This is a genomic window from Hwanghaeella sp. 1Z406, assembly GCF_048892425.1.
In the GTDB taxonomy this organism is placed as follows: Bacteria; Pseudomonadota; Alphaproteobacteria; order UBA8366; family Aestuariispiraceae; genus Pacificispira.
Map to the genome: position 1 here is coordinate 1 of NZ_JBLZHU010000014.1, position 54,447 is coordinate 54,447.

The 54,447-nt window shown below is 56.5% G+C and carries 63 protein-coding genes and 6 pseudogenes; 34 read left to right on the plus strand and 35 right to left on the minus strand.

Annotation, left to right across the window (positions count from 1 at the left end):
• Positions 1-519: 519 nt before the first annotated feature.
• The 8 genes from ACOSDR_RS19460 to ACOSDR_RS19495 all read right to left on the minus strand — a co-directional run bounded on the left by ACOSDR_RS19460 (position 520) and on the right by ACOSDR_RS19495 (position 5,114).
• Entirely contained in the window at positions 520-1,014 is a 495-nt protein-coding gene (locus ACOSDR_RS19460; RefSeq protein WP_420726106.1) for a DedA family protein, read from the minus strand.
• A 73-nt stretch (positions 1,015-1,087) separates the two neighbouring features.
• Positions 1,088-1,705: an SCO family protein gene (locus tag ACOSDR_RS19465; RefSeq protein ID WP_420726105.1), complete on the minus strand. Its 618-nt coding sequence runs from the start codon at positions 1,703-1,705 to the stop codon at positions 1,088-1,090.
• Positions 1,702-2,250 (minus strand): signal peptidase II, encoded by a 549-nt coding sequence (lspA, locus tag ACOSDR_RS19470; protein ID WP_420726104.1) that lies wholly within the window; start codon positions 2,248-2,250, stop codon positions 1,702-1,704. Before lspA ends, ACOSDR_RS19465 begins: the two co-directional genes overlap by 4 nt.
• Positions 2,251-2,313: 63 nt before the next feature.
• Positions 2,314-2,787 carry a copper chaperone PCu(A)C gene (locus tag ACOSDR_RS19475; protein ID WP_420726103.1) on the minus strand — a complete coding sequence of 158 codons (474 nt, stop codon included), beginning with the start codon at positions 2,785-2,787 and terminating at the stop codon, positions 2,314-2,316.
• 12 nt (positions 2,788-2,799) lie between these two features.
• Positions 2,800-3,363 carry an SCO family protein gene (locus tag ACOSDR_RS19480; RefSeq protein WP_420732309.1) on the minus strand — a complete coding sequence of 188 codons (564 nt, stop codon included), beginning with the start codon at positions 3,361-3,363 and terminating at the stop codon, positions 2,800-2,802.
• Between the two features lie 38 nt (positions 3,364-3,401).
• On the minus strand, positions 3,402-4,043 hold the full coding sequence (locus ACOSDR_RS19485) for a DsbA family protein (protein ID WP_420732310.1): 642 nt from the start codon (positions 4,041-4,043) through the stop codon (positions 3,402-3,404).
• Positions 4,040-4,507 carry a disulfide bond formation protein B gene (locus ACOSDR_RS19490; protein WP_420726100.1) on the minus strand — a complete coding sequence of 156 codons (468 nt, stop codon included), beginning with the start codon at positions 4,505-4,507 and terminating at the stop codon, positions 4,040-4,042. Before ACOSDR_RS19490 ends, ACOSDR_RS19485 begins: the two co-directional genes overlap by 4 nt.
• On the minus strand, positions 4,482-5,114 hold the full coding sequence (locus ACOSDR_RS19495) for a cation transporter (protein ID WP_420726099.1): 633 nt from the start codon (positions 5,112-5,114) through the stop codon (positions 4,482-4,484). Before ACOSDR_RS19495 ends, ACOSDR_RS19490 begins: the two co-directional genes overlap by 26 nt.
• A gap of 83 nt (positions 5,115-5,197) precedes the next feature.
• Here ACOSDR_RS19495 and ACOSDR_RS19500 point away from each other — a divergent pair, with 83 nt between their 5' ends.
• The 13 genes and pseudogenes from ACOSDR_RS19500 to ACOSDR_RS19560 all read left to right on the plus strand — a co-directional run.
• The gene (locus ACOSDR_RS19500) at positions 5,198-5,635 is read left to right on the plus strand and encodes a MerR family transcriptional regulator (protein WP_420726098.1); all 438 of its coding nucleotides are present in this window, start codon (positions 5,198-5,200) and stop codon (positions 5,633-5,635) included.
• Positions 5,636-6,091: 456 nt separating this feature from the next.
• Positions 6,092-7,285, plus strand: a complete 1,194-nt coding sequence (locus tag ACOSDR_RS19505; protein WP_420726097.1) for a tyrosine-type recombinase/integrase — start codon at positions 6,092-6,094, stop codon at positions 7,283-7,285.
• Between the two features lie 176 nt (positions 7,286-7,461).
• Positions 7,462-7,656 carry a hypothetical protein gene (locus ACOSDR_RS19510; RefSeq protein ID WP_420726096.1) on the plus strand — a complete coding sequence of 65 codons (195 nt, stop codon included), beginning with the start codon at positions 7,462-7,464 and terminating at the stop codon, positions 7,654-7,656.
• 321 nt (positions 7,657-7,977) lie between these two features.
• Positions 7,978-8,970, plus strand: a complete 993-nt coding sequence (locus ACOSDR_RS19515) for a hypothetical protein (protein ID WP_420726095.1) — start codon at positions 7,978-7,980, stop codon at positions 8,968-8,970.
• A 397-nt stretch (positions 8,971-9,367) separates the two neighbouring features.
• Positions 9,368-9,503, plus strand: a pseudogene (locus ACOSDR_RS19520) (IS5/IS1182 family transposase); the annotation flags it as partial.
• Positions 9,504-9,817: 314 nt separating this feature from the next.
• Complete coding sequence (locus tag ACOSDR_RS19525; RefSeq protein ID WP_420732312.1) at positions 9,818-10,009, plus strand: helix-turn-helix transcriptional regulator; 192 nt, start codon at positions 9,818-9,820, stop codon at positions 10,007-10,009.
• A 434-nt stretch (positions 10,010-10,443) separates the two neighbouring features.
• A complete protein-coding gene (locus ACOSDR_RS19530; RefSeq protein WP_420726093.1) occupies positions 10,444-11,085 on the plus strand; it encodes a hypothetical protein in 642 nt (213 codons plus the stop codon).
• A 94-nt stretch (positions 11,086-11,179) separates the two neighbouring features.
• Positions 11,180-11,659 (plus strand): hypothetical protein, encoded by a 480-nt coding sequence (locus ACOSDR_RS19535; protein ID WP_420726092.1) that lies wholly within the window; start codon positions 11,180-11,182, stop codon positions 11,657-11,659.
• Between the two features lie 18 nt (positions 11,660-11,677).
• Entirely contained in the window at positions 11,678-12,574 is an 897-nt protein-coding gene (locus ACOSDR_RS19540; RefSeq protein WP_420726091.1) for a hypothetical protein, read from the plus strand.
• A gap of 187 nt (positions 12,575-12,761) precedes the next feature.
• Positions 12,762-13,439: a hypothetical protein gene (locus tag ACOSDR_RS19545; RefSeq protein WP_420726090.1), complete on the plus strand. Its 678-nt coding sequence runs from the start codon at positions 12,762-12,764 to the stop codon at positions 13,437-13,439.
• 160 nt (positions 13,440-13,599) lie between these two features.
• Positions 13,600-14,214 carry a type IV toxin-antitoxin system AbiEi family antitoxin domain-containing protein gene (locus ACOSDR_RS19550; protein WP_420726089.1) on the plus strand — a complete coding sequence of 205 codons (615 nt, stop codon included), beginning with the start codon at positions 13,600-13,602 and terminating at the stop codon, positions 14,212-14,214.
• Entirely contained in the window at positions 14,211-15,131 is a 921-nt protein-coding gene (locus ACOSDR_RS19555; protein WP_420726088.1) for a nucleotidyl transferase AbiEii/AbiGii toxin family protein, read from the plus strand. The genes ACOSDR_RS19550 and ACOSDR_RS19555 overlap by 4 nt, the downstream gene beginning before the upstream one ends.
• A 31-nt stretch (positions 15,132-15,162) precedes the next feature.
• Positions 15,163-15,330 (plus strand): annotated as a pseudogene (locus ACOSDR_RS19560) (IS3 family transposase); the annotation flags it as partial.
• On the opposite strand, the gene ACOSDR_RS19565 reads toward ACOSDR_RS19560, so the two are convergent.
• Both ACOSDR_RS19565 and ACOSDR_RS19570 read right to left on the minus strand, forming a co-directional pair.
• The gene (locus ACOSDR_RS19565; protein ID WP_420726087.1) at positions 15,277-15,765 is read right to left on the minus strand and encodes a DUF302 domain-containing protein; all 489 of its coding nucleotides are present in this window, start codon (positions 15,763-15,765) and stop codon (positions 15,277-15,279) included. The pseudogene ACOSDR_RS19560 and the gene ACOSDR_RS19565 overlap by 54 nt on opposite strands.
• A 29-nt stretch (positions 15,766-15,794) precedes the next feature.
• Positions 15,795-16,763, minus strand: a complete 969-nt coding sequence (locus ACOSDR_RS19570) for a DUF3179 domain-containing protein (RefSeq protein WP_420726086.1) — start codon at positions 16,761-16,763, stop codon at positions 15,795-15,797.
• Between the two features lie 337 nt (positions 16,764-17,100).
• On the opposite strand from ACOSDR_RS19570, the gene ACOSDR_RS19575 reads away from it, so the two are divergent.
• The 5 genes and pseudogenes from ACOSDR_RS19575 to ACOSDR_RS19595 all read left to right on the plus strand — a co-directional run.
• Positions 17,101-18,018 (plus strand): cytochrome P460 family protein, encoded by a 918-nt coding sequence (locus ACOSDR_RS19575; protein WP_420726085.1) that lies wholly within the window; start codon positions 17,101-17,103, stop codon positions 18,016-18,018.
• Positions 18,019-18,201: 183 nt separating this feature from the next.
• Positions 18,202-19,812: a sensor histidine kinase gene (locus ACOSDR_RS19580; RefSeq protein ID WP_420726084.1), complete on the plus strand. Its 1,611-nt coding sequence runs from the start codon at positions 18,202-18,204 to the stop codon at positions 19,810-19,812.
• A gap of 63 nt (positions 19,813-19,875) precedes the next feature.
• Positions 19,876-20,280, plus strand: a complete 405-nt coding sequence (locus ACOSDR_RS19585) for a helix-turn-helix domain-containing protein (RefSeq protein ID WP_420726083.1) — start codon at positions 19,876-19,878, stop codon at positions 20,278-20,280.
• A gap of 88 nt (positions 20,281-20,368) precedes the next feature.
• Positions 20,369-21,226 carry an IS6 family transposase gene (locus ACOSDR_RS19590; RefSeq protein WP_290482125.1) on the plus strand — a complete coding sequence of 286 codons (858 nt, stop codon included), beginning with the start codon at positions 20,369-20,371 and terminating at the stop codon, positions 21,224-21,226.
• Positions 21,201-21,503, plus strand: a pseudogene (locus tag ACOSDR_RS19595) (IS110 family transposase); the annotation flags it as partial. The gene ACOSDR_RS19590 and the pseudogene ACOSDR_RS19595, both read left to right, overlap by 26 nt.
• A gap of 69 nt (positions 21,504-21,572) precedes the next feature.
• Here ACOSDR_RS19595 and ACOSDR_RS19600 read toward each other — a convergent pair.
• Positions 21,573-22,658 (minus strand): annotated as a pseudogene (locus tag ACOSDR_RS19600) (heavy metal translocating P-type ATPase); the annotation flags it as partial.
• Between ACOSDR_RS19600 and ACOSDR_RS19605 the strand changes: the two are divergent.
• Positions 22,552-22,905 carry a hypothetical protein gene (locus ACOSDR_RS19605; RefSeq protein WP_290482124.1) on the plus strand — a complete coding sequence of 118 codons (354 nt, stop codon included), beginning with the start codon at positions 22,552-22,554 and terminating at the stop codon, positions 22,903-22,905. The pseudogene ACOSDR_RS19600 and the gene ACOSDR_RS19605 sit on opposite strands and share 107 nt — an antisense overlap.
• Here the strand turns inward: ACOSDR_RS19605 and ACOSDR_RS19610 are convergent.
• The 9 genes and pseudogenes from ACOSDR_RS19610 to ACOSDR_RS19650 all read right to left on the minus strand — a co-directional run.
• Positions 22,876-23,043 (minus strand): annotated as a pseudogene (locus ACOSDR_RS19610) (heavy-metal-associated domain-containing protein); the annotation flags it as partial. The gene ACOSDR_RS19605 and the pseudogene ACOSDR_RS19610 sit on opposite strands and share 30 nt — an antisense overlap.
• A 4-nt stretch (positions 23,044-23,047) precedes the next feature.
• Positions 23,048-23,566 (minus strand): hypothetical protein, encoded by a 519-nt coding sequence (locus tag ACOSDR_RS19615; RefSeq protein ID WP_290482123.1) that lies wholly within the window; start codon positions 23,564-23,566, stop codon positions 23,048-23,050.
• Between the two features lie 233 nt (positions 23,567-23,799).
• A complete protein-coding gene (locus tag ACOSDR_RS19620) occupies positions 23,800-24,531 on the minus strand; it encodes a hypothetical protein (protein ID WP_290482121.1) in 732 nt (243 codons plus the stop codon).
• A gap of 105 nt (positions 24,532-24,636) precedes the next feature.
• Entirely contained in the window at positions 24,637-25,314 is a 678-nt protein-coding gene (locus ACOSDR_RS19625) for a cytochrome c biogenesis protein CcdA (protein WP_420726082.1), read from the minus strand.
• Positions 25,314-25,988 carry a MerR family transcriptional regulator gene (locus ACOSDR_RS19630; RefSeq protein WP_290482119.1) on the minus strand — a complete coding sequence of 225 codons (675 nt, stop codon included), beginning with the start codon at positions 25,986-25,988 and terminating at the stop codon, positions 25,314-25,316. Before ACOSDR_RS19630 ends, ACOSDR_RS19625 begins: the two co-directional genes overlap by 1 nt.
• A 98-nt stretch (positions 25,989-26,086) precedes the next feature.
• Complete coding sequence (gene merA, locus ACOSDR_RS19635) at positions 26,087-27,511, minus strand: mercury(II) reductase (RefSeq protein WP_290482118.1); 1,425 nt, start codon at positions 27,509-27,511, stop codon at positions 26,087-26,089.
• Positions 27,511-27,741 carry a hypothetical protein gene (locus ACOSDR_RS19640; RefSeq protein WP_290482117.1) on the minus strand — a complete coding sequence of 77 codons (231 nt, stop codon included), beginning with the start codon at positions 27,739-27,741 and terminating at the stop codon, positions 27,511-27,513. The genes merA and ACOSDR_RS19640 overlap by 1 nt, the downstream gene beginning before the upstream one ends.
• Positions 27,742-27,745: 4 nt before the next feature.
• Positions 27,746-28,081 carry a heavy-metal-associated domain-containing protein gene (locus ACOSDR_RS19645; protein ID WP_290482116.1) on the minus strand — a complete coding sequence of 112 codons (336 nt, stop codon included), beginning with the start codon at positions 28,079-28,081 and terminating at the stop codon, positions 27,746-27,748.
• A 13-nt stretch (positions 28,082-28,094) separates the two neighbouring features.
• Positions 28,095-28,484: a mercuric transporter MerT family protein gene (locus tag ACOSDR_RS19650; RefSeq protein WP_349678527.1), complete on the minus strand. Its 390-nt coding sequence runs from the start codon at positions 28,482-28,484 to the stop codon at positions 28,095-28,097.
• Positions 28,485-28,567: 83 nt separating this feature from the next.
• On the opposite strand from ACOSDR_RS19650, the gene ACOSDR_RS19655 reads away from it, so the two are divergent.
• The 5 genes from ACOSDR_RS19655 (at position 28,568) to ACOSDR_RS19675 (ending at position 31,808) form a co-directional block, all read left to right on the plus strand.
• Complete coding sequence (locus tag ACOSDR_RS19655; RefSeq protein WP_290482115.1) at positions 28,568-28,981, plus strand: MerR family transcriptional regulator; 414 nt, start codon at positions 28,568-28,570, stop codon at positions 28,979-28,981.
• The gene (locus ACOSDR_RS19660; protein ID WP_349678526.1) at positions 28,981-29,307 is read left to right on the plus strand and encodes a YnfA family protein; all 327 of its coding nucleotides are present in this window, start codon (positions 28,981-28,983) and stop codon (positions 29,305-29,307) included. The genes ACOSDR_RS19655 and ACOSDR_RS19660 overlap by 1 nt, the downstream gene beginning before the upstream one ends.
• A gap of 183 nt (positions 29,308-29,490) precedes the next feature.
• Positions 29,491-29,613 (plus strand): hypothetical protein, encoded by a 123-nt coding sequence (locus tag ACOSDR_RS19665; protein ID WP_420726081.1) that lies wholly within the window; start codon positions 29,491-29,493, stop codon positions 29,611-29,613.
• Between the two features lie 33 nt (positions 29,614-29,646).
• On the plus strand, positions 29,647-30,633 hold the full coding sequence (locus tag ACOSDR_RS19670; RefSeq protein ID WP_349678525.1) for a multicopper oxidase domain-containing protein: 987 nt from the start codon (positions 29,647-29,649) through the stop codon (positions 30,631-30,633).
• Positions 30,630-31,808 (plus strand): hypothetical protein, encoded by a 1,179-nt coding sequence (locus ACOSDR_RS19675; protein ID WP_290482112.1) that lies wholly within the window; start codon positions 30,630-30,632, stop codon positions 31,806-31,808. Before ACOSDR_RS19670 ends, ACOSDR_RS19675 begins: the two co-directional genes overlap by 4 nt.
• A 46-nt stretch (positions 31,809-31,854) precedes the next feature.
• Here ACOSDR_RS19675 and ACOSDR_RS19680 read toward each other — a convergent pair whose 3' ends face one another.
• A complete protein-coding gene (locus ACOSDR_RS19680; RefSeq protein ID WP_290482111.1) occupies positions 31,855-34,041 on the minus strand; it encodes a heavy metal translocating P-type ATPase in 2,187 nt (728 codons plus the stop codon).
• A 69-nt stretch (positions 34,042-34,110) separates the two neighbouring features.
• On the opposite strand from ACOSDR_RS19680, the gene ACOSDR_RS19685 reads away from it, so the two are divergent.
• Together ACOSDR_RS19685 and ACOSDR_RS19690 are read left to right on the plus strand one after the other, a co-directional pair.
• A complete protein-coding gene (locus tag ACOSDR_RS19685) occupies positions 34,111-34,569 on the plus strand; it encodes a MerR family transcriptional regulator (RefSeq protein WP_290482110.1) in 459 nt (152 codons plus the stop codon).
• Positions 34,566-35,624, plus strand: a complete 1,059-nt coding sequence (locus ACOSDR_RS19690; protein ID WP_290482109.1) for a DMT family transporter — start codon at positions 34,566-34,568, stop codon at positions 35,622-35,624. Before ACOSDR_RS19685 ends, ACOSDR_RS19690 begins: the two co-directional genes overlap by 4 nt.
• 139 nt (positions 35,625-35,763) lie before the next feature.
• On the opposite strand, the gene ACOSDR_RS19695 is transcribed toward ACOSDR_RS19690, so the two are convergent.
• From ACOSDR_RS19695 to ACOSDR_RS19760, 14 genes are all read right to left on the minus strand, one after another.
• Positions 35,764-35,967, minus strand: a complete 204-nt coding sequence (locus ACOSDR_RS19695; protein WP_290482108.1) for a hypothetical protein — start codon at positions 35,965-35,967, stop codon at positions 35,764-35,766.
• Positions 35,968-36,057: 90 nt separating this feature from the next.
• Positions 36,058-36,798: a cytochrome c biogenesis CcdA family protein gene (locus ACOSDR_RS19700; protein WP_290482107.1), complete on the minus strand. Its 741-nt coding sequence runs from the start codon at positions 36,796-36,798 to the stop codon at positions 36,058-36,060.
• A gap of 30 nt (positions 36,799-36,828) precedes the next feature.
• On the minus strand, positions 36,829-37,629 hold the full coding sequence (locus ACOSDR_RS19705; RefSeq protein ID WP_290482106.1) for a DsbA family protein: 801 nt from the start codon (positions 37,627-37,629) through the stop codon (positions 36,829-36,831).
• Between the two features lie 19 nt (positions 37,630-37,648).
• On the minus strand, positions 37,649-37,972 hold the full coding sequence (locus tag ACOSDR_RS19710; protein ID WP_290482105.1) for a hypothetical protein: 324 nt from the start codon (positions 37,970-37,972) through the stop codon (positions 37,649-37,651).
• 130 nt (positions 37,973-38,102) lie between these two features.
• Positions 38,103-38,240: a hypothetical protein gene (locus ACOSDR_RS19715; protein WP_420726079.1), complete on the minus strand. Its 138-nt coding sequence runs from the start codon at positions 38,238-38,240 to the stop codon at positions 38,103-38,105.
• The gene (locus ACOSDR_RS19720) at positions 38,233-38,721 is read right to left on the minus strand and encodes a DUF411 domain-containing protein (RefSeq protein ID WP_290482103.1); all 489 of its coding nucleotides are present in this window, start codon (positions 38,719-38,721) and stop codon (positions 38,233-38,235) included. The genes ACOSDR_RS19715 and ACOSDR_RS19720 overlap by 8 nt, the downstream gene beginning before the upstream one ends.
• 11 nt (positions 38,722-38,732) lie before the next feature.
• The gene (locus ACOSDR_RS19725; RefSeq protein ID WP_290482102.1) at positions 38,733-38,990 is read right to left on the minus strand and encodes a WD40/YVTN/BNR-like repeat-containing protein; all 258 of its coding nucleotides are present in this window, start codon (positions 38,988-38,990) and stop codon (positions 38,733-38,735) included.
• Positions 38,991-39,280: 290 nt separating this feature from the next.
• Positions 39,281-39,895 (minus strand): TetR family transcriptional regulator, encoded by a 615-nt coding sequence (locus tag ACOSDR_RS19730; RefSeq protein WP_420726078.1) that lies wholly within the window; start codon positions 39,893-39,895, stop codon positions 39,281-39,283.
• Between the two features lie 89 nt (positions 39,896-39,984).
• Positions 39,985-40,695, minus strand: coding sequence for an ABC transporter ATP-binding protein (locus ACOSDR_RS19735; protein ID WP_290482100.1), 711 nt, complete (start codon positions 40,693-40,695; stop codon positions 39,985-39,987).
• Between the two features lie 3 nt (positions 40,696-40,698).
• A complete protein-coding gene (locus tag ACOSDR_RS19740) occupies positions 40,699-41,439 on the minus strand; it encodes an ABC transporter ATP-binding protein (protein WP_420726077.1) in 741 nt (246 codons plus the stop codon).
• Positions 41,436-42,404, minus strand: a complete 969-nt coding sequence (locus ACOSDR_RS19745) for a branched-chain amino acid ABC transporter permease (protein ID WP_420726076.1) — start codon at positions 42,402-42,404, stop codon at positions 41,436-41,438. Before ACOSDR_RS19745 ends, ACOSDR_RS19740 begins: the two co-directional genes overlap by 4 nt.
• Positions 42,401-43,282, minus strand: a complete 882-nt coding sequence (locus ACOSDR_RS19750) for a branched-chain amino acid ABC transporter permease (RefSeq protein ID WP_290482097.1) — start codon at positions 43,280-43,282, stop codon at positions 42,401-42,403. The genes ACOSDR_RS19745 and ACOSDR_RS19750 overlap by 4 nt, the downstream gene beginning before the upstream one ends.
• An 85-nt stretch (positions 43,283-43,367) precedes the next feature.
• Positions 43,368-44,552 (minus strand): ABC transporter substrate-binding protein, encoded by a 1,185-nt coding sequence (locus ACOSDR_RS19755; RefSeq protein ID WP_290482096.1) that lies wholly within the window; start codon positions 44,550-44,552, stop codon positions 43,368-43,370.
• 115 nt (positions 44,553-44,667) lie between these two features.
• Positions 44,668-46,251 carry a benzoate-CoA ligase family protein gene (locus tag ACOSDR_RS19760; protein ID WP_420726075.1) on the minus strand — a complete coding sequence of 528 codons (1,584 nt, stop codon included), beginning with the start codon at positions 46,249-46,251 and terminating at the stop codon, positions 44,668-44,670.
• Between the two features lie 319 nt (positions 46,252-46,570).
• On the opposite strand from ACOSDR_RS19760, the gene ACOSDR_RS19765 reads away from it, so the two are divergent.
• The 8 genes and pseudogenes from ACOSDR_RS19765 (at position 46,571) to ACOSDR_RS19800 (ending at position 54,178) form a co-directional block, all read left to right on the plus strand.
• Positions 46,571-46,969 carry an FAS1-like dehydratase domain-containing protein gene (locus ACOSDR_RS19765; protein ID WP_290482093.1) on the plus strand — a complete coding sequence of 133 codons (399 nt, stop codon included), beginning with the start codon at positions 46,571-46,573 and terminating at the stop codon, positions 46,967-46,969.
• Between the two features lies 1 nt (position 46,970).
• Positions 46,971-47,354, plus strand: a complete 384-nt coding sequence (locus ACOSDR_RS19770; protein WP_290482092.1) for a MaoC family dehydratase — start codon at positions 46,971-46,973, stop codon at positions 47,352-47,354.
• A gap of 62 nt (positions 47,355-47,416) precedes the next feature.
• The gene (locus tag ACOSDR_RS19775; protein ID WP_420732313.1) at positions 47,417-48,565 is read left to right on the plus strand and encodes a thiolase family protein; all 1,149 of its coding nucleotides are present in this window, start codon (positions 47,417-47,419) and stop codon (positions 48,563-48,565) included.
• A 14-nt stretch (positions 48,566-48,579) separates the two neighbouring features.
• Positions 48,580-50,052, plus strand: coding sequence for an aldehyde dehydrogenase family protein (locus tag ACOSDR_RS19780; protein WP_420732311.1), 1,473 nt, complete (start codon positions 48,580-48,582; stop codon positions 50,050-50,052).
• Between the two features lie 30 nt (positions 50,053-50,082).
• The gene (locus ACOSDR_RS19785) at positions 50,083-50,844 is read left to right on the plus strand and encodes a Phenylacetic acid catabolic protein (RefSeq protein ID WP_290482087.1); all 762 of its coding nucleotides are present in this window, start codon (positions 50,083-50,085) and stop codon (positions 50,842-50,844) included.
• A 17-nt stretch (positions 50,845-50,861) separates the two neighbouring features.
• The gene (locus ACOSDR_RS19790) at positions 50,862-51,878 is read left to right on the plus strand and encodes a 2Fe-2S iron-sulfur cluster binding domain-containing protein (RefSeq protein WP_290482086.1); all 1,017 of its coding nucleotides are present in this window, start codon (positions 50,862-50,864) and stop codon (positions 51,876-51,878) included.
• Between the two features lie 124 nt (positions 51,879-52,002).
• A complete protein-coding gene (locus tag ACOSDR_RS19795) occupies positions 52,003-52,821 on the plus strand; it encodes an alpha/beta fold hydrolase (RefSeq protein ID WP_290482085.1) in 819 nt (272 codons plus the stop codon).
• 399 nt (positions 52,822-53,220) lie between these two features.
• A pseudogene (locus tag ACOSDR_RS19800) lies at positions 53,221-54,178 on the plus strand (IS630 family transposase).
• Positions 54,179-54,447 lie beyond the last annotated feature (269 nt).

The following is a 54,447-nucleotide window of genomic DNA, read 5'->3' on the forward strand; positions in this document are numbered from 1 at the left end:
TTTCTGTCTACCCGTCCCTAAAACCCAAAGCGGCCCCGGCGCGCAGCGTCGGAACAAGCACGCGCTAGCGTGCGCTCTTTCTTTTCTGGTTTTGAACATTCGGAAACCCAAGAGGGGGGTCCTTGTAACACCCCCTTCTTCAATGACATGGCGCAATCAGGAGTAGTAATATGTAAGGCGTGGGGTGTCTACTGAATGTGATTGCGTTGAATGTTGATAACCTCGACCATATTGATGTACAGTTTCCTTGGAAGGCCTACCGTCTTGCCAGGAGATACCGAGAAGAACTCGGGTTTAAAGAACTTAGGGACAAAGCCACTGAAACTCGAACGCGACTAGAACCCTTAATCGGACTCGACTTCGCGACCTCATAAAGGAATGACCGGGGATGGTCCACTAACGTCTCGGAATCAGCCATAACCAAGGGGAGTTCGTGACGGTCTCAACGGCACTGACGCGGTCATCTTAACTGTGACACGTCATCCAACGACCGGCAAACCTGACGCCACGCCACGTAAGTTAACACAAAAAAACAAACAAAAGGGCGACACTAACGACCCCCCAATTTCTGTCAGCGGCGGAAGCAACAATGTTTCCGAAGAAGTAGCCAGTTCCAACCAGTATGCCAGCCCAAAGAGCTGCGGACGCTGCGTTTAATATAGTAAAGGTTCGCCACGGAATTTCTCCCAAACCAACAGGTATTGCACCTATCGTGCGCATTCCCTTAGGGTAGCGATATATAAACAAGTACAAGATGCCGTATCGGGCCATAAGGATACGCGCTCTTTTTATGGCTTCCTGGGTCCAGGTCCATCTTGCGAAAATGTGCTCACCATAGCGCCGCGCCAATGCAAACCGCAGCTCATCGCCCAGATACCCACCCGCAAAGCTCAAGATCAGAACGATACTTGGGTCCAATGCGCCCTTGTAGGCCGCGAAACCCGCGAATAGGGGGAGTGCTCCACTCTTCAAACTGCAGTAAGCGGATAGGCAAGGCGTAAACCAGCAAGCCATACTCTTCCAACAAGGCGAGAAATGTTTCCATTGCACCTTATTTCTTCACAGGTAACGCTGTGGCGGCTTGAAGCTACAACACCCGGCGTATCTTTTGGACGGCCACTCCTGGAGGTTCATGCTGATCGATTGTGGTAACGAACTCTCCATTAGCATTGTATACGAACACGCTGGCGGAATGGTTCATTGTGTAGCTTTCATCCACCGTTACGCGCTCATACGTGACTCTGAATGATTCGGCGGCTTTGAGCGTTTGACCAGCCGAGCCCGAATAACCGGTGATCGCTGTATGGAAATTGCTGACATAATCCGCCATCACCTGAACAGTATCCCGTTCAGGGTCAACCGTAATGAAAACTGCCTGGATGGGAGACGTTTTATCGCCAAGTTCTTCCAGCCATCCCGATATGTTGGATAGGGTTGTTGGGCAGACATCAGGACAATATGTGAACCCAAAGAATACAAGAGTGGGGCGTCCGATCCAGTCCTTCGGGTGTGTCCGACCTGAATGATCCGTTAGTTGGAAGTTCATTTCATAAAATGGAAGTGGGAGAGATTGTGATGCAACTGAATAGGGGTCGATAGCTCGCCCTGGACCATCGACCTGCCACCAACCAATGAACAGTGTTATCGCGACTAAGCCGAGGCCGCCTGCAATATACACAATCAATTGACGAACTGCGCCGTTCATTGACCAGTATCCAGCTGACTTCCGCGCGGCTTTGATTTCGGTGATTGATCTTCTTCCTGGTTAGATTTACTGGATTGCGTTTTCATGGTGAACGCAAGTAAGCACACTACACCTACCGTGATGAAAATATCCGCGACGTTAAAAACCGGCCAATGATACGAACCAACATATAGAGCGATAAAATCCGTGACCGCTCCGTCATGCATTCGATCAACAACGTTACCCAGCGTGCCTCCGATAACTGCGGCGAATATGTACATCTTGCCCCGATGTCGCGTACGCCAAAACCAAAACCCAAAAACCCCAATGATCACAATAGCAAGCCCTGACAGTATCAATGGCCCCCATACCCCGAGACCGCCAAGCAACCCAAAACTAACGCCGCGATTATAGACAAGCACAAAGTCGAAGAATGGGAGGATGGGAATACGTTTAGGAGGGTCCATGATGACTGTTAGCACGTACCACTTCGTGCCGATATCAACGCCAGTCAAAAGGACGGCGAATAGAAAGGCCGCCATGGCGTTTCGTACATGATGTCGCATTATCAATCTCTATCCATTTGAAAAACCAACGTCGGGTGGCGGATTGGGTAAGTCTGAGTTTTGTCAATCTGAAAACTTTGGGCCTGAGGCGGCTATCCCATAGACGGGAACCGCAACATCAACTGGCCCTGCATTCTCAAAGTGCAGGGTCATTGATATGGTTTCCCCCTTTTTCAACGGATTTTTCAATTCCATGAGCATGATGTGCAATCCCCCTGGCTCCAGGATGGCCGTTGTTCCAGCAGAAACTTCGACATTACCCGCAGGACTCATTCTCGCAAGACCGTCTTTAACCTCTGATTTATGGACCTCAGCCATACCAGCGGCAGGTGTAGTGACCATTGTAAGAACGTCGGTAACGGCTCCACCGTTTCGAATTGTGAGATAAACAGCAGTTGGTCTTGATACGCCAATTGACGCGCGAGCCCATGGTTTCTCTACAACAAGATCGGACGCATAAACGTCGGCTGCAGACGTCAATAGAACCGCGATAACTGCTATAAACACGAAAAGAGCGGTCTGTTTTATTCTGAACATCAGCAATAATCCTTACAATCTTTTATTTAGTTCCGTGACAAAAACCTCCGTCGCGGTGCCGTACCCGAAGGTTCGTACGAAGGTACCGTCGGGTGAGATGAGATAGACCGCAGACGTGTGAGCTACGGCATAGTTGCTTTGATCTCTATCCGGCTGTTGCTTTTCATAATAGGCCTTAAAGGTTTCGACGGCGCTGGCAATCTGTTTCTCGGCGCCGGTCAGCCCAACGATAGTAGGATGGAATGCCGACACGTACTCCGCCATACTTTCAACGCGGTCACGCTCAGGATCAACTGAGATAAAAAGTGGTGTCACGCTAGCTGCCTTCCCACCAATCTGATCTATGACCACCGCAAGGTCCGAAAGCGTCGTCGGGCAGATATCAGGGCAGTTCGTAAATCCGAAGAAGACTAAGAGCCACTGCCCCCTGTAGGTCTTCTCGGTGACTGTATTCCCTTGGTGATCAACAAGCATAAAACTTGGCGAGAAGGCATTCGATTCGGATTGTGACGATGCCTCAAAAACTGGGTTTCCTGTGCCGCGCCAAACAAAGAGGCCGATATACACGGCCAACATGATCGCAACGGTCCCCCAGAGAATGTATCGGATTTTCTTCAATTGTCTTCAACCTCAGACCGCACGAGTTCATAGAGTTGCTGGGGACCAAATTCTTGCAGCGACTTTCCGTTCACAAAGAAGGTAGGCGTACCTTTTACGCCAGCTGCTTTCACATCCGAAGCATCTTGATCAAGCACCCTTGTAACTTCTGGTAACAAGGCATCTTTCTTGGCGCGGGTTATATCCAACCCTGTACCGGCAATGACGGACCAAACGCTATCTGCTGCGCGTCCGTGCGGGGCCCAAAGGGGTTGAGTCTCGAGTAACCGTTCTAGCACCACTTCAAACTTTCCTTGCATGCGTGCAGCTTCCAGAATCCGAATAGCGCCTTCAGATTGCGGATGAAAATTGGCGTATCGCAGGACAACTCGGACCTTGCCTTCGAAATTTGACATGATGTCTTTAACGTAGGGATGAAAGGCACGGCACGCCTCGCATGCTGGATCGAAGAACTCTACAATCGTTACCGGAGCGTCCACTGGCCCAAGGACGGGTGCATGCGAACGCACAAGGAAAGTCTCATCCGCTGCATTTCTAACAGCGTTTTTGTCCACCGTTGGAACGTACATATACGCTCCAAGGCCAAAAATACCGACAGCCGCGATACCGGTTGAAACGAGAATAGTCCGACGATTCATGACAACCTCTTCAGATAAGGGTGCAGAAGGAGAAAAGTGATAGCGACGAACGCCGCAAAGGACAAAAACGGCAACGGCACAATGCCGAAAACCGTCTGTTTTGCACCGGCGCATGACGGCCCACTTAGCTCACAAGGTTGAATTATTTCCGGGACAATCCCGATAAAGAGCAAGCTGTGCCAAAAAGCGATCAGTCCGCCCACGATTGAAATCGGCAACACGTAACGGTAAATGGTTGTATCCTCCAAATAAGCGGCGATACCCAGGATCAGGGCCAGAGGAAACATGGCGATACGCTGATACCAACAGAGAACACAAGGCGTCTGCCCCATAACTTCACCGATAAAAAGCGCCCCCAAAGTCGATACGAGAGCAATGATCCAGGCCAACGAGAGCGCGGAGTTCTGTAAGGATCTGCTGGTCACCTGCTCGTGCCCTTCACTCTGCTGGAGCGGTCGCAGCATGATGCCGCCGCTCCCTCAGTGCCTGTAAGACGATTTGAAATGCAGACCATAGGAATAGCCCCGCCATCAGGGCTGCCACGATCAAATCCGGCCACGCGGACTGGGTGAGGAATACGGTACCGGCCGCTCCAATAACTGCGACATTGCCGATTGCGTCGTTTCGACTGCATAGCCAAACCGAGCGAACATTCGCATCCCCGTCCTTGAACCGAAGCAAGATAAGAACACTGACCACATTTGCAGTGAGCGCCAGAATTCCAATCGTTCCCATAATCGGGGCACTTGGCACACCAAGGATCAAAACTTGATACGCGGTCGATCCAAATACCCATACGCCCATAGCAGCAAGGCTGATCCCTTTGATAAGAGCAGCGGTAGCGCGTACCCGGAGTGACATGCCGATCACAAAGAGAGACATCCCGTAGGTCAGAGTATCTCCCAGAAAATCTAACGCATCGGCTTGTAACGCTTGTGACCCGGCAAAGGCTCCGGCTGCCATCTCGATGAAGAACATCGTGGCGTTGATGGCAATCACCCACCACAAAGCCTGTCGGAAATCCTTAGACGCCCCATCGAACTTCGCCTCTGTTCCACAACACCCACTCATATTGGTCTCAATCCTCTTGTAGTAACCTGATCGAACCCTCATTCTAATTGCTATAGTTATTGTAGGTTCAAGAGGAAAATTACATGGCCGTTTTATTGACGATCGGACGGGTAGCGAAAGCCACCGGCTGCACGGTGCAGACAATTAGGTATTACGAGCAGATTGACCTGATTCCAGCCCCAGACCGATCAGTGGGCAATCAGCGCATTTATGAACCATGTCATGTCGACCGACTATATTTTGTGAAGCATGCCCGCGAACTGGGGTTCTCACTCGCCGCTATACGCGAGTTGCTCAGCTTGTCCGATGATCCAAACCAGTCGTGTGCAGCCGCTGACATTATCGCCCGGGACCAACTGGCACAGGTCGAGCGAAGAATTACGCAACTGGAATCCTTGAAAACAGAGCTTGAACGCATGATCAAACAGTGCAGCGGTGGCCGCATTGAAGACTGCAGAGTGATCGAGGTGCTGGGAGATCACCACCAATGCCTTACTAACCATAAGAACGCTGTTGGATGACCTCTGGGAAGAGTTTAGCAAAATAGGCAGCCCCAAAGTTCTTTGGAGCAATCCGTTAGCAATGAACAGAAAGTTAAGAAACTTCGGCTTTTGGCTAGCAACAAATCTTCCCGATTGCCACGGAATACGTCCAATATGGTAGCAAACGCAGAACTTGTGCTCCCTAATGCGCCTCCACCCCTGCTTCCTATATGCTTCCTAAAGCAGAAGCCCCGCTGGTGAGAGCGGGGCTAAAGTATTGATTTATTTGGTTGCGGGGGTAGGATTTGAACCTACGACCTTCAGGTTATGAGTTTGAAGTCCGCTTGTTCTCTCAGGATGCAGGGAGATGGATAGAGATACTTTCTTATTGATATCATTATCTTTTTTATTGACTCGATGATTGACCATGTCACACCATGATGGCTCAAGATACAGATATCTTGCTTACCTATTGCTTACCCAATGGAGGGAGTAATGTCAAAGCTCGCCAAGGCCACGATCGATAAGACACGTGAAGCGGCCCGCATACAAGGTCAGGAGATCGTTGCATGGGACACCACGATGCCAGGCTTTGGCATTCGGGTTAAACCGTCGGGCACGGTGAGTTTCATGATCCAGTACCGCAATGAATACAACAAATCACGCCGCCATACGATTGGCCGCTTTGGCATAATGACACTGGAGGAAGCCAGGACCGAAGCCCGAACCCTTCTCAGCGCATCGAGCCGGGGTAGAGACCCTCGAGCAGATCGCCTGCGCAAGCGAAACGAGAACTCAGTCGCAGATCTGGCAGCCCGGTACATGCAAGAGCACTGTGAGGGACGCTGCAAGCCGTCAACCATCGAAGCGCACAACTGGCTGCTGAATAAGTTCATATTGCCAAAAATGGGACGGTTTCTACTTTCCGAACTGACCAGTGCTGATATTGGTCATCTACACCAATCCTTAATAGGTACGCCCTACAACGCAAACCGGGTCCTTGGACTTCTAAAGGCCATGCTGGGACATGCCGAGTTGTGGGGCTTGTTGGAAAAGGGTGGCAATCCAGCAGTATCCATCCGCCCATTCAGAGAAAAGAAGCGCCAGCGGTTCCTCTCCCGGGAAGAGCTTGCCAGGCTGGCGAAAGCAATTGATGACAGCGAGAATGAACGTCTTATCTCACCGCATGTTGCAGGGGCGATCCGCCTGTTAATCGTAACCGGCGCACGATCCGGTGAAATCATAAACATGTGCTGGAGTGATATCGATTGGGATCGACGTTTGCTTATCCTGCGCGAACACAAAACAGATGTTAGCGGCATAAAGGCACTTCCTCTCAATGCGATTGCGCTCGATATTCTAAAGGAGATACCCCGTGACCCAGAAAACCCCTATGTGATCACAGGGCTCAGAAAAAATGCACCCCTGGTCAATTTGCAAAAGCCATGGCGCAGGATTCGGAAAAGAGCTGGCTTGGACGATGTTCGTATACATGACCTGCGCCATTCTTTTGCAAGCTTCGGCGTAACAACTGGAGCATCGCTTCCTGTTATTGGCGGATTGCTGGGCCATCGGTCCATGTCGGCCACGTCTACATATGCCCATCTATCTCAAGATCCGCTTCGGGATGCATCTGACAAGGTGGGGGTATTGGTCGGAGACATTATGCGTCCCAAAGCGGTGCTTTGATGATCAAGCTGTTGGAGGCAATTATATAGCGATGACACGGTAAAATCCTGTAATCTGTGGTAGTTTACAGGTTGGCTGAAGGCAGGATTGCATGTCGAAGTGCCAAAGGCAGCTTCAACTCTCAGACAGCCACCAGTTTTTCGGATCAACCCTTAGCCAAAAACAGGAGATGTTCCATGGACGGTGATGATGATCAGACTAAGGACGACAAGCCAGAAGAAACTAACCCTCACAAAAACATCGTGGCTTTAGGGCATTACCGCAGTGCCAGCGGCCAATTTACCGGTGGCTTCATGCTAACCAAGAAAGACGGCGAAACAGAAATGGTTACAACAGAGTCCTTTGTGAGCAAGAAGCCACCCGCCGATTGAATCTCAAAATTAGGTAAGCAAGGGTAAGCACTCGAGGTCATGCGCAGTGCAACTCAATGTAACACAACCAATCAACCGGGTGCAGGGCGTTGCCATCTCAAAGTATCTCTATCCATCTCCCTGCATCCTGAGAGAACAAGCGGACTTCAAACTCATCCTTGAGGACCATGTGTGCCAAACCAAAAAATTCAAACATCCATAGACGTCGACACAATCCACATTCAATCAGGATTTGCATATTTTATGCTCTTCACATTTTGAAAGAATCATTTCTACGATTTTTTATTATCAGATTGGAACCTGATCATTAGGAGGATTTCGATGTTTCGCGTCCCACAAAATTTTGAGTTCTACTTTCCAAATACGTTCGAGAAGACACCACTTCTTAACTCGGCTATTGTCCTGGCCGCAACACCGATAGTATTCGCAATATACTCAAGTAATTTCCTTGCTCCGCACAATGCAATGGTAGCTTTAGCATTTTTTCCACTTTTGTTTGCAATAGGATCTCTTTCTTCTGTGTATTTTATGAGCAGGCACTTTCTCTTCCAGTGGAGCATTCGTAAATCTGGTATTTCTAGAGAAAAATGGACCGTTGATCAAAATGGCAATGGTATTGCCTTGGAGAGTTTATCAAAAAATAAACAGATTGTTTACCTAATAGTAAATGGTTGGTTACATAAGCATGAACGAAATAAAATTAGGATACTAAAAACTAAGAAGAATTTTGGTATTCCCACGATGGTAATATTAACGGACAAATCCGCGACTTCATTACGAACAATTGAAATAAGATGTGATGATCTCGCCTTAGAAACTGCGCTATATTCTTGGATTTGTATTTACAAGCGTACTGGTGAACGCCATTCCGAATCTACAGTAAATGCCCGTAATGCAGAGGCGGTCAATCAAATCGAAAACTCTGATAGGGTCGATACAAAACACGATACCATTGCATCCCAAAACAAAGAGCAAGAGACGGAGAATACGAGTAAATTAGATTATCCATTCTCAGGTGTAAATTTAACCACAGAAGAGCGTAGAATTCTAGACATGCTCTCACAGAACGGCGCAATACGTGTAAATAAAGGCGAAAAGAACAATGCTGTTGACCATATTAGAAATAAAACAGCATTAATGAAAGTAATGGAAAAATTAAAAGAAAATGGTGAGATTGAGAAGTGCATAAATCACTATACTATAATTCTTTTTAACACATACTATAAAGGATTTAGTTCTTCTGCCATCCGATCGCATGTTGAAACGGCAAAAAAAATGCTCGAAGAAAAAGCTTTACCTAAAGATGGAAAATGAGGGTTTATGTATGAAAAGCTGTAATTCAAATTACTCCTACTGCTCCAAGCTGGACATCCGCATTAACCCAACAATTTTGCTAAATGGATCATGCGATCTTCAGCCTGACGGCTTGAAGTATCAGTTTTTGAGTTCCAACGCTTAGGTTTTGGTGTCGGTCGGGTTAGGATCTGCGATCAGGGGCAGACTGATCCTGCAATTCGTCGGCATTCATGGAAGATCAGTCGATCCATATTGTAGGTGAGATTTGCCGAGGTCAGTATCACGTCGGCCCGCTTGATCTTGATGGTTCGAATGAACAAGCTATAGCGGTTCTTCTGGTGTGCAAAAACATGGTCGATGCTGGCGCGGATCGAGGGCTTTTGGCGTTCGCACGAGCGGTGGCTTCAGCATCGGATTGCCCGCAGGTTATGACGGCGATATCCAGATGACCGACAGCACCTCAGTGCGCATCCATCAACATGCCGCCAACTCAAAAAAGTAACCTGGATCGCTGTATCGGCCACTCGCGTGGCGGCCTAACGACCAAAGTTTCACAAAGCAGTTCGAAATCGGTAGTCCACTCTCACCCATCAAGTAAAGTACTATTCGCCTCCATTCCCTGACTTAGGTATGGCCTAGGTTAACTGTCAGTATATATTGTTGTATTCACACCTTTACCAAAGAAAAATTTTTAATTTCATATCAATAAAATTCAATTTTGTCGTATAATTCTAATTTTATATTTGATATTTTGCGAATAATTCTAATTTTATATTGAATTATTCGGTAGTTTTGATTGTTAGCATTTGATATTGCGTAAAGTCTCTCAACAGAAGGGACTTCCGCTATGAATGAGAATGTTCAAATGGGTGTTTTATATACGCCTTCTGAAGTGTCCAAGATAATTGGAATATCAAAATCAACTCTCGCCAATTGGCGCGTTACCAGAAGTGATGGCCCTCCTTTTATTCGAGTAGGTGGCCGAGCCATTCGCTACTCCGCCAACGACTTGCTTGAATGGCTCGAAAAGCAAAGACGTACATCCACGGCGGGCTAGCGGCATGGCCCGCAATCCAACAAGTTTTCGGCTGTCCTCGGACGCACTAGCTGCGCTGGAATTGCTTTGTATTGAGCAAGGCTGCTCCCGCACAGAAGTTATAGAATGGATGCTTTTGGGCCAAAGCAGCTCAAAGCAACGCCGCTCATCTGGGAAATTGCAGTCACGGCAGAATGCCAGGCACCATTCAATGGCCGATACTATTGTCCTTACTCGGGCGGCTCACTCTCTTGTCGTATCTGGCAAAGCCGACGAAGAGAACAGCGAGCTTGCCCGAACGCTACTGATCCACGCGGCCACACTCATCAAACGTCATAACCGTGCACGAACGGGCGGTGGGTCAATCGCTTCCGTGCTGGATCCCCATGTGCTGCCACCACCGAACACCCCACACCCGCGCCTTGTCGCGACCATCATAGAAAGGATCAACAATCATGATCACCCGTGAAACACGCGGGCGGACCGCCGCCAATGTATTGCGCTATGTGCTCCGTACAGGAGCCCATGACGATCAGGACGATACCAAAGTCACGGACATCTATCTGCTGAACAGTGGATTATCGGTACTGGGGCCCATGAAAGCCTCTGAGGCCATGCAGATCGTATCGGAAATATCGAAGACTCGCGACGACCTGAAGCACACGGTCCTGCACCTCACCTTCTCTCCCTCCCGAGCGGAGGAAGGCCGGTATCTGGAAGATACAAAGGATACCCTGATTCAGTCGTTCTTCGCTGCGACGGATGCGCTTGGCGTAACGGATAGAGTGACCCTTCTGGCCTTCCATCAACCAAACATTCCGGCTGCAGCAAGTACCCCATCGGTCCATCTCCATGCCGTTATCGCCCTTCCCTCTCCTGAAACAGGGCGAAGCGTTTCCATGCACCGCATTCGGGAGCGGCTTAACGAAGCCTGTCCGTTCGAGATGGAGATTGAAGTCGCCTCGGACAATGAGGTCAAAAAGGAAGAGGTCAAGAGTGAGGCGCCTCCGCCGCCCGTTGTCCCCTTCGAACCCCCTCGCCCAGTAACACCACCCCGCAAAAAGCGTCGGCGCGTGCGCGATGATTTCGAGATGTGAGGTGAATGATGCCCCGGGCCAAAAATGTAGTGCGATACGGTGTAAGTCCCTCTCACAAATCAGGGGACCTTATCGCAGCGGCAACCGCATCATTATGTACAGCGCGAGCCACAGCGAAAACCGCAGCAACTGGCACATCGATCTGCGCAGCGAATTCCGGGGCGCTGCCATGAAAGAGCCCTTCGAAATCCGATTGAAGCGAGCAGCGGAAGAGCTTGCCAACCAAAAGCGGGAACAAAGTCTGCGTCAGGGTGTGGGGCCGTTCGTGCGGTTGAACCGCGATCTGCTCCTGACACTCCATGCGGAACTGGGCACCTGGTCGAATGTCGCGGAACTGCTTTCGGGCGAAGGCCTGCGATGGAAAACCGGTAGACCAGTGACGGGCAGCCAGTTGCGATCGCTCCTGTCACGGACCCGAACGCGACTAAACAAAGTAGCTAGCCAACCTAGCGCAGATAACCTTGTTACCGGACCGTTACCGTCGAAACCCTTGATCCAGAACATGCGGCCAAGGAGCCGGGATAGTCCGCAACAAAAACCGATACGCGGCCTCTCCGATCTCCTCGATACCTGATATATAAAGGAACCCCCCATGAATACGCACGACACATCCTCATCGAAAAGACTGTACCGGACCCTTACCTCACCACAATGGGGTGAGAAGATTGATCCTAAATCCTGTTCTGTGATTGTCTGCAACAGGACCGGGGGTCAGGGGAAGACCCTTATCACTCAGTTGATTGCTCTCGCCTTCGAAGAGGTGGGAATTTCCAAATTTCTTGCCTCCGCAGATTCGTCGACCGCCGACGCGGTATCAAAACTTGGCAAGATCCACCGCGGTTCTGTCCTGGAACTCGGCATCGGCGCTGAATTCGATGCGGTACGGTCGGATTCGTCGAAAGTTGTTTCCCACTGGGACCAACTCGGCAGCATTCTGGCCTCGGGCAATGCACTCGTCGATATCGGTGCGAACCTGGTGGATACAGTCTGGAACTGGGCCCATGCCCGCAATGCCGGGGAAGTGCTGCGCAGTGCAAAGGCGCCACAGATTGTCCTGGTCGTCCCGGTGCGTGCACAGGCACAGGCTATCGAGGATGCGCTTGCCGTCCTGGAGCGTTCCATCCGCGAGGATGCCTTCCTTCCGATTGCAGCCCGTATTCTTGTCCTGAACGAAGCCAGCGGCGGTTTCGAGCGATATGGCAGCAGTGGTGATTTCGAGCGACTGAGCGCAATGAAGCACAATGCAGGTCTGAAGATCGTCCGCCTGCCACAGTGCCGCAGCGAGATATGGCCCTCTCTGGAACGCAATTACACACCCCTGCGCTCCATCATCCCAATGACCACTCAGGATGTGGCGCAGGAGTTTCATCTCGACATGTTCGCGGCCAGCGGGGCGCGGGCGGATCTGCTGCAATGGATCTCGCACGCCATCGAAAGCTTCCGTGTTGCCGGATTGATCCCCCTTGAGCAGGGAGGCGGTGATGAATAGTCAAATGCCCGTTCCGCTGCGGATGGCAGCGTCAGAAGCCCAGCAGGAGTTCGTCACGCGTGTCCGGACAAAATCACGACGGCTGTTGGGTCTCCTTGTCGGGAGCTTTGTACTGGGCGCCTGCTCGCTCGGCGCGGTCATATGGAGTTTACATCCTCCTTCCGATCATCTGGACAATCTCCGTGCGATGAGCGGAAGCGAACGACAGATTCTCAAACGATTGCAGGCCATTGGGTTGGATCGCTTCGATCTGTCAGAACCGGAACTGGAGGCCCGGCTGGGTCTCTCCAACGAGGCCATGGCATTGACGATGAATCTGGATCGACCGGTCGAGGGCACGCAATGGCGCCACTATCTGCCGGAATGGACAGGCCTCAAGGACGAGGCTCTGATCGGCAAGGATGGTGCCATCCAGATATTTGTTCGTCATATCGCCAACCTACCTGAATCCAAGATCGGTCCGGTTCTTGTCCTGATCAACGACGCCGTCACGGCAGTTGGGAACGCACCAACACTGTTACGCTGGCTGCTTTCACTGACACCGGAACAGCGCGCCGACCTGGACAAGACGACAATCGAGTATTTGGGCACCCGGGAAGGCCGCGATCTGCTGCAAACGGTGGCGGCGCTACAGCGGCCGGGGCTCGACCTTGTGCGTGCCGCGACCAGCGCCAATGCCCGAATCCTGACGAACCTTCTGGCGGTCGCTCCAGAGCGTCTGGATAGTCTTTATCGGATAGAACTGGCCTACAGGGGCAAATACGCCAATCATGGCCCTACCCCGTTCCCCTGCCTCAGTATCGTGCGAACGATCCAGGCAACGAATGGTAAAAGTCTGTCGATTTGCCAGGTTGTTCTGTATTGAGGATGGACGTGTCCTTTCCCAATGGCTGCCGACCAGACGTTGGAAAGTATCACATATGACCACCATACTTGTCATTGTGGTGCCCGGCTCCTGTTGCGGAGGATCGCAGATGATGATACTAAAGCTTGGCACTTACATTCTATTGCCGAGTTTAAGGAACATGACTGAACCGACCCAAGGAACGCTGAAGGATCGCGCGCTGACAATCGCCAGGGAACGCGGCATCGCGCGCGCCCGCGATTTCGATGCAGGGGGCGTTCCCCGTGCCTATCTGCGGCGACTGCAGGATCAGGGGCTTCTGGTGCGCATGGGGCGCGGTCTCTATCAGCTTGCCGATGCGGAATGGTCCGAGTCTCATAGCCTTGCGGAAGCCAGCCGAACAGTGCCCCATGGCACCATCTGCCTGCTCTCCGCGCTCAGATTCCACGAACTCACGACCCAACTGCCGCATCAGGTCTGGATGCTGATCGGTCACAAGAAATGGGCACCGAAGAACCCGCCTGTATCCCTCCGTATTATGCGCGCCACCGGCGAAGCCCTGACGGCCGGTGTGACGTTTCATACAATCGAGCAGGTAGACGTCCCCATCACCAATCCGGCCAAGACGGTTGCAGACTGCTTCAAATACCGCAACCAGATCGGTCTCGATGTCGCTATCGAAGCGCTGAGAGACTGTATCCGAAACCGCCGCGCCACAATTGACGACCTCTGGCATTTCGCTGCCATCGACCGCGTGCAGAATGTCATACGGCCCTATATCGAGGCGACCCTGTGACCCCGAAGCCACCCCTCAAGAATGTCGGCGCCTCGGTCCGTGCACGACTCACTCACGCTGCCCGTGAGCGCAAGGAAAACGTTCAGCTTGCGCTGACCCGTTTCGCCATCGAACGACTTCTCTACCGGCTGAGTCTGTCGCCCCACAAAGATCAATTCGTCCTCAAGGGTGCCATGCTGTTCAGTCTCTGGACACCCACGCCGTATCGAGCGACCGGCGATCTCGATCTTCTGGGATATGGCGATGCGTCGCCGGAGCGGATTGCTGCTAACTTCCGCGCGGTCTGCGGGATCGACGTCGAGGACGACGGCGTGGTCTTCAAGCCGGAAACCCTGCAGGCCGAGCCGGCCCGGGCTGAAGACGAGTATAGCGGCGTCCGGATCACCATGACCGCCGAGATCGCCGGTGCGCGCCTGCCTATCCAGATCGACATCGGATTTGGCGATGCCGTGACCCCGGCAGTGCTGGAAATCAACTATCCCTCGCTACTCGACATGCCAGCGCCGCGATTACGCGCCTATCCGCCAGAGACGGTCGTAGCCGAGAAGTTCCAGGCGCTGGTCGCACTCGGCATGCTCAACAGCCGCATGAAGGATTTCTTCGATCTCTGGGCGATCTCGGAGACGTTTGCCTTCGATGGATCGATCCTCGCGGATGCAATCGCAGCGACCTTTGATCGCCGCCACACGACCATCCCTGTGGAGACGCCCGTCGCGCTGACGCCAGCCTTTGCCGAAGACGCCGCGAAGCGGGCACAATGGCAGGGATTTCTTCGCAGAACAGCCCTTTCCATCGCACCAGGGTCGTTCGTTGAGATGCAGACCAAGGTGTCAGCATTTGTTTTGCCACCCGTCCAGTCACTCGTCGTCGATAAGCCGCTCGAGTGTAAATGGGTCGTCGGCGGTCCCTGGAAATAGTGAAAAGGCGCGCCCCTGTGTGAGGGGCGACTGGTCAATGGACTTCGTCTCCGATCAGTTCACGGCCAGTCGCCGCTTTCGGATTCTGGCCGTCGTCGATGATTGCACGCGCGAGAACCTGGCGCTTGTCGCAGATACTTCGTTGTCAGGGCTGCGTGTAGCTCGTGAGTTGGATTGCCTTTTCCGCGATCCGGGAGAATATCGCATCAAGTTCCGATGCGACTTCAGCAAGGCCCTCGCCCCCTTCCGACAGATACGGGGAGAATACAAATGACGGTGCCTTATAAGACAAGGTCGCCCCGCCGTCCGGATCTTCGGTGACATAGAACCGAATTGGGGCCTCAATCATTGCCGCCTCACTGAGCGGCAATATCCGGATCGCAAAATCCACGCGAAAAACGCCCACCACTCGATTACCTGGAAGCTCAACGCCACGTGACGCAGCGGCAGCGGTCGGTCCCGCTTCTGTCACGAGCCCCATTTTATTGTCCGTCACTGCCTGTTTGAGGTCCGCCAGCAGAAGATCAAAGGGTTTCTGACTGTGCTGGATTACCCAACCTTCGCGCGGCTGCAAAGCCTGGGCAGAGGACACCATCAGCATCATGAACACGGCGAAAGCGACGATACGATACATGAAGAAGGACTCCTTAGGTCAGAGACGGCTTATGGTGCATTGTGATGGATCGGGGCACCTGGATGAAATGCACGAAAGGCGAAGGCGAAAGGCACGTCATAGGAAACATCGACAAGACCACCCTCCGCCTGTTGGCGTTGAACTGTGACGATTCCAACATCCCGGCCCTTGTCGATACGGGCTCTGTCCAGGGCTGATGCCTGACCCGACCGCCAGCGCAGAACAAGATCATCGACAATGATTTCTCCACACTGACGCAGCAAACCCAGGCTCCAGGCCTCATCGCGCCCGACCACGCTCACCACCCGCATCAGGGGTAATCCAGGTCCATCATATTCGCCATCATACAGAAATGGGCGTGGCAATCCGTCATATCCGACATAGGGATTCCGCCCATAATCACGGATGGTTGAGTCCCTCGGAACCAAAACACGGCCCGTCGGATTTCGCGCAGCGAATTCGCCGAAACTCTCCAGTCTCGCAGGAAGACGTGCCAGTTCGACACCGGTTTTCGCACCGATGATCGCTCGGCCCTCGAACTGCTGCCACCAGCTTTCTGTCAGCCGGTCATACATGACCATGTCCGAATTGCGCAGTTTTCCAGTCGTACCAAAGGTCGTCTCGATACCCTCGACGCGTCGGTCGAAGACGATACCAGAATTGCACAATGGACAGAAAGTCACTGAAATCGGGGTATCAGCAAGCGTATCATTGACGATCTCATGCCACATCAGAATGCTCAATGGATAGGCGCGGGCCTCTCCATCGATACGCACGCTCATCACCGGTTCCCTGTCAGCATAGAGATCTCCCCCCTGAGGGACCGGCGAGAAATGGGGATCGTCTATGGCAAGGATGCCATCCTTTGGCGGACCACCCGACAGAATCTCCCGGAAGGCGACTTCCGCGCGGCTGAAATCTGTATTCGGCCATTCCTGCAACCAATCGCGTGGAGGGAGGCCATTCTCCTGTGCCTGAAGTGGGCCAACAACAATCATGCACAGAAATGCAAGCAACGAACCCGCTGCAAGATACCGATCAGGCATGCCGATTATAAATAAAACTCGATAACAGGATGACATCACTCACACGCGCCTTTCTCAAACCAAGCCTGCCTGCATTGGCCGGAATGCCTTCTGACCCAGAGCATCCAGCTTCCTATACAACAAAAAACCATCTCGATTCGGAATCGTCACAGCATCGTGAGACAACTTGATGCCAGGCATTCCCGACAATCGGTTATGGGTATGTACGGATCGGTCGCCTGTTATTGGAATGCCGGTTCCAATTCTACAGTTCGCAGAAAGCGAACATCCATTCAAGGGAGTGACACCAATGAGTTTCAAAACCTATCTACTGTCGACAAGCGCCGTATCCCTGATGGCAGTGGCAAGCCTTGTAACAACAGGGCATGCAGGTTCCGGGGAGATAGAACTGGCAGATGCCGTTTCCGCAGAACATGTCTCCATCGATGCACAGATGGACGGTGGCGGGTCCTGCAACCCCTGCGCGGCAAAAGCATGCAACCCCTGCAATCCCTGTGCAGCCAATCCCTGTAACCCCTGCGCCGGTGGTGCGTTAAAGGTCAGTGCAAGTTGTGTCGTACCAAGCGTCAAGGCGAAGGCTTATAACCCCTGCAATCCCTGTGCGGCAAAAGCGGGCAACCCCTGTAACCCTTGCGCTGCCAAGGCTTGCAACCCCTGCAATCCCTGTGCGGCAAATCCCAGCAACCCATGTGGCGGTTCGGTCGCAGCGGTAGAAGTAAGTGATGCAGAAGCGCGCGCTGCCTATGACTGCCTGAAACCGGAAATGACCGCAGCCTTTGCCGGATCAACGGAAGCAGCCGGTGCCGCCCATTTGAACTGGCCGCATGTCAGCACCGGACCCTATCAGTCCATCACCCATGGCGGTCGTTATGTCAGCAATACGGCCAACGATGTCGCCGTCGTCGCCTATATGAAATATGAGGAGATCGGCAAAGCACCTGTCGGGTCCATTCTGGCAAAGAACAGTTTTGCCATTCTGGAAGATGGCAAGGCGGCAATCGGTCCCCTCTTCACCATGACAAAGATGGAAGAGGGATGGAACCCCGAGACGGGTGACTGGCGATATTCAATGGTCATGCCGGGCGGCTCCACCGTGGGCGTAACCAAGGGTCCTAATGCCGCCAATATGGACTTCTGCCATGAATGCCATATCGCGGGCGAAGAGTCCGATTACCTGTTTTTCTTGCCAGAGGACTTTAGAAAGTAGGAGGCGGCCGCGCGGACGTACCGAACTGGAAAGGGCACCATCGATTCACTGATGGTGTCCTTCCTTGAGTATAGGCCTATGCACTTGTATTCAGCCGACATGGCACAGGCTGTTTCCGGATATGAAGTGCCACCTTTATGTCTTCCGGATTGTAAAGGAACCTATATCAGGAAACTGACATCTATGAGCACCATTCATTGCAATACAACCGGGATTATTTTTAAAGAAATATCGGAAATTGCGCGGGGGCTGAAGACCTGTGGTCTCTGTTGGAGAGTTACATTTCTTCTGTTCGTTTCGATTCTGACGATTGAGGCAATCTTGCTCGTATTTTCTGCAAACCAGTTCGAGAAAGCGCGACTGGCCGAGGCAGAGAGAGAAGCGCTTGTCACCGCTAGAACGATAATCAGGGCATCTCTGATAATCGATGATATGCATAGCCTAGATAACACATTAACCGATAGCGCAATATCCTACAGCGCATTCGAAGAAATAGGTCCTATTCTTCGTAAAAATTCATTACTGTCGGGAGCGGTCGTTTTCGATGAAAGCGGAATGCCGAGTGCGAGTTTTGGCGACCGACCGACCATTACACCATTCGATGAAAAGGATTCACGTTTATCTATTGATGGAACCATGGATATTCTATGGAAACCGAAAAGAATGGATGGATCTCGCTTTGTCGCAGGTCGTGTCGATGTGACACATATACCGGAAATGGTTCAGGCACATGTTCTGAAAATTGTCGGGTTGGTCTTATTAATTTCCCTATCGCTGACTCTTACTTCTATGATCATTCTCGAGCGCGTGCTTTTACGCCCGATACGCTGCGTGAATACGGTGCTTTCTGATATCGCCCGTAACCCCGGAAATACATCGGAAGACGCCCTGTTCGTAAAAATGGGAAAGCGCCAGGTCGACGAATGGGTCGATGTTCGAAAAAACTTGATTTTCCTGACCCGATGCCTTCGACAGGCTTTTTTAGATATCAAGGAGCAACAGGATCAGTTAGCTGAAGCGGAAAAAATCAAAAAGATAAGCGATGCCAAGTCAGATTTCCTCGCCAATATGAGCCATGATCTTCGCACCCCGCTGAATGCGATAATTGGATATTCTGAAACGATAAATATGGAAATCTTCGGGCCTGTCGGAAGCGAACGATATCGTGAGTATATCCAGGATATACTAGAATCTGCCAGTCAATTAAAATTTTTGGTAGATGACCTTCTTGATTTAGGTCGTATTGAAGCGGGCACCTTTGAATTGGACGAGCAATGGGATAACCTACTGGATACCGTTCGACGTGCAGTTTTTAAGTGCGAGTCAACCTATTCTGGAGTGCCTGCAAAAACGATACAGATGCATACTGGGAATGTAAATCCAGGTTTAGAAATTTTCGCCGACCAGAAGGCAATGAACCGGATACTTACAAACCTTGTCGGCAACAGCCTTGATCACGCGGGTCCGACAGCGAAAACGCGTGTGGTCATCTTTGGGACAAGCGAAGGGCGATTTTACATCGAGATAGGCGACAATGGATGCGGCATTGATCAGGACGTGGTCGCACGGATTACCGAGGCATATTTCCAGGCCGGACCCAATATCGGACGCTCCGCTTATTCCAAGCGTAAATCGACTGGATTCGGACTTGGCCTTACGATGACCGCAAGTCTATTAAGGCATCACGAGATGGGGTTCGTTATCGAAAGCATTAAAGGATCGGGGACGGTCTGTCGTGTAGAAATACCGTTGAGCAGGACGAGACAAACTCTAGTGTCGGAAGCGTTTAATTAGAATCGGGATTCCCAAAGGGGACGAATTGTGATTCATCATGATGGCTGGGATAGGAGGCCAGCCATGATGTCTCGGTCATATTCTCTTGATCTTCGGGAGCGTGTTGTTGCGGCGGTTCTCGGTGGTGCAACGACGCGGTCGGCGGCGGCCCGTTATGGCTTTTCGGTTGCGACGGCGATGCGCTGGTCGCAGCGGGGGCGTGCGGGGCTCAGTCTTATGCCCAGTAAACGGGGCGGCCACCGACCGAGCCTGTTGGTTGGCGATGTTGCGGCCTGGCTGCGTGCGCGGATACGCGAGAAGCCGGATATCACCTTGCGGGCATTGACGACGGAGTTGCAGGCACAGGGGACGGTGGTGCATGTCCGCTCGGTGGGGCGGTTCATGCGCCGCGAGGGCCTCAGCTATAAAAAAAGCGCTGCTGGCGAGCGAGCGGAATGGGTCGAAGACCGCTGCGCCGCTGGTCCTTGACGGCCCGATCAACGGCCTCGCCTTCACACCTGGCTTTGTCAGAAGAAACTAGATTGAGGCAATTTGAGTATCCGGACAGCTTCCTTAGATGACAAGTTCCCCATTCCGTTATTTCAAGACGTCACCCGAGATCATCCGGCTCGCGGTCATGATTTACGTTCGGTTTCCACTGTCACTTCGCAATGTTGAAGACCTGCTCCATGAGCGCGGGATCGAAATCTGCCATGAGAAGGTGCGCTATTGGTGGAACCGTTTCGGGCCAATGTTTGCCGCTGAAATCCGGAAACGTCGCGTTACAAACTGTTCATATTCAAACTGGCGGTGGCATCTCGATGAGGTGTTCGTGAAGATCAATGGAGAAACCCACTATCTGTGGCGGGCTGTTGACCACGAAGGAGAAGTGCTGGAATCCTTTGTTACGAAACGCCGCAACCGTAAGGCTGCATTAGCATTCTTAAAGAAAGCAATGAAACGATATGGCCAACCGAAGGTCATTGCGACGGATCGACTGAAGTCCTACCGGGCGGCAATGAAGGTCGTTGGTAATCAAGCAGCCCAGGAAGTTGGTCGTTGGAAAAACAATCGCGCCGAGAACTCCCACTTGCCATTTCGTCGACGAGAGCGAGCCGTGTCCAGGTTTAGGCTCAGACGAAGTTTGCAGAAACTCTCGTCCATCCACTCTGCCATCTTCAACCGCTTCAACTTTCAAAGGCACCTTGTCTCAAGAGACGAATTCAAAATTCAACGTGACGCTTCCCTAATTGAATGGCAGCAGCGTTGTGCTGCGTCATTCGACCGACCTACGGGCAAACTGAGACGAGTTCGCATTTGTCTGATGGTGTGGACGGCTCCACCCGAACGGCATCACGATGTGCCATATTGGTGCTGTTTGAAACCAACAGTGGGAAGGAGCCATCCACATGACGACTACAACACTCGGGATTGATCTCGCCAAGTCAGTTTTCCAGTTGCACGGTGTGAATGCGCAAGGCGCCATTGTTTTGCAGAAGAAACTTCGGCGCGGAGCGGTTCTTTCTTTTCTGGGTAAGCTCAAGCCTTGCCTGATCGGCATGGAGGCTTGCGCCACATCACATTATTGGGCGCGTGAGATTGCAGCCCTTGGGCATACGGTGCGCTTGATACCACCTTCCTATGTGAAGCCTTACGTCAAACGACAAAAGAACGATGCGGCTGATGCAGAAGCAATCTGTGAGGCCGTCACCGCCTGTCACGGACTGAAAATCCTCAGCCACTGTCCAACTGACGCCCGTATCCCGCGCGCCGGCCACGATTGCCCTGGCCAGTGGATGTTCCGATTGCTCTTCCGCCGCGGCGGCGAGCACGAGCGCCCTTTCGCGGCTCATATCGTTTAAAGCAACGACATCGACGAGCTTCGGCTTGCCCTCAGTCAGGGTCCCGGTCTTGTCGAGCACCACATGCGTAATGTCCTTGAGGACCTGGAACGCTTCGCCCGAACGGATCAGGATACCGCGTGTTGCGGCAATACCGCCGCCCCGGATCAGCGCCAGAGGCGTGGCCATGCCGAGGGCGCAAGGATAGCCCATCACCAGCACGGTAACGGCGGCATAGATGGCGCGCACCCAATGCGGCTCGCGGCTCCAGCTATCCGGGCTGAGGCCCCAGAACAGGAACGCAGCGAGGGAAACGACGAGAACGGCTGGCACGTAGTGCTTGAGCACCCTGTCCACCAGCACGACGATGCCGGGCTTCATCGCCTTGGTTTCTTCGACATGGCGGGCGACCTGATGCAGGAAACTGTCCTCGCCGATGCGCGTTGTCTCGATTAGAAGCGCACCGGTCTGGTTGATCGACCCACCGATGACCTCGGCGCCAACGGCCTTTTCCACCGGCACCGACTCGCCGGTGACGATCGCCTCGTCGATGGCGCTTTCACCCTCTATGACCTTTCCATCCACCGGCACCCGCTCGCCGGGGCGCACACGCACATGATCGCCCACGGCGACTTCTTCGATGGGCACTTCCCGCTCGGTCCCGTCGCGGATGACATTCGCTGTCGGTGGCTGCATGGACAAGAGCTGACGCACGCTTTCCGACGCCTTGGTGCGCACGATAATCGACACGAAACCCGACAGCAGATGATAGGCGGTGAGGAACACGACCACCCCGAAGAAATCGACGGCCGGAAAGCCGACGAAACCATACCAGCCGAACCAGGGCATGGGCGCACCGAGCAGACCGCCGATATAGGCGCCGATGGCCCCGGAATGCGCACCCGACAGATAAGAGCACATGCTGATTGGTGATGCCGCGCTTGCCCGCGCCCCAGGCCATGCGGACGATACGCCGTCCGTTCCACAAGAGCACGAAAGTGGCGATGGCCCAGGCGGTCCATACATGCCAGTCGCGCATCTGCCACAGCCCCAGCCACATAGCGCTCATCGCCATGAACAGGATAAGCGCGGCGGTGGCGGCCATGGCAAGATCGGTTGCTTCCTCGCGGATCGCGCGTTTCTGCTCCTCGAAGGCGCTCGCCTTGCGCGGATCGCGGATGGTGAAGCCGAGGTCGGTCAGCGTATGCTTGATCCGCGCTTCGTCGGTCTCTTGCCGATCGAAGCGGATCAACACCTCTTCATGGGCGAGTGAGACATGCGCCTCGCGCACGCCCTTGTCCCTCATGAGCGCCGAGGAGATCGAATTGGCACAGAACGAACAACTCATGCCACCGATCTTGAGCTGGAGCGTGCCAGAGGTAGATGTTGGGGCAGATGCTGTCGCATTCATGGTGTCACCTCTTCAAGCCGGTCAGCAGGTCGTCGGAGAGGAACAGGTCGCTGCGGCCATTCTCGCTGCGGATCGCCAGCATATTGGCCAGGAACAGTGCGTCGCCGGTGTGGAAGGTCGGGTCGCTCACCCGCCAGACACCGTCCTCGAAGATCACTTCAGAGGCAAAGACCGGCGCTGTCGATACTGCTCCGGGCAATATGGGATGGGCGAAGTGCTCCGCCGGCTCTCCTTCCAGATAAGGCGCGACCACCAGTGGCAGCGGGCTCGCCTGCATGAGGCCGGAGCGAACAATCACGCTTTCGAAAAAGCGGGGAAACAGCGCAGAAGCCTGCTCAGCCTCAGCATCGGAACCGTGCCAGCGCACGGCATTGAGAGCTGCCACGACCGCACCGGCGGATCGCGGGTCATAGGTCACCGGCGCCTCGCCACGGCGAAACAGCTCTGCCTCGTCATCCCAAAGCGGTATCAGCCGGTCGCTAAACAAATTCTGCGCCGCCTCGGCAAAGGCTGGTTCGGCCAACAGCCGCCTGGCCTCTGTCAACCCGTAGATGGCAAGCGCTATATCCTCGATGGCCGTGCCGGGCTCCCCGTCAGGTTTTTGGCCAGGCTTTCCGCATAGGTGCGCGCCAGCGTCAGCGCCTCGCCTCTGAGCGCCGAATCATCGGTGGCCAGGGCGAAACGCCCCAATGCCACTACCGCAAGGCCGCGCTCGGCTGGGGTCTCAGGTGGCATTGCCGTGACGTCCGCGAAGGCTTACCTCAAGAGCGGGCGATAGTTCTCGGCAGCCGTCAAGTCCCGGTAGGCGGCGTGCCAGTAGTCATCGCGCGCACTCGTTCCGGCCAGCACCATGTTCGACGCCGCCCACAGCACGGCAATCTGGTCGCGTGGAACCGCCGCGCCAAGGTTGCCGCTAGATGCCAGCGGCGCGAACAGCCCATCGGCGCTCGTCAGCCGCGCGCCAAGCGTCTGCGCCTGGGCGCGTGCCTGCGGAATCACCATCAGGGCCGCCAATTTATTGTCCGGTAGGTCATGGAACTGCATGTGGAACTCGGGGCTCGTGATCTTGATCATCGCCCAGGCCTGTGCGGCCGGGTCGAGTGTGCGGTCGAAGGTGGACGCGTCCCAGGCCAGCGTCCGAGGTACGGCGAAATCCGGCGTGCCCACGAAGGCCGGCCGAGCACCAGCGTAAACCGGGCCAACCGCCGCCATGTCCGGCATCTCGGGCCGGGTGACGAAACCGGCACGGCGCAACCATTCGTCGCGCTCATAGGGTGAAATCACCAGCGCCTCGCCGAGGCCGGAAAACATCACCGCGTTGGCAAGGTTGGATAGCGCGGCGAAATACACCGCCGGGCGGACATTGCTTTCGTCATAATGGAATTCGTCGGCAGCCCGTGCAGACGGCGCAAATGCAAGGTTTGTAACGAGCGAGGCGGGAACGGCGTACGCAGCGATTGTTCTCGTCAAAGCGGAAAATAGGGTCATGGCGGCCTCCGGTACGGTGATCCCGCAACCATGCGGGATGATCTCAGGGGCCAGCCTACCCTCCGTACTAAACTACGGAGTCAAGCGCTTTCTTCTGCCGGACTGTCAGGCCAGTTCCGGCACAGCGGAAAACAGGCCGAACCAGATCGACCAAAGGCCAAGCGCGATGAGCAACCCCCCTGCCCAGAACGGTATTTTGGCGGAAAGCCCCGCGAGATGGTCGAACAGACGGCGCGCCGGTTTGAATGCCACAGCCGCAACGAGCGGCAGGGACAAGGCCAGACCGAACACTCCAAGCGATATGAACCCACTCAGAGCCGCGTCGCCGCTGGCGCCATCGGCCCCTGCAACGCCGAGCAGAACCAGAAGCAATGGCGCGGCACAGGCGGGAATGTTGAGACCGAAGATAAGACCGAGCCCAACCGAACCGCGCGCACCACTCAAACCGGCGAGCCGCGGCCCGATCGAACGCATGAGAAATCCGGCGCGCCCGATGAGATAGAGAATCCCGATTGCCGCATAAACAAGACCGAGCACGATCCAGGCTCCGCGCTGGAACCCGATAAATGCAGACCCGACCAGCACCGCCGCCACGCCAAGAGCGCCGATGAAAAGCGCGCGCGTGAGCGCGAAAACCGCCGTCTCGGTGAATTTCTGCGCTCTCTCCTTGCCTTCCAGATATTTGATAAAGATCAGGCTGGAACCGATTGAGCAGGGTTCAATGAAGCCGAACAGGCCAAGCCCTGCCGGTAGAATGAGAAGATTGAACAAACTGAATTCCATTATAGCCCGCTTTCGCTGATGTGATATCCGGCCTTTGCGGCCGCTTCCCTCAACCGCCCGACGCTCGTGATGCCCTTGTCAAAACTGACGCTAACTTCCCGGCGTTCGAACGAGACGCTGGCCTCGCCGACACCCGGTTCGGCGCCAAGCAGCGCCTCGACGGTCCGCGCGCAGCCCACACAATGCATTCCATCGATCCCGAAGATGGTCCTGACCAATTGTGTTCTGGATGCCGCATCGTCCAGGTGAGGCGCAGTGTTCATCGTTGGTCGCTCGCTGATCGCGTCCATGATCGTGCAGGCGCTCAAATCCCCGCCACCGGGACATCTGGCGATGAGCACATCGAGCGCCGAGCGAATGTCCTCCAATTGTGCGATCTTGCCGTCCACATCCTGGCGCTTGGCGACAGCCTGCATACGCACATCAGAACAGTCTGCATTCGGATCCGTCTTCAACGCCAGGAGTTCGGCAATCTCGCACAACGAGAATCCGAGTTCCTGTGCCTGCCGGATGAAGCGGATGCGCTCGACAGTCTCGCGTTCATAATGGCGATAGCCGCCGCCGCTTGGACGCAATGGCTGTTCGATCAATCCTCGTCGTTCGTAAAACCGGATCGTCTCGACGCCGACACCGGCCTGTTCGGCGGCGCGGGCTATGGTCATCGCTCTTGCCATGCTGTCTCATCTCCCCATAAACAATAGACTCCGTATATTGGTACGGGGTCAACAATTGAAGAGGCGGTTCACGACAGTTTTGACCGGATCAAATGTTGTCATCCCGCGCAGCAGGAGAGCTTTGCGACGTCCTTGTCGAAGCCTTGGGCGGCGAGCTTGAGCCCTTCCACGGTGGTGAGATAGGGAAAGATCGTCTCACCCAGTTCCTTGGTCGTCATTCCATACTTGATCGCCAGCACTATGGTCTGGATGCTGTCCGCACCTTCAGGAGCGAGAATCTGCGCTCCCAGCAACCGATCTGACTTTGCATCGGCCGTTAGCTTGATCAGCCCGCGCGTATCGCGGGCGGCCAGCGCGCGCGGCACCTGATCGAGCGGCGCAACCGATGTCTTGATCTCGAAACCGCGTTCGCGAGCCTGTTTCTCCGAAAAGCCGACTCCAGCCACCTGTGGATCGGTGAACACCACCCAAGGCATGGCGGAATTGTCATAGATGAGGCTGTCGCCGTTCAAAGCGTTCTTCGCGGCGAGCTTGGCGCCATAAGCAGCCATATGGACGAACTGGTCGCGCCCGGTGACGTCACCCGCGGCGTAGACACCCTCGCGGGTGGTGCGCATACGGTCATCGACAACAACGCCGCCGTTGCGGGCCAATTCCACACTACTTTCGACAAGACCAAGGTCGGCGGTGTTAGGTACGCGCCCAGTGGTCACAAGAACCTTTTCGGCGGTTAACGTTTCAATTCGACCATCCACGTCAACGCTTAACGCGATTTCGCCGTCACCGCTTTTGATCCCGGAATAGCTGAGGCCAGCGCGTACAGTGATGCCTTCGCCGACCAGATAGCCGGTAAGCGCCTCGGCAATTTCCGGTTCCGCCTCAGGCAACAGGCGCGAGCGCGTGACCAGCGTCACCCTGGTGCCGAGGCGCGCGAACATCTGCGCCAGTTCGCAGCCTATATAGCCGCCCCCGATGACCAGTAGCGAGCGCGGCTGTTCCTTAAGCTCCAGCGCAGTGGTGCTGGTGAGGTAAGGAACGCGCTCCATGCCGGGGATGGAAGGAATCGCCGGCGATGCACCCGTGGCGATGATGATCTTGCCGGTGCTGATCGGACTTCCGTCCACCAGCACGCCCGAACCATTGAGCCGTGCGGCGCCTTCCAGATATGCGACACCATCGTATTCGGGCAGCAGGTCGATATATTTCTTCTGCCTGAGCGTCCCGACCAGATCGTCCTTGGCCGCGACCAGTGCGCGCCAATCGCTGACATGGGCCTCTCCGGCAAGCCCCGGAAACCGACTCGAAGCGCCTGCGCCATGCACCGCCTCAGCGGCGCGGATCATGGTCTTGGAGGGTACACAGCCGACATTGACACAGGTACCGCCGATCGTGCCGTGCCCGATGAGGGCGACCTTCGCCCCCTCTCCGACGGCCGTGATCGCGGCGGAAAAGCCTGCTGAACCAGCCCCGATAACGGCAAGATCGTAGGTGCGGTCAGCTCGCGGCGCGCAGCAATCGTTCATCAGTGGCTCCTTTCAGCGCGATTGTTGCGGAGCTTTGCGCGCCGTAACAGAAGGTAGGCTGCCAGTCCGGCCACCAGAATGGGGAGAGCGATCCATACATAGCCGAGATAGCTAGCCAGGGCGGCGAGCACGACGCCGCCGCTTGATACCAGCAACAGGGGAACAAGGCAGCACAGCACCGCAACCGCTCCACCGATCAACCCAAGGCTTACATGGGACGGATCGCTCATCGGCTCATTCTCCGGCGATATGTGCCGGATAGCCGGCGTTCTCCGAGGCGGTCGCGATGGAATCGATGCTCGCCTCGGACGGATCGAACACGACGGTTGCCGTCCTGGCATCGAAATCGACCGTCACCAACCGAACACCCTCAACGCTTTCCATTGCCTTTCTCACCGTGACAGGACAGAGCGCGCAGGTCATACCCGGCACATCGAAGGTGGCGGTCTGTTCGCTCGAAGCAGCCTGAGCCGCTGAAACAAGGACCGGCGACGCGATAGTGGCGACGAGAGGTAGTCCGGATATGCCCAGAACAAGCAATCCAGCGGTAATAAAGAACTTCGATTTCATTGGGGTCTTCTCCTTAATAGAAAAACGGCGCCCACCAATTGATGGTCAGTGCCAGGACGACTAGTACCGTCGAGAGCCACAGGGCGGATTTGGTGATGAGAGCGGATTCAGGCCGTGCGCAATAGGAGCCGTCCTCACAGGCTGGTTTGGCCTTGAAATAGACCTGTCGGAAGCCGAGCCCGATGAAGACGAGCGCCACGCCCGCGAAAATCGGCTTGTAGGGCTCAAGCGCGGTGAGGTTGCCGATCCACGCGCCGGATATGCCAAGTGTCAGCAGCACGAGCGGTGCAATGCAGCAGGTGGAGGCAAGGATTGCGCCGATGACGCCGCCGGTTGCGAACCAGCCCTTGCGCCGATCGCTGGTTTCCAACGCCGCGTCCGGCATTGTTGTTTCAATTTCCATATCGCTCATGCGGTTTTCCCTCGAAGTTCAATTGAATGCAAGCTACAGTCTGTAGCAACTACAGACTCAAGAGGTATTTTGAGATGACCGATCACGTTTCCGGGAAGACATTGCAACGCGCCGAACTGGCGAGGCGCACGGGCTGCAATCTCGAAACCATCCGCTATTACGAGAAGACAGGCATGATGCCCGATCCGCCGCGCACGGCGTCCGGCTATCGCGTCTATGACGAAGCCCACGTCTCGCGGCTGCGTTTCATCCTGCGCGCTCGCGAACTCGGCTTTTCCATCTATGGGATCCGAGGCCTGCTCGATCTCGTCGATGGCGGCACGCAGACCTGCGCCGAGGTGAAGGAACGGACCGAGCGGCACCTCGCCGACGTCCGTGCCAAGATCGCCGACCTCAAGCGGATCGAGAAGGTGCTGGCGGGGACCGCCGCGCAGTGCTCCGGCGAGGAGGTGCCTGAATGCCCGGTACTGGAGGCGCTGGCATCGTGATGGCGACACTTGCAATCTACATAGGAGCGGCACTGGCGGAAATTGCCGGCTGCTTCGCCTTCTGGGCCTGGCTGCGTCTGGACCGCTCGCCGCTCTGGCTCGTTCCCGGTATGGCCGGCCTTGCTCTCTTTGCCTGGCTGCTGACACGCATCGACAGCGATTTCGCGGGCCGCGCCTACGCTGCCTATGGCGGCTTCTATATTGGCGCGTCGCTCTTGTGGCTCTGGGTAGTCGAAGCGCAACGCCCGGATCGTTGGGACGTGACCGGCGCCACGGTTTGTCTCCTTGGTGCGGCGATCATCATCTGGGGGCCGCGTCCCGCCTGACGGCACGCGGCCACACGGCCAGCCTTCTCTCGGTACGCCGCTTTTCCATCACCTCCGACACGCCAGCCGGAGCTTCGTCCGCAGTCCGCGCAGCGACGAGGCTTGGCTTCAATAATCTTAGTCGTTGCTTCAAATTATAGCTCCTGCAAAATTCCAAATAATTCTCAATTGCAGGAACGTTGAATGCTCGAGATTTCCGACTGGCTGCGAACACGATTGAGCCGGCGTATGGTTATGGGAGCGGGCCTTGCGGCCGCAGGCGGGTCCGCTGTCGCCGCGGTGGGCAGTGCGCAGGAGGTCAATTAACCCGGATATGCCGGCGGCAAGCCGCATCAAGGGATGGCAGGTTCGGGCCATCAGTCCGGTCACGGATCCAGCCACGGCGCGATGATGACGGTCGGCGACGTCGATGAGACGCGGAACGGGTTCGACACGTCGAAGATGCTGACAGAGTGGGAGACCGGAACCGTTTCCGATCTTCCCGATGGGCGGACACAACACACCTTCGTCATGGAAGCCGTCGACAAAGAAATCGAGATCGCGCCCGGCGTCATGTTTCCGGCCTGGACCTACAATGGCAAGGTGCCCGGCCCGGCGCTGAGAGCAACCGAAGGTGAAAGGCGAAAGATCGTCTTCCGCAATTACGACTCGCAGCCCCATTCGATCCATTTTCACGGCATCCACTCCGCGCGCATGGACGGTGTCCCCGGCGCTGGTGTGGTCAATCCGGGCGAGGAGTTCGTCTATGAGTTCGATGCCAAGCCGTTCGGCTGCCATTTCTATCACTGTCACGCGCTGCCGCTGAAACGGCATATCCACAAGGGGCTCTACGGGCTTTTCGTTGTCGATCCCGACCCGGCACGCCATGCCGAGCATGCCGATGTTGCTCGCTCACGCCTGCTCGGCACCCCGGAGAATGCCGGCTGGCAGGAACTCGCCATGGTGATGAATGCCTTCGACACGAACTTCGACGACGAAAACGAGGTTTATGCCGTCAACACCGTCGCGCATGCCTATACGAAGCGGCCGATCCGCATCCTGCGCGACAAACCGGTGCGCATTTATCTCGCCAACGCGGTCGAGTTCGACCCGATCAATTCGTTCCATCTGCACGGGAACTTTTTCGACTATTTCGACCAAGGCACTACACTCACGCCGACTTCCAGGACGGTCGATCTGATCACGCAGTGCCAGGGACAGCGCGGCATCTTGGAATTCTCGTTCAAGGACCATGAGCCGGGTCTTTACATGTTCCATGCCCACCAGTCGGAGTTCGCCGAGCTCGGCTGGATGAGCATGTTCGAAGTTGTGGAGCAGGTCGCATGAACGACGTGTCATCAACCCAGACGATCACAGCGGCTCCCAGCGTGCCGCAACCCTCACGCGTGGCACTGGCTTGGCTGATCCTCCCGCTCGCCGTGCTCGCGCTCGCGATTACCTGGCTCGTCACCGCCAATCCTTTGCGAACCTTCGACAACGGCGCGCCACCCGTCGAAAACCTCACCTTCGAAAGGACGGTCCTTTCGTCGGATGGCATCGAGATCCTCGTTCGCGCGGGCGGGTCAGAGCCGATGACGATCGCCCAGGTTCTCGTTGACGATGCCTACTGGCAGTTCGCGCAGGAACCGTCAGGTCCGCTCGCCCGTGGTGCTACTGCCTGGATCCGTTTGCCCTATCCATGGGTTCTCGGTGAAGCACACGCGTTCAAGATCATCACCAACACGGGCGCCACATTCGAGCACGAGATCGCCGTTGCGGTTCCGACACCGGTCAGCAGCGTGTCGATGTTGAGCGCCCAGGCACTCCTGGGGGTGATCGTCGGGATCGTGCCGGTGGCCATCGGGTTGATGTTCTATCCGGCGTTGCGCGGCGTCGGCCGCAACGGCATGAATTTCCTGCTCGCCATGACGGTCGGTCTGCTCGCCTTCCTGATGATCGACGCGGCGGGCGAGGCCTTCGACCTTGCCGGTGAGTCCGCAGCCATCTTCCAGGGGCAAGCCATGGTGGCGCTTGCGGCGGCGGCGAGCTTTCTGTTGCTCATAGCCGCCGGGCGTCGTGGCGGCACGCCGGCCGGGCTGACGCTTGCAACCTTCATCGCTCTCGGGATCGGCCTGCATAACCTCGGCGAAGGACTGGCGATCGGCGCCGCCTTCGCCGCCGGGGCGGCCGGGCTTGGCACCTTCCTCGTGCTGGGCTTCACCATTCACAACATCACCGAGGGTATCGACATTGCCGCGCCGATGCTGAAGAAGCGCCCGCCGCTGTGGACCTTCCCGGCGCTGACCCTGCTTGCCGGCGGCCCGGCCGTCCTGGGCCTGTGGATCGGAAGTCTCGCCTATGCGCCGCAATGGTCGGCGCTGGCGCTAGCGATCGGAGCCGGCGCCTATCTGGCAAGATCCGACGGCCGCGGGGCAGCAGCTCTGCTATCATGGCCGGTCATGGCCGGGCTCGCCTTTGGTGTCACCTTCATGTACGGCACGGCCATGTTGGTCAAAGTCTGAAGCCCTGGCGGACCGCGCTGGCTCGATCAGCGCGGTCACAGCATGCCTAGGTTGCCGCAGCAGTGGCGGTAGGGAGGCGGCGAACGCCCCAACCCAACAGGCGCATCGCGTTGAGGGTGACAAGCACCGTTGCACCGGTATCGGCCAGGATGGCCGGCCAGAGCCCGGTTATACCCACGATGGTGGTCACGAAAAAGGCGGCCTTGAGACCAAGGGAGACCGCGATGTTCTGCCAAATGTTGGCCATGGTCGCCTTGGACAGGTCGATCATTCCGGCGATGTCGAGCACGCGAGCATGCAGCACCGCGGCGTCGGCGGTTTCCAGCGCGACGTCCGCGCCGCCACCCATGGCGATGCCGATATCTGCCGCCGCCAGCGCCGGAGCGTCGTTGATACCGTCGCCGACCTTGGCCACCACTTTGCCCTCGGACTGCAACTCGCGAACGATGCGCTGTTTGTCCTCGGGCAACAGGCCGGCCCGAACCTCGATGCCGAGCTTCGCGCCGATTGCCCGAGCGGTCCGCGCGTTGTCGCCGGTCAGCATGACGACACCGACGCCGGCGGCCTTGAGCGCATGAAGGCCGGCCTGAGCGTCGGTACGAGGTTCATCGCGTATCGCCAGTATGCCGGCGACTTCTGAACCGACAACGAGAACGGAAACGGTCTTGCCGTCGTCATTGAACCCGTCGATCACTGCCTGCAGTTCCGGCTCGATCATGGCACGTCCCGCTGCAGCCGCGGGCGATGCAAGGAATACGTCCTCGCCGCCGACCTTACCCGAGACCCCCTTGCCGGCGATGGCCCCGGCTGATGCAGCGGGTGGAATCGGCGCCTTGTCGGTTTGTGCCCTGGCAAGAATTGCAATTGCCAGCGGATGGCTCGATCCCGTCTCGAGCGCAGCCGCAAGCGACAGCACTTTGCTCTGCGAACGGCCGACCCCAATGATGTCTGTCACCTGTGGCTTGCCTTCGGTGAGTGTTCCGGTCTTGTCGAGCGCGACCGTCGAAATCGAACGCAGGCGTTCGAGCACCGCGCCGCCCTTGAGGAGCAGGCCCTGGCGCGCGCCAGCCGACAACGCGGCGGCGATTGCGGCCGGCGTCGAGATGACGAGGGCACATGGGCACCCGATCAGCAGGATCGCGAGGCCCTTGTAGACCCATTCGCTCCACGCCTGCCCGAACAGGAGAGGAGGTACAATCGCCACCAGGGCACTGACGACGAGCACGCCGGGTGTGTAGTAGGTCGAGAAACGATCTATGAAACGGGCTGTCGGCGCCTTGCTCTCCTGGGCTTCCTCGACCAGCCGCACGACCCGCGCGATGGTATTGTCGCTCGCGCTCGCCGTGACCCGCACCTTGAGGACGGCATCGGTATTGATCGTGCCTGCGAACACCTGATCGCCCACCTGCTTGGATTTGGCCACGCTCTCACCGGTGACAGGGGATTCGTCGATCGCGCTGTGCCCTTCGACGATGTCGCCATCGGCAGGTATCCGGTCTCCGGGACGCACCATGACGATCGCGTTCACTGCGAGGCCTGCTGCCGGTACTTCACGGGTCTGATCGCCTTCGACGAGGAGCGCCGTTTTGGGCACCAGATCGGCCAGCCCCTTGATGCTGGCGCGGGCGCGGCCCGCGGCCACACCTTCGAGCAGTTCACCGACAAGGAACAGCAAGACCACCGTCGCCGCTTCCTCGGTCGCGCCGATGATGACAGCTCCGGTGGCGGCAATGGTCATCAGGGATTCGATGGAGAACGGCGTACCAGCCATGGCGCCGGCCAGTGCACGCCGCCCGATCGGTATCAAGCCGACGAGCAGCGCTGCCAGGAATGCGAAATGACCGGTATCGGGCACAAGCCGTCCGGCCAGATAGGCCACGATCAGCGCAAGGCCGCAGGCCAGGGTAAGTATCGCCTTGCGTGTCCTCCACCAAGGGCCGTCGCCGAGATCGAGGTGACCAGCACCGTGCTCGCGGCCATGATCAAGGGTCTCATCGACCCCTGCCCGCGGTGCGGGACCGTCCAGCGAGATGCTGTAGCCCAGCGATTTGACGGCGCTTTGGATGGCGCTGAACTGAACCGCGTCATGGATCACGTTCAACGTGCCGGCGGTATAGCTGGCACCGACTTCGGAAACGCCCGGGATCCGGCTTACCGCAGTCTCGATCTTGCTCGCACATGCCGCGCAGTCCATTCCTCCGACGCGGTATTTGGTCTTGATCGGTTCTGCCATCTTCGGTCCTTCCATTCGATACCGCGCCATGCTAAACCCTCTAGCCACTAGAGGATCAAGAGGTATTCCATGGCTTTTCCGATTGGCGAACTCTCGCGTCGCACCGCAGTCAAGGTGCCGACTATTCGGTACTATGAGCAGATCGGGTTGCTGCCCGCGGCACCGCGCACCGACAGCAACCGGCGCCTCTATGGGCAAGCCGAGGTCGACCGCCTGAACTTCATCCGGCATTCCCGCGAGTTGGGCTTTGAGATCGAAAACATCCGGGAATTGCTGGCCATGTCAGAGCAGCCACAGTCCTCGTGTCACAAGGTCGACAGCATCGCCAACAGCCACCTGATCGAAATCGACCGCCGGATCGCCAGCCTGACAACGTTGAAGGCCGAGCTGGCGCGCATGATCAGCGAGTGCGGTCGCGGCCGCGTCTGCGATTGCCGGATCATCGAGGTGCTGGCCGACCACGGACATTGCCGATCGGAACACCGATCGTTACAGACTACCCCTCTATCGGCGAATGTTCGAGGATGATCAAGGCATCTCATCTTTGGCCGGGCGTACCGCTCGCCCTCGGCTCGGCCGTTCTTTTCGGCACCTCCGCACCGCTCTCCAAGCTGCTCATGGGATCGATCGATCCCTGGCTGCTCGCAGGCATCCTCTATCTCGGGGCCGGAGCGGGCCTTGCGATCATGCAATGGGGGCGCTCGTTCGTTGGGATCGAGAATCTCGAGGCACCGCTCCACCGAGCGGACTGGCCGTGGCTGGCGGCGGTCATCGTCTTCGGCGGCATGATCGGACCACTTTTTCTGATGCTCGGCCTGTCCCAGACGACCGCATCATCGGGGTCACTGCTGCTCAATCTCGAGGGGCTGGCCACGATGGCAATCGCCTGGGTCGTCTTTCGTGAAAACGTCGATCGACGACTGATCCTCGGAGCGGGCGCGATCCTTGCCGGAGCCGTCCTGCTGTCCTGGTCCGGAACCGGCCTGCGCTTCGACACCGGAAGCCTCTTCATCACGGCAGCGTGCCTGAGTTGGGGCATCGACAACAATCTGACCCGCAAACTGTCCTCGGCGGATCCTGTCCAGATCGCCATGCTCAAAGGACTCGTGGCCGGGACCGTGAACCTCGTCCTCGCCCTGGCTTCGGGTGCCGTCCTTCCGAGCGCGAGTATCATTGCATCCGGCGCCCTGACCGGATTTTTCGGAGTCGGCGTCAGCCTTGTGATGTTCATGCTGGGGCTACGCCATCTCGGCACCGCCCGGACCGGGGCCTATTTTTCGCTGGCGCCGTTCATCGGTGCGCTGTTGGCTATCATCTTCCTGCACGAGCCGCTGACGCTGCAACTCCTGGCGGCCGGTGTGCTGATGACCTTGGGGCTCTATCTCCATCTGGCAGAACGGCACGACCACGAGCACGTTCACGAAACTCTGGAGCATGATCATCTTCATGTTCATGACGCACATCATCAACATGACCATGATGGACCGGTGAGCGAACCGCATTCGCACAGGCATCGGCATCAACCCTTGCGCCACCGCCACCCGCACTACCCCGACCTGCATCATCGGCACGGGCACGGCTGATGGTCCCCGCCGTCACGGTGCTCCCGACGCCCGCGGCCTGAATTCGGCTCCTACTCGATCGAACGATCCGTTCGGTCGAAAGTCGGGAATGCCCTGATCGGAATCAGGGGCACAAGAACAAATAGCTGACGTAGTGTGGCTACCGCGGCGACATACCGATGCCAGCAATCTCCCGGTAGGCATCGTTCAGGGCGCGATGTTCCTGCTCACATACCGGCCTATCGCGATCGAGTTTCTCGAGCGCTGCGAGCATGAATTCGGCGATGTCCGGTCGGTCTTGCTGGCAGGCACACCTGAAGACGCGCAGGATATCACACTCCAACTGCTCGGCATTCGAGGTCATCGCCGTCTTCTCCTTGCCTAGATGCAAGCCTGCGCTATCCAGCAAGAGCAAGGTCAAATCACGATTTCTTCAACTCTCCCCCGGTCGAACTCAGCCGATCGAAGACAGTATCGGAAAGGTCTCCAAAAGCCAGAAGGCGAACGTGGAGAGATATCCCGTCATCATGGCAACGCCCATCGCGATCATCACCACTCCGGCCAGCACTCTCAGACAGCGTCCGAGGCGCCCAAATGCCTTCAACTTGGCGGATAGCGTATCGGTGAACAGCGCGGCAAGCAGGAATGGCACGCCGAGACCCAGCGAATAGATCGTGAGCAGCGCAATACCATCGGCGAGTGTCGCCGACGCGGCGCCGACCGTCAGAATGGCGCCGAGGATCGGGCCAATGCACGGTGTCCAGCCAAACGCGAAGGCCAAGCCGAGGACATAGGCCGAGACGGTGCGTCCGCCGGGCAGATCGATGTGGAAGCGTGCCTCGCGCATCATCCATGCCGGGCGGATCGTTCCGAGCATGAACAGCCCGAACAGCGTGACGATCCCGCCCCCGACGATGTTCAACTCGAACCGGTAACTGAGCAGCAACTGGCCAAGCGCCGAGGCACTGGCTCCGAGGATCACGAATACCGTGGTGAAACCGAGCACGAAACAGAGGCTCAGGCCGAGCGTCATGCTTCGGGCGACAGCGATCTCACCGGAGGGCGAAGCAAAAGTTGATCGGCCGGCGACATAGGAAACGTATCCCGGCACCAACGGCAGCACGCAGGGCGACAGGAACGAGATAATGCCGGCCAGGAAGGCGCTGAGGATCCCGATATTGGAGAGTTCAGGCATTTGGATAAACTTTCAGAGGCGACTCCGGCTTCATCGATTCTGATCCTTCCGGGCCTGGTCGATCAGCCGATGCATGGTTTGCAAGTCGGTAGCGCCGCGCAGGATCTCGTCTCCGATGACGAAGCCCGGCGTACCGTTGATCCGTAGTGCCCGGGCGAGAGCAAGATTGAGCTCGATCTCGGCGTCGATCGTGGGATCTTGCATGTCGGTCCGGAGTTGGTCGACATCAAGGCCGATCTCTTCGGCGACAGCGACGACCTGCGCTTCGTCGGCAGAGCCCGACGCCTGCATCATCGCCTTGTGGAACTGTGGATAGAGGTTCTGGTTGCGGGCCGCGAGCGCTGCCCTTGCCGCGAACACGGAATTCGGCCCCAGAATGGGAAACTCCTTGTAGACGATCCGCAATTGGGGATCGCCGTCTTCGGCCGCCACCATCGAGGGCGCGACCTGCCGGCAATAGGGGCAATTGTAGTCGAAGAACTCGACCAGGGTCACGTCGCCTTGCGGATTGCCGCCGACCGGGCTTTCGGGGCTGTTGAGCAATTCGTCACGGTGCGCAGTAAGGGCCGCCTGAGCTTCCGTCTGTTCCGCCTCCCGTTGCTTCCGTTCGAGGTTCTGCATGGCCTCGACGATGACTTCAGGGCTGGCGACAAGATAGTCGCGCACCCGCCGCTCGAACGTGTCCTGCGGCAGGTTCGCCGACGCGGTCGTGGGTTGCCGGCCTGCCCTGAACCCTGGATCGAGCAGATACCAGGCGCCCGCCGCGATAATCAGCAGCAGGGGCAGGAGGAGAAAGCCGAGGCGTCGGCTCGTGAAGTTCAGATGGTGCATGTTTCTTTTCTCCCGCCTTTCAGAACCAGTCCGTCAGCCATTCCCACCACCCCTTTTCGGTAGGCGGCTTTGGCGCATGCGCGTTGTTGGTGAGCCCGTTGATGTAGAGGGTCAGATTTGTCTTGCTGAAATCGGAACCATGAAAGATTCCGGCATGCCGTCCGTTGCGGTCGATGACATGCGCCATCGGCAACTCCTGGCTACGGCCACTCAGCACGGCAAATCGATCCGCTGCAACGGCAGTTGTCTCGTCGTCCGATGGGATCACGAGCCGCCAGTTCGCCTCGTCCCACGGTGCTTCGATTGACGCGTCAGCATCGTGAACGGTTACGAACGTGACCATTTGCCTCATTGGCGAAACATTCACCTGTTCACGTCCTCCGCTCGCACATTGCCACCCTGCACTTGCGCAAACGAGGCGATGGCCGCCAGGCACGCAACAGCGACAGCGGAAAGGAGGACCGCGTTGCGCCTCATTGCGGTCCCCGCAGATATTTCACCAGCGCCAGGAGGCCGAGGATCAGGACAGCAAGGACCAGAAGCACTACGAGACCGCTGCCGACCATCATCCAACCCATGAAGCCGTCCATTCCGCCCATGAACTCATTCATCGGAATAAACGGAGACCCCGCCCTCGCCGAACGCGTAGGTCTTCAAGGTGCCGGTCTTTTCGCGTGCCATACCGGGAGCGTTCCCCGGCATACCGGGCAGTGTGATCCCGGTGATGTCAGGGCGGTCACTGACCAGCCGCTCGATGATCTCCACAGGTACGAGGCCGCTCACGACGTAGCCGTCGATCTCGGCAAGGTGGCACCCGATACCCCTCTCGGGAACACCCATGTCAACCGAGCGCTTGTCAAAATCGCGATCATCGACGCGCGTCACCATGTAGCCGTTGCCTTCCAGATAGTCGGCATAGGCATCGCAGCAACCGCAGCCCGGATCGCGCCAGATGGTGATCGCCTTGCTGCCTGAGGCTGCCGCGATGGCGGAACCTTGCAGAGGCGAGTTCGCCGAGCCCAGCGACCAGTAGGCGATACCGACAGCGGCAGCCACGGCGATGACGGCGACGGCAATTGTGTTCTTGTTCATGATATTCTCCATTATGCGCGTGCGAGCGCGGTCCAATTCGCGCCGCCATCGCGGCTCTCAAAAAGGCCGTTGCCGGTGACGGCGACGACATGATCGGCATTGGTGGGATGGACAGCGACGGCCAGCGCGCTTGCGCTCGACCGTTGCGACCACACGACTCCGGCATCCTGCGATTCCCAGATTCCCGAAGGCAAAGCGGCGTAAAGCCGAGTGGGCAGCGAAGCCGCGCTGACCAACGCGTTGATCGTCTCGTCTTCAGGAAGAGGCACCTCTGACGGAGCCAGTTTCCCCGAGACAAGTGACCGGAACCAAACCGTTACAAGTCCAAGTCCAAGTCCAATTCACCGCTTGATCGAAACATGTATGTAGATTGCTGCTACACAACACTTGTTACACAGTTAGAGATAAACAGTATCGAAGGCACGTGAGAATGTCGAACCGCACGAAGTCAAGAGAATATTCGACAGCGCCCCCCTTCACGAAGCCGTCGGACTGAACTTAATTAAAGGGCTATTTGACCTTTGGTGTAAATTCTCATCAGGGGAAAGTCATATCGTGGCTATGGGGATTTTATGCCCCCCATAGTCAACTCACAAAAGCATTCGATGATCTTCTCGACCGTAAATGGACCGCCTTGATCATACCAACGGGCCATCCAGTTACACATGCCGAGAATGCCGAATGCGAGTAGTTTAGGGTCGCCGATCTCGCGGAAACTGCCGTCATGCTGACCTGCTTTAATTAGGTCGCACCACATGGCTTCGTAATGTTTCCAGAACAACATCATCTTTTTACGCACGTCGGAATCCACATCAACCAGACCGTCGCGCAGGCAGACTGTCATTTCCAAGCAGTAGCGGTCGAACCGGGCGAGGTGATTGCGCACCGCGCCGCGCAGTTTCTCCTCATAGCTCAATGCATCATCCTCTACAATTTCCTTAAGTCCGAACAGCAGCGATGCACTTTGAGGTTCAATGATTTCGTAGAGAATTTCAGAGCGGTTCTTGAAATAATAGTAGACGCCCTCGCGCGTAAAGCCGACGTCCTTTGCGATGTCGTCAAGGGAAGTGGATGAATATCCGCGCTGATCGAACAGGACAATCGCGGATTGTAAAATCTGATTTCGGCGCACCATGGATTTGCGAGTTGTTTTCTTGGGCGCATTCGGTGCCATATGCTTGCCAAATTCTTTCAAATATAGGGTATCTGCGACTGTTTGGGCGCGAGTATATCTAGCGAAAGATCAAAATCAACCCGCTCTCCCTAGACTCCGAGATATCGTGATTGGACTGCCAAGTCGGATTGTAGCGCCTCGGTGGTACCGTCAAAGACAACGAGCCCATTCTCCAAGATATAATTGTAGGAAGCAATAGCCATTAGGTCGGACAAGTGTTTGTCGACAACCAGGGCGGAAATTCCTCTGCTGCAGATCGACTTGATGCCCTTCCAGACTTCTTGACGGATGATCGGCGCTAGACCCTCGGTTGCTTCGTCGAGAATCAAGAGGCTGGGGTTCAGCATCATGGCGCGCGCGATCGCCAGCATCTGCTGTTCCCCGCCCGACAGATGGTCGCCCCAATTGTTCCGCCTCTCTCTCAGGCGGGGGAAAAGTCGGTAGCAATCCTCCAACTTCCAGACTTTACTCGGTGAGGCATCGGGTAGGCTGCGCTGGGCGAGCAACAGATTCTCCTCAACCGTCAGTGTCGGGAAAATGCGTCGACCTTCCGGCACTAGGCCGATACCTAACCGCGCGATGCTGTAAGGCGTCTTGCCGGTAAGCGCTGTACCCCGGAAGGTGATTTCCCCTTGCGCGGTCGTGGTCAAACCCATGATCGAGCGGATCGTCGTCGTCTTGCCCATACCATTGCGGCCGAGCAGGGTTACGATCTGGCCTTCTCCGATCTTCAGGGACACGCCATGCAGGACTTTGACATGCCCGTAAGAGGTATGGATGTTATCGATGTGGAGCGTCACCGGCTATTCTCCCAAATAGGCTTCTTGAACCGCCTTGTCGGCCCGGACCTCTTCAACCGAGCCGCAAGCGGCGACCGTCCCGTTGACAAGTACGGTTAGTCGATCTGCCAGCGAGAAGACGGCGCTGAGATCGTGTTCGATAAGGATGACGGAATGATCGTGCTTCAGGCCAGCAATCAATTCGGTGACGCGGCGTGTCTCGTCATAGCCGATACCCGACATCGGTTCGTCGAGCAGCACGATGGAGGGACGGGTGGCAAGGACCATAGCGATCTCCAGCATGCGCTGTTCGCCGTAACTCAGCGCGCGTGCCTGAACGTGACAACGTTCCTGTAGTCCGACCAGGGATAGGGCGCGTTCGGCTTCTTCCTCCAAGCGACGGTAGGCGGCGAAGGGCTTCACGAAACGGAAGGCATGGTCGAGATGCACGAGAGCGGCGGTCTTCACATTCTCTTGTGCAGTCATGGAATCGAAGATGTTGGTGCGCTGGAAGGACCGACCGACGCCGTGCCGGGCGAAGACATGAGCGGGTCTCCCCTCTAGCCGTTTGCCCACGACCTCGATCGTTCCGCCGTCAGGTCGGGTAACGCCGGACAGGAGGTTGAGGAAGGTGGTTTTACCTGCCCCATTCGGCCCGATGACCGCGTGGATCTCCCCCTGCTCGAGCGTCCAGCAGACCGAATTGATCGCGGTCAACCCGCCGTAGCGACGGGTCAGCCGATCGGCGACGAGAACTGCGCTCATGGCCGCGCCTCCCCGTCACGTCGTTTCAAGTTCTCTGCCCTTGCAGCTATCCATGGCCAAGCGCCGCCGCGCACCCTAAGGACAAAGAGGACAAGCATAATACCAAGGAAGAACTTCCAATTAGATGTGTAAGTGCCGAGATACTCTTCCAGCAGCGTGATGAGCACAGCGCCGAGAACTGGGCCGACGAGAGTACCGCTGCCGCCGAGCACCAACATGATGAGGATCTGCCCCGACATGTGCCAGGACAGGAGCGTCGGATCCGCGAACATCTGATGCAAGGCGAATAGATATCCAGCAAGGCCGGCGCCACCGCCCGCGATAACGAAAGCTGTGAGCGCATAGGTCTTACTGTCGAAGCCTACAGATTCCAGCCGGGGCGCGTTCAAGCCGATCCCCTTGACAATCTGTCCAAAGGGGGAGCGGATCAGGACAAAGAGAAAGGCTATGAACGCGGCGATGAGTGCCAGCACGAAAAAGTAGAACTGCCGCTCGTTGTCCAGGTTCAGAATTGCGATGCCGAAGAGATCGTAGCTGCCACGCTCCATCAGCACGACCCCGTCTGAGCCGCCTGTGAAAGTGCTATCGTGGACCAAATAGTAAAAAGCCTGCGAGAAGGCGAGAGTGATCAGCACGAAATAGATGCCCCATGTTCGCACCGCCAGAAAGCCGACCAATGCAGCGGCGACCATGGCACCGAGAACGGATAACGGCACGGCGAAGAGTGGCGCGATGCCACCCTTATCGACGAGAAGCGCCATGGTATAGGCGCCGATGCCGAAGAAGGCTGCGTGGCCCAGGCTAATCATCTTGGCATGGCCGACAAGTAAATCTAGGCTGAGCGCCAGCAGTGCCAAGATCAGAATACGGATCGCCAAGTCCATGTGGAAGGGCGAGACGAGAAACGGCAGGACGATCAGGACGGTGAGCGCCCCGCCTGGGATGAGATATCGAGGGGAGTTCATTTGCTGATCCTCGCGCCGAAGAGGCCTTCGGGCCGCAGATACAGGATTGCGGCCACAACCAGATAGATCACGACATTGCTGAGTTCGGGCAGAGTTACCCGACCAATTGTTTCCACCATGCCGACGAGGATGCTGGCAACAAAGGCACCCTTTAGCGAGCCGAGCCCGCCCAGGATGACGACCATGATCGCCGGGATCAGGATAGTCTCGCCCATGCCGGGATACAATGACAGGATCGGCGCTGCGACGATGCCCGCGAAGGCCGCCAGCACGATGCCGAAACCGAAGACAAGCAGGGAGACGAGGTTGACGTCGACGCCCAGCGCCGAGGTCATCTCGCGGTCGAAGACGCCAGCGCGGACCTGGATACCGATCCGGGTAAAGGACAGCAGCAGCCAAACGCTGATTCCGACAACGATCCCGACAACGGAGACAAGTAGCCTGTAGAGCGGATATTCGCGGTCGAAGCCGATTGAGACGCTGCCGGACAGGGCGTCGGGGATGTCGATAGAACGGATGGTCGGGCCCCAGACCATGGTGATCACCTCGTTGGCGATCAGGATTAGACCATAGGTCAGTAGCACTTGGTCCAGATGGCTGCGGTCGCGCAGAGAACGGAAGATCGTTTTCTCGGATGCCATCGACAGCGCGACGATGGCGGCTAATGCGGCCAGCACGCTTAGGATTGGTGGGATGCGGGCCTGCAGGCCCGCATAGAAGAGATAGGCGCCCAGCATGTAGAAGCTGCCATGCGCCAGATTAACGACACCCATAACGCCCAGGATCAGGGACAGCCCGATCGCGAACATGAAATAGAGAAAGCCGAGCTGAAATCCGTTCAAGACCTGGACACAGGCCGAAACGAGAAACTCATCCATCTGGAAAATCCCTCACCGGAATTGAAGACATTCGGCCGCTCTCCCCCTCCTAACACAGTGGGAGAGCGGCCGGTTTCCGCCTGTATCAGAGCGTGCAGTCGGTGGTCGGGGTTGTCAGGCTCTTGGCGGCCGTGTCGATCACAACATTCTGGCCGTTCTGCACCTCCAGGACGTAAATGTCCTGCACCGGATCGTGGTTCCGGCTGAAGGCCATTCGGCCACGCGGGCTATCCAGTGCGATACCGTCCAGAGCACGGGACAGAGCTTCTTTGTCCTCGGTGTTGCCGTCGGTGGTCTTAAGCGCCTCGACGATCGCCCGGCCACTGTCGTAGCCTTGAACCGCATAAAGCGACGGTGCCGAGCCGTAACGGTCCTGAAAAGCCTGCCGAAAGGCGGTGTTCTGCGGATTGTCCAGGGTTTCCGCATAGTGAAGGGTGGTTCGAATGCCCTCGGAGGCCTCGCCTTGAGCCGGGCGGACGTCACTGGTCGTCAGGAAACCGCATCCGTAAAGCGGGATATTACCGTGAAGGCCGAACTGGCTGTACTGCTTGACAAATTCCACCGCAGCGTTGCCGGCGAAGAAGCAGAACACTGCCTCGGCCCCGGAATTGCGGATCTGCTCCAGGAATGGCGCATATTGGATCTCCTTGAGGTCCGGCAGAACCTCGCCAGCGATCTCGCCGCCCGCCTCCTGGAAACTCTCGGAGAAATGCTTCAGCATAAGTGTACCGCCGGCATAATTCGACGCCGCCAACATCACACGGCGGATGCCTTGCTTGTACATCCAGGTGCCCATCGGCGCGCTGACCTGCCAATTGGAGAAGGAGGTTCGGTAAATGAAGGGCGAGCACAGGCCCTGCGACAGCCCGTCATGGCCAGCATTGGCGACGATCAGATGCGTACGTCCGTTATGCGCGACATTGCGAATGGCTGCCGCGACGGCGCTGGAAACCGGACCGACGAGAAAGTCGACGGCTTCCTGCTTCACCAAACGATTGGCACCCTGAATCGCCGTCTTCGGATTGACTTCGGTGTCCTGTTTGATCACTTCTACGGAGCGACCGGCAACCGTGCCTCCTTCCTCGGCCAAGGCGAGTTCTAGACCTTGGGCGATCTCTTCACCCAGTTTCGCATAGACGGACGAAAAGGGCAAAATCAGGCCTAGCTTGAGCGGCGTCGCCGCCCAGGCCGGATACACATTCGGAATGATACTCCCAGCGGCGGCCACGGAGCCCGCCGCGAGAAAACCGCGTCTTGAGATTGTGAACATTTCTTCCTCCCTTGGGTTTTTGGTCAGCACTCTTCCATCGTCGACCCGCTTGGGTCATCCGTCGGACACCACTTCCGGCTCATTCTTGTGAGACGGTATTCGTCAATCTGCGCTACTACGCGGCCTCGATTTTTGAACTCAGCTCCCGCAGTCGGAAGCGCTGGATCTTGCCTGTTGCCGTCTTCGGCAGGTCAGGTACGAATTCGAACCGGGCTGGGCATTTGAAGCGGGGTAGCTTGCTCTTGACGTAATCCTTGATCTCTTCCGCGAGGGCCGCGGAGGCGCACACCCCTTCCCCGGTCTTGCGCAGCACGACGTAGGCGGCGGGACGAACGAGACCGTCGGCGTTCGGTGCGCCGACGATCGCACATTCCTGTACGACGCTATGCTCGGTGATAATGTTTTCGATTTCCGTAGGCGAGACCCAGATCGCTCCGATCCGCAGCATGTCGTCGCCGCGCCCGACGTAGAACAGATTTCCTTCGGTATCCTGGTAATATTTGTCGCCGGTGAAGACGCCGCCGTCGCGCATTGTCTCCGCCGTCTTCTCCGGCTTGTTCCAGTACTCCAACGCCGCGGTCGGGCCTTTGGCGAACAGGCTGCCAATCTCGCCTTGCGAAACGGGTTTGCCGTCCTCGCCCAGCAGCACGGCCTCAAACCCGGGTACGGGCTTGCCGCAGGAACCGGGGACGACCGCACCGGGCCGGTTGACGATGAACATATGCGTCATCTCGGTCGTGCCGACGCCGTCCAAGATGTCTAGGCCGGTCAGTGTCCGCCAGCGGTTGAGCAGGGTCGGCGGAAGGACTTCGCCACCACTGACGCAAAACCGCGTTCGGGAACATGCCTCGGCGATCTCGGCCGCGCTCAGATGCTCCTCGGCATAGGCAATCATGCCAGAGAATAGGGTTGGGACACCCATGAAGACGGTCGGGCGATGCGTGATCCATTCCCGCCAAACACTTTCTGGTTTGATCGGTGCGCTAGTACAGACCGTTGTCGCCTTAGCCTTCAGCGGGAAATAGACCTGATTGCCTAAGCCATAGGCGAAGAACATCTTCGGCGGACACAGGATGACATCGTCTTGGCAAATGCCCTGCATCGGCAGCCCGAAGAGTTCGCAAGCCGAGAACATATGCTGATGGGTGTGCACGACCCCCTTCGGGCTGCCGGTGCTGCCGGAACTGTAGAGCCAAAAAGCGGTGTCATCAGGTGCGCAATTGAAGGTACCGCGAGGCTCTGTGGGATCGGCCCGCCGGTCGTCGAGACAGGAATACCCGTCGATCCGGCCCCGGACGGTCATGATGGCCGGGTTGTTCCGCAACTCGCCGATGGCGGGGAGCATTGTCTCGAAGATATCCGCTTCGACTAGCAGCACCCGTGAGCCGCTGTCGTTCAAGTAATAGATGTAATCCTTCGTCGTGAGATAGGTGTTGAGCGGGACTGGGATGATGCCCTCTTTGATCGCGCCGAAGAAGAAGGCCGGGAAATCCAGCCCGTCGCGCATACACAGCATAATCCGGTCGCCTGGACGGGCGCCGAGGCTGCGGAGAATATCCCCGGCGCGGTCGATATGCTCCAGAAGGTCGCCATAGCTGTGCGCGCGCCCATCCGCGATTAGACAGGGCTTGGCAAGGACCTCGTCGTCCAGGCCATCGAAAATATAGTCGACAACATTGCCTTTGAGTGTGGCGAGCATAATCAGAACTCCTCCCTATTCCCATCACCTTATTCTAATTTTTTTACGCTTGAATAAACTTACATATAAGTAAAAAACTTTGTCAAGAGGGTTGTTCTACGATCTATCTGTGATACGAATTTCTTACACCTTCTGTTCAATAAGTCCTGATTATGTTATATATTACAATATGGTAAGCGAAAAAAACTATCGATAAGTGACTGAGCTCTGTAGTGCGTGTCCTTTATGAGATAGGTGAAGATCAATAAATTTAAGAATTTTATATTGACAAAATTTACGCTATAGTAAATTAATTAAATCTCACTTTAGGAGACCCTAAATGAATATCGAAAAACAGGGGATGGTGTTCCCACCCTATACGGTCGCGCCGGACCGGCGCCTAGCGGAGCTGTTCGCGCGAGGTATCGGCGTTGAGGGGGTGCCGGAAAGCGTGCCGCCCACCTACATGATCTTTCTGCGTGGCGAGTCCATCGGCGCGAATCTGTTCGAGGAACTGGATATTCCCCGGCAGAAGGCACTGCATGGCGGCCAGCGTTACGACTGGGTGCGCCCGGTTAAATGGGACGAAACCCTGCAAGTAACCGCCCGCGTGAAAAGTATCATTGAAAAACAGGGCAAGTCGGGACGGGTTTGGTTCGCCGATATCGAGTTTGCCTATGACGACATCCGCGGCCAGCGGGTTCTGACCGAAATCACGCGGCTGATAGAGAGGGAATGAGATGGAACGCTTTTCGACCGGCGCCATAGTTCTGGATACTGTCGTTCAAGGTGCTACCCGCGACCGGATCGCGTTGTTTTCGCAAGGTACGGAAGACCCCAACCCCATTCACACCGACAAGGCTTTTGCGGAATCGGCGGGATTTCCAGATGTACTGCAACAGGGACCTATGACCACCGCGCATTTCGCGCGCCTCCTGACGAGGCGGGCAGGTCCCCTGAATAGCCTGGACATTACGTTCAAGGCTCCAGTTTTCCCGGAGGAGGATCTTCATCTGACTGCTAAAGTGGATTCCGTTGCATCGGACGGTCTGGTGACATGCACCCTCGCGGCAGTAAAGGACGACGGCACAGTAACGGCAGTCGGTACCGCGACATGGAAATGAGCGAAACAACGACCAGTAACGACAGAACTGCGTTCGCAACAGCTTCGGCGGTCGTGCCCGTCATGGTGGCGGGGGGGTGTGTCGGTCCTTTCGGACGGAAGTCGACGCAGTCCCTCGGCATGATCGCCAGGCCTGTGGTTCGTGATGCGATCGCCTCTAGCGGGTACGACTTTGACGACATTCAGGCCGTCTTTGTCGGCAACGCCTTCGGTGGTGCATTGACAGGTCAAGAGTCGATACTGGGCCAAGTTCTTATGCGCGACCTTCCGCTGAACGGCGTCCCGGTGCACACGGTTAAGAACGCCTGTTCCAGTGGATCGGATGCGGTGCATTTGGCCTGGAGCGCCATAGCCCACGGTCAGTACGATTGCGTACTCGTGCTTGGGGCGGAGAAGCTGATACACGAGGATCGGCGCCTGCCCTTCACGACCCTAGCGACGGCAACCGATCATAAGCCTGGATCGGAGGGACGGTCAGTCTTTATCGACGTCAATGTGAAGCGGGCGCAGGACTATATGGAAACTTTCGGTGCGACGCCGCGTCACTTCGCGCTCTGCGCATCTAAAAACCGGTTCCATGCTTCGCTCAACGAAAAGGCCGCGGTGCGCGAGCCGATGTCTTGGGAAGTTATCCTGGCCGATCAGGTCGTTCTGGAACCGCTGACGCGGGCGATGTGTGGCGGCTTGGTGGACGGTGCGGCGGCGGTAGTTCTGGTATCGGACCGGTTGTATCGCCGGCGCGGTTATGGCGGTGTGCGAATTTCGGCCTCCGCAGTGACATCGGCCGTGCCGAACCCCGATGCGGTTGGCAGCGCGACGGCGCGGGCCGCCAAGCTCGCGTTCGAGCAAGCCGGCATCAATCCCAAAGATGTGTCTCTCGCCGAAGTACATGACCCGACCGCGCCGCAGGAATTCTTTGATATCGAGGAACTCGGCTTATGCGGTCGAGGCGAGGCGATTGATCTTGTTGAACAGGGTGAAACGACGCTCGGTGGACGTCTACCGGTGAATGTCAGCGGCGGGCTTACCGCACGCGGGCATCCGGTCGGCGCAACCGGGGTTGCGCAGATTGTTGAGATTTCCGAACAGTTGTTGATGCAGGCCGGAAAGCGACAGGTCCATAGGGCGCGGATTGGTTTGGCCCAGATGGCGGGCGGACTGCTTGGACCGGATTCGGCGGTGTCGACGGTTCATTTGTTGGAAAAGATTTAACTTAGGGGTTGGAAATGAAGTTTCCCATTCAAGATACCTATCAATTGTATATTGGTGGCGACTGGCAAACGTCTGCCTCCGGTGAAACGCGCGAGATACTCAGCCCACTTACAGGGGAAAAGATCTGTCGCGTCAGCGAGGCGAACGAATTCGATGTCTCCGCCGCTGTGATGTCCGGAAAGGCGGCCTGGCCAAATTGGTTCATGAGCGGCCCTCGCAAGCGGCAGGCTGCGCTGATGCAGGCTGCTGACCGTATCCTTGAGGAAGCGGAGCGTTTCGCTTGGCTTGAGACGCAGAACACGGGCAAGCCCTGGCGTGAGAGCTTGGCAAATGTGCGAACGGCCGTCGACCGTCTTCGTTACTACGCAGGGGCAATCCGTGTCTTAGAGGGCAATCTGCAGCAGGTTTCCAGCGATGTGTTGAGCATGAACATGCGCGAACCGCTCGGCGTCATCGGCATTATCGGCGCTTGGAATTTTCCGCTCAACATGTTCCTCGGCAAGATCGCGCCGGCCCTCGCGGCGGGAAACGCCGTCGTCTACAAACCCGCCGAACATACGCCGCTGTCCACGCTGGAACTGGCGCGATTGCTGGGCGAGGTGTTGCCGGCTGGTCTGGTAAATGTTGTTACCGGGCCGGGAAGAACGACAGGTGACGCGCTTGTTAACCACCCGGACATTCGTAAGATCACGATTACAGGCTCGGTCGAAACAGGCCGCCGGGTGATGGCTGCAGCGGCAACGTCCACCAAGCAGGTCACGCTTGAACTCGGCGGCAAGAATGCGCAGATCGTCTTCCCCGATGCCGATTTGGACAATGCAGCGCAGGGAGTCCTGCTTGGCGCGTTCCTCAATCAGGGGCAGGTTTGCACCTCCGGGTCGAGAATCTTCGTCCACCGCTCGGTTAAGGACGCTCTGTTGAAGAAAGTATTGGAGCTTGTTCCGATGCTGCGCTGCGGCGATCCATACGAAAAAACCACCAATGTGGGCTGCATCGTGTACCGCGAACATCTGGACCGCATCCTCGCTGCTATTGAAAAGGGGCGTCTTGAAGGGACGGAAGTTTTGACGGGCGGAGCGGTGCAGGACATATCGGGCTATCCGAACGGCCTGTTCGTTCAGCCGACCCTTTTCGGGGAAACTGATAACGCTTCGACCCTCGCCACACGCGAAATCTTCGGTCCGGTTGCCACAACCCATGTGTGGGACGAGGAGGAAGAAATGCTCGGCCTCGTCAATCATCTTGACTACGGCCTCGCGGCCGGTATCTGGACCGAGAATCTCGGAACAGCACACCGGACGGCGCAGGCGGTGGAGGCGGGCCGGGTTTGGGTGAACTGCTACAATCTATTCCCCTCCGGTGCCGCATTTGGCGGGACAAAGGCCAGCGGATTCGGACGCGAGGATTCTTTCGAAACCCTACTCGCCTTTACCCAGGTGAAGAACGTGATCATCGACAACAGTAGGAAGCACCGCACTTTCTATTAACCAAATTGTACTGAAAGAAGGAGACGTATCATGCAAAATCAAGTTTTTGGAGAAGCCGGTATTGGTAATGTGACTCTGGACAACTTTCTATCCCAGGATCAAGAATTTCAGGAATTGCAACTCAACTTGATTGCGATCCATGTGGTCAGCGAGGAAGTCGGCGCGGACAAGTTTGAGGAAAGCATCCTCCGTGCGCCGGATCCAAACAACAAAATGCGCATGGCAAAAACGGTGATGGAGGAATACGGCCATCACATCCGCTATCGCGAACTTCTCGACGAACTAGGTTTGGATTGGCGCGAAGTATGCGCGGAAAAAGCACACCTTACTACCTTCGATACGTCGATCGATACTTGGGCAGATCAGATGGCCTTCTTGGCACTGGTCGACCGGGCTGCCGCGCATCAGTTTCGACACTTCATTAAATCCCCGTATCAGCCATTCCGAGAAGCCAGTCAAAAAACCTTGAATGAGGAATACGGCCATGTCGGTTTCGGTATGGACGGAATAAAGGAGTTTCTGACCAGGGGCGAAGAGGGGGCCAAGATTGTCCGGCACACAGTATGGAAATGGCTGCCGGTTGCTATTGCCTCTTTTGGTTCGGATCAGTCGGCGACCAACGACCGTTTGCGTTACTGGGGTATCAAAACCCAGACAAACCGAGAAATGAAGCAGGCCTATTATGATCAAGTACGGGCTTTTATAACCAAAGACTGGGGCACAGACATCCCGGATTCCTTCGACGCTTTCCTGGAGGCCGCCGATAACCGCCAGGAAACGGCGGCGGCCTAAACAGGGGGTATCAGATTGTGAGCGCATTCTCCGTTTCTTTCATGGGAAGCGATGTCGTCGCTTCCTGCGACGCCAGCACCACTATTCTTGATGCGTGCATCTCAACTGGCGCGCCTGTGCCTTACAACTGCCGCTCAGGTGAATGCGGAGAATGTCGGGCCCGGCTGATGTCGGGTTCAATCGAGGAAATCCCAGGCGCCGATCCGGCCATATTCAACGATGTGGATCGGCAACAGGGCGACATCCTGACCTGCATGTGTTTCCCGCGCTCGAACTTGGAACTCGACGTGCCACTGAAAAGCAATAAGAACGTCGCGGCCATCGAAACCATTAATACCTTAGTTGAGGGGATAACTTGGCACGGTCGCGAAATTCTGGAGGTGGCGGTATTGCCGCCGTCTCCAATTTCATTTCAGCCAGGCCAATACTTTGACTGGACGATCCGAACCAATGGAGTGAAGCGGTCTTTTTCGGCAGCTAGCGCGCCAGACAGCGAGATGCTTTGGTTTCATATTCGGCTTCATCCAGATGGCATCGCTAGCAATTTTGTCAGCGATGTTCTTCGGGTTGGCGATTTCTTGGAGATTACCGGTCCATTCGGCCATTTTAAGATAAGCGACAATGCGCACAGACCGGCCATCTTCGTGGCTGGAGGAACTGGTTTCGCGCCCATCCGCTCCATCTTGGATGCCGCAGTCAGTCGAAAAGACACCCGCCCCGTCCGATTGTTCTATGGTGCCCGTACTTCGGATTCGCTTTATTGCACCGACGACGCGGACCGTTGGCGGTCGACACTTCCGGATTTCAAGTTCTTTCCGGCTCTATCGGACGAGCCGATCGAAACTGGTGTTGACGCCTTTCGGGGCAATGTAACGGACCTACTCGACAGCGAACTCGGTAGCGAGGTGTTCGGAGCCGAGGCTTATCTCTGTGGACCTCCGCCGATGATCGACGCCGCGATCGACGTTCTGCTCACCAAAGGGATAGAAAAAGAAGATATATTTTATGATAAATTCCTGCCCGCAAAACGCTGATCCCCAGGACGACCTTCGCTCGAAAAGCGTTGTACCGCCTTCAGCGGTGCATAAGGCAGTGATGTCTGATGGAGCGGTAATCTGGCTGCGGAGGTACGGCAATCCCGCTGGACCGCGACTTGTAATGTCTCATGGAAACGGCTTGGCGATTGAGGCGTATGTCTTATTCTGGCGCCAGTTCCTGAACAGTTACGATGTTGTGTTGTTCGACATGCGCAATCACGGCCAAAACCCGCTGCACGAAGCAGCTGGTCATCGATGGAATCGTTTTGTGATCGACATGGAGGAGATCCTGGACGCTATCGACGAGCAATTTGGCGGCAAGCCAGTTGTGGGAGTATTTCACTCGCTGTCGGCCGTGACCGCCGTGAAACATGCGGACCATTATCGGGGACGATGGGAAGGCCTGATCCTATTCGACCCGCCGATCTATCCGCGCCACGGTCATCCGCTACAGCCGGTCGAAGACGCGCATATGCACGATATGGTCCGGCGCGCCAGCCGGCGGCCGTCGCGCTATGACAATCCAGCACTTCTGGCCCAGCAGTTTAAGCGGCGACCGGAATTCCAGGGCTGGGTACCAGGTGCGGCCGAACAGTTGGCCGAGGCAACGCTACGAAGGAATACACAGACCGGTTCCTGGGAGCTTTGTTGCCCGCGTGAGTTCGAAGCCTATATTTATCAAACGAATAATGATCTATCAGTTTGGACTGCGCTCTGTCGGCCACTAAAGGAAACCCCAATAACTATCATCGGTGCCGATCCTGAAATGGAAAATCAACTGCCGTCAGCCAGTATCTGCCGGGCCGTGGCTGAAGAAGCATGCTTACCCTATTGTAGTATCCCCAGGACAACACATTTCCTTCAATTTGAACAACCCGAGTTGTGTTACAAAGCTACTATTGAGGCTTTGGCAGAGGAAACTCGATTGAGGTGTGGTTAGGATGGCGATGTTACGTTAGCCGGTGAGTTGTGGTGCTGATTTGAGATGCACAGATCAATCTATCGCCGCCACTGTTTCCACCCTTCAATCATCCAGATCGCCGTTCGGCTGACCAAGTCACAGAAGTTATTAGCGACTTTTTCTTCCGTCTTAACCGTACACTCCATTTGTTCGGCCTTCTCAGCCACCTAAACAACAATATAATCCCGCGCAGCGTCCGACGTCTTGGCCTCACAATACTCCAGTGTATTGGGTCGGTGGGCAAAATGACGGATCATGCCAAGAGGATCGTCCGTAAGCGCTAGAGCGTGATGATTTTAGACGGAATCGGAATTAGGGGATTCCCTATATCTGCGAATAGTGATTCACCATGGATGCTGGGAAAGGAGGCCAGTATCCATGACGCGACCCTATTCGATGGATCTTCGTGAGCGTGTTGTTTCGGCAGTTGAGGATGAAGGGCAGTCCCGTCGCCAGGCGGCGTTTCGGTTCGGCGTTGGCGTTAGCACGGTGGTCAAATGGCTGCGACGCTATCGTGACACCGGGAGCGTTGCGCCGGATCGGATCGGCGGCTACAAGCCTTCGAAGATTGTCGGCGCGCACCGGGACTGGTTGATCGTGCGCTGCCATACACGGACGACTTCACCCTGCGCGGGCTGGTGGACGAACTGGCCGCGAACGGGGGCTCGATGTCGATTACCGGTCGGTCTGGGCGTTTGTCCATGCGCAGGAGCTCACGCATAAAAAAAGACGCAGGTCGCCAGCGAGCGTGACCGCCCGGACGTCGCCCGACAGCGGGCGCGATGGATAAGCCGTCAGGGCAGCATCGATCCGGCTCGGCTGGTCTTCATCGACGAGACATGGACCAAGACCAACATGGCACCGCTGCGGGGTTGGGCACCGCGCGGCGAGCGGCTTGAGGGCAAGGCACCGCACGGACATTGGCGGACCATGACTTTCCTGGCTGCCCTTCGCCAGGATGGGGTTACGGCACCCTGGCTCATCGACGGGCCGATCAATGGTGAGCGCTTCCGGATTCTATGTCGAGCGCGTTCTCGTTCCGACCCTGCGGCCAGGCGACATCGTTATCATGGACAATCTGGGCTCCCACAAGAGCAAGGCGGTCCGTCAGGCCATCCGCGCCGTCGGCGCAAGGCTCCTGTTCCTGCCCAAATACTCACCCGACCTGAACCCCATTCCCATTGAGCAGCTTTTCTCCAAACTCAAACACTGGCTCAGAAAAGCCAGGAAACGGTCCACCGACGATCTATGCAACGCGCTGGGAGACATCCTCAACTCAATCGCCCCATCAGAATGCCGCAATTACATCGTAAACGCCGGATATGAACCCGTCTAATATCATCATGCTCTAATTCTAAAGCGTCGAAACCCAATACCTGCAGCTTCATTTGTCAGAGCAAAAACCGAATGAATCAGTTCGAACAAGTCTTAGGACAGCGCCTCGTAGTATTTTCCGATGGCCGAAGAAAGATCAGTGCTGGCACTGAAACCGAGATCGTGTTGTGCCCGCTCTGGACTTAGAATACCTGAATAGTTGACACTCGATCCGAGATAATTCAGCCCGTCACCAATAGAGATTTCAGCGTTCGGATAATATTGCCGAAC

Coding starts and splice junctions, on each gene's coding strand:
- ACOSDR_RS19460 (WP_420726106.1), bottom strand. CDS start 1,014: ATGGCTTGCTGGTTTACGCCTTGCCTATCCGCTTACTGCAGTTTGAAG.
- ACOSDR_RS19465 (WP_420726105.1), bottom strand. CDS start 1,705: ATGAACGGCGCAGTTCGTCAATTGATTGTGTATATTGCAGGCGGCCTC.
- lspA (WP_420726104.1), bottom strand. CDS start 2,250: ATGCGACATCATGTACGAAACGCCATGGCGGCCTTTCTATTCGCCGTC.
- ACOSDR_RS19475 (WP_420726103.1), bottom strand. CDS start 2,787: ATGTTCAGAATAAAACAGACCGCTCTTTTCGTGTTTATAGCAGTTATC.
- ACOSDR_RS19480 (WP_420732309.1), bottom strand. CDS start 3,363: ATGTTGGCCGTGTATATCGGCCTCTTTGTTTGGCGCGGCACAGGAAAC.
- ACOSDR_RS19485 (WP_420732310.1), bottom strand. CDS start 4,043: ATGAATCGTCGGACTATTCTCGTTTCAACCGGTATCGCGGCTGTCGGT.
- ACOSDR_RS19490 (WP_420726100.1), bottom strand. CDS start 4,507: ATGCTGCGACCGCTCCAGCAGAGTGAAGGGCACGAGCAGGTGACCAGC.
- ACOSDR_RS19495 (WP_420726099.1), bottom strand. CDS start 5,114: ATGAGTGGGTGTTGTGGAACAGAGGCGAAGTTCGATGGGGCGTCTAAG.
- ACOSDR_RS19500 (WP_420726098.1), top strand. CDS start 5,198: ATGGCCGTTTTATTGACGATCGGACGGGTAGCGAAAGCCACCGGCTGC.
- ACOSDR_RS19505 (WP_420726097.1), top strand. CDS start 6,092: ATGTCAAAGCTCGCCAAGGCCACGATCGATAAGACACGTGAAGCGGCC.
- ACOSDR_RS19510 (WP_420726096.1), top strand. CDS start 7,462: ATGGACGGTGATGATGATCAGACTAAGGACGACAAGCCAGAAGAAACT.
- ACOSDR_RS19515 (WP_420726095.1), top strand. CDS start 7,978: ATGTTTCGCGTCCCACAAAATTTTGAGTTCTACTTTCCAAATACGTTC.
- ACOSDR_RS19525 (WP_420732312.1), top strand. CDS start 9,818: ATGGGTGTTTTATATACGCCTTCTGAAGTGTCCAAGATAATTGGAATA.
- ACOSDR_RS19530 (WP_420726093.1), top strand. CDS start 10,444: ATGATCACCCGTGAAACACGCGGGCGGACCGCCGCCAATGTATTGCGC.
- ACOSDR_RS19535 (WP_420726092.1), top strand. CDS start 11,180: ATGTACAGCGCGAGCCACAGCGAAAACCGCAGCAACTGGCACATCGAT.
- ACOSDR_RS19540 (WP_420726091.1), top strand. CDS start 11,678: ATGAATACGCACGACACATCCTCATCGAAAAGACTGTACCGGACCCTT.
- ACOSDR_RS19545 (WP_420726090.1), top strand. CDS start 12,762: ATGAGCGGAAGCGAACGACAGATTCTCAAACGATTGCAGGCCATTGGG.
- ACOSDR_RS19550 (WP_420726089.1), top strand. CDS start 13,600: ATGACTGAACCGACCCAAGGAACGCTGAAGGATCGCGCGCTGACAATC.
- ACOSDR_RS19565 (WP_420726087.1), bottom strand. CDS start 15,765: ATGTATCGTATCGTCGCTTTCGCCGTGTTCATGATGCTGATGGTGTCC.
- ACOSDR_RS19570 (WP_420726086.1), bottom strand. CDS start 16,763: ATGATTGTTGTTGGCCCACTTCAGGCACAGGAGAATGGCCTCCCTCCA.
- ACOSDR_RS19575 (WP_420726085.1), top strand. CDS start 17,101: ATGAGTTTCAAAACCTATCTACTGTCGACAAGCGCCGTATCCCTGATG.
- ACOSDR_RS19580 (WP_420726084.1), top strand. CDS start 18,202: ATGAGCACCATTCATTGCAATACAACCGGGATTATTTTTAAAGAAATA.
- ACOSDR_RS19585 (WP_420726083.1), top strand. CDS start 19,876: ATGATGTCTCGGTCATATTCTCTTGATCTTCGGGAGCGTGTTGTTGCG.
- ACOSDR_RS19590 (WP_290482125.1), top strand. CDS start 20,369: ATGACAAGTTCCCCATTCCGTTATTTCAAGACGTCACCCGAGATCATC.
- ACOSDR_RS19605 (WP_290482124.1), top strand. CDS start 22,552: ATGCTGATTGGTGATGCCGCGCTTGCCCGCGCCCCAGGCCATGCGGAC.
- ACOSDR_RS19620 (WP_290482121.1), bottom strand. CDS start 24,531: ATGACCCTATTTTCCGCTTTGACGAGAACAATCGCTGCGTACGCCGTT.
- ACOSDR_RS19625 (WP_420726082.1), bottom strand. CDS start 25,314: ATGGAATTCAGTTTGTTCAATCTTCTCATTCTACCGGCAGGGCTTGGC.
- ACOSDR_RS19630 (WP_290482119.1), bottom strand. CDS start 25,988: ATGGCAAGAGCGATGACCATAGCCCGCGCCGCCGAACAGGCCGGTGTC.
- merA (WP_290482118.1), bottom strand. CDS start 27,511: ATGAACGATTGCTGCGCGCCGCGAGCTGACCGCACCTACGATCTTGCC.
- ACOSDR_RS19640 (WP_290482117.1), bottom strand. CDS start 27,741: ATGAGCGATCCGTCCCATGTAAGCCTTGGGTTGATCGGTGGAGCGGTT.
- ACOSDR_RS19645 (WP_290482116.1), bottom strand. CDS start 28,081: ATGAAATCGAAGTTCTTTATTACCGCTGGATTGCTTGTTCTGGGCATA.
- ACOSDR_RS19650 (WP_349678527.1), bottom strand. CDS start 28,484: ATGGAAATTGAAACAACAATGCCGGACGCGGCGTTGGAAACCAGCGAT.
- ACOSDR_RS19655 (WP_290482115.1), top strand. CDS start 28,568: ATGACCGATCACGTTTCCGGGAAGACATTGCAACGCGCCGAACTGGCG.
- ACOSDR_RS19660 (WP_349678526.1), top strand. CDS start 28,981: ATGGCGACACTTGCAATCTACATAGGAGCGGCACTGGCGGAAATTGCC.
- ACOSDR_RS19665 (WP_420726081.1), top strand. CDS start 29,491: ATGCTCGAGATTTCCGACTGGCTGCGAACACGATTGAGCCGGCGTATG.
- ACOSDR_RS19670 (WP_349678525.1), top strand. CDS start 29,647: ATGGCAGGTTCGGGCCATCAGTCCGGTCACGGATCCAGCCACGGCGCG.
- ACOSDR_RS19675 (WP_290482112.1), top strand. CDS start 30,630: ATGAACGACGTGTCATCAACCCAGACGATCACAGCGGCTCCCAGCGTG.
- ACOSDR_RS19680 (WP_290482111.1), bottom strand. CDS start 34,041: ATGGCAGAACCGATCAAGACCAAATACCGCGTCGGAGGAATGGACTGC.
- ACOSDR_RS19685 (WP_290482110.1), top strand. CDS start 34,111: ATGGCTTTTCCGATTGGCGAACTCTCGCGTCGCACCGCAGTCAAGGTG.
- ACOSDR_RS19690 (WP_290482109.1), top strand. CDS start 34,566: ATGATCAAGGCATCTCATCTTTGGCCGGGCGTACCGCTCGCCCTCGGC.
- ACOSDR_RS19695 (WP_290482108.1), bottom strand. CDS start 35,967: ATGACCTCGAATGCCGAGCAGTTGGAGTGTGATATCCTGCGCGTCTTC.
- ACOSDR_RS19700 (WP_290482107.1), bottom strand. CDS start 36,798: ATGCCTGAACTCTCCAATATCGGGATCCTCAGCGCCTTCCTGGCCGGC.
- ACOSDR_RS19705 (WP_290482106.1), bottom strand. CDS start 37,629: ATGCACCATCTGAACTTCACGAGCCGACGCCTCGGCTTTCTCCTCCTG.
- ACOSDR_RS19710 (WP_290482105.1), bottom strand. CDS start 37,972: ATGGTCACGTTCGTAACCGTTCACGATGCTGACGCGTCAATCGAAGCA.
- ACOSDR_RS19715 (WP_420726079.1), bottom strand. CDS start 38,240: ATGAATGAGTTCATGGGCGGAATGGACGGCTTCATGGGTTGGATGATG.
- ACOSDR_RS19720 (WP_290482103.1), bottom strand. CDS start 38,721: ATGAACAAGAACACAATTGCCGTCGCCGTCATCGCCGTGGCTGCCGCT.
- ACOSDR_RS19730 (WP_420726078.1), bottom strand. CDS start 39,895: ATGGCACCGAATGCGCCCAAGAAAACAACTCGCAAATCCATGGTGCGC.
- ACOSDR_RS19740 (WP_420726077.1), bottom strand. CDS start 41,439: ATGAGCGCAGTTCTCGTCGCCGATCGGCTGACCCGTCGCTACGGCGGG.
- ACOSDR_RS19745 (WP_420726076.1), bottom strand. CDS start 42,404: ATGAACTCCCCTCGATATCTCATCCCAGGCGGGGCGCTCACCGTCCTG.
- ACOSDR_RS19750 (WP_290482097.1), bottom strand. CDS start 43,282: ATGGATGAGTTTCTCGTTTCGGCCTGTGTCCAGGTCTTGAACGGATTT.
- ACOSDR_RS19755 (WP_290482096.1), bottom strand. CDS start 44,552: ATGTTCACAATCTCAAGACGCGGTTTTCTCGCGGCGGGCTCCGTGGCC.
- ACOSDR_RS19760 (WP_420726075.1), bottom strand. CDS start 46,251: ATGCTCGCCACACTCAAAGGCAATGTTGTCGACTATATTTTCGATGGC.
- ACOSDR_RS19765 (WP_290482093.1), top strand. CDS start 46,571: ATGAATATCGAAAAACAGGGGATGGTGTTCCCACCCTATACGGTCGCG.
- ACOSDR_RS19770 (WP_290482092.1), top strand. CDS start 46,971: ATGGAACGCTTTTCGACCGGCGCCATAGTTCTGGATACTGTCGTTCAA.
- ACOSDR_RS19775 (WP_420732313.1), top strand. CDS start 47,417: ATGGTGGCGGGGGGGTGTGTCGGTCCTTTCGGACGGAAGTCGACGCAG.
- ACOSDR_RS19780 (WP_420732311.1), top strand. CDS start 48,580: ATGAAGTTTCCCATTCAAGATACCTATCAATTGTATATTGGTGGCGAC.
- ACOSDR_RS19785 (WP_290482087.1), top strand. CDS start 50,083: ATGCAAAATCAAGTTTTTGGAGAAGCCGGTATTGGTAATGTGACTCTG.
- ACOSDR_RS19795 (WP_290482085.1), top strand. CDS start 52,003: ATGTCTCATGGAAACGGCTTGGCGATTGAGGCGTATGTCTTATTCTGG.